The organism is Serratia sp. FS14 (genome assembly GCF_000695995.1).
Taxonomy (GTDB): Bacteria; Pseudomonadota; Gammaproteobacteria; order Enterobacterales; family Enterobacteriaceae; genus Serratia; species Serratia nematodiphila.
In genome coordinates this window covers 1,778,953-1,836,623 of sequence record NZ_CP005927.1, presented here as the reverse complement: position 1 = coordinate 1,836,623, position 57,671 = coordinate 1,778,953, and the positions used below count along the sequence as shown (strand labels likewise).

The following is a 57,671-nucleotide window of genomic DNA, read 5'->3' as shown; positions in this document are numbered from 1 at the left end:
GGCGTTCAGTTTTTCGTACGCGTAAGCCACGTCTTCCGGCTGGGTGTACAGCGCGGAAGCGTCCATATGGCTGTTGTCCACGCCGTCTTCTTCACCGCCGGTGCAGCCCAGTTCGATTTCCAGCGTCATGCCGATTTTGGCCATGCGCTTCAGGTAGGCGCTGCAGATCTCGATGTTTTCTTCCAGAGATTCTTCAGACAGATCGATCATGTGGGAAGAGAACAGCGGTTTGCCGGTAGCGGCGAAGTGCTTCTCGCCGGCGTCCAGCAGGCCGTCCAGCCATGGCAGCAGTTTCTTCGCGCAGTGGTCGGTGTGCAGGATCACCGGCACGCCGTAGTGTTCAGCCATCTGGTGAACGTGGTGTGCGCCGGAGATAGCGCCCAGAATCGCTGCGCCCTGAGGCACATCGGTCTTCACGCCTTTGCCGGCGATGAACGCGGCGCCGCCGTTGGAGAACTGAACGATGACCGGCGCGCGCACTTTAGCCGCGGCTTCCAGCACTGCGTTGATGGAGTCGGTACCCACGCAGTTTACCGCTGGCAGCGCAAAGTTGTTCTCTTTAGCAACTGCGAAGACTTTCTGAACGTCATCACCCGTGATGACACCCGGTTTTACGAAATCAAAAATTTTAGACATGTTACTTTGTCCTGTTTCGTCGGCCGTAGATGGATGTAAATCGATGTTTTCACGCCGCGCAGCGTTAGCCGTGCGGTATAAAACAAACGGGCGGCTTTCGCCTCCCGTTGTCTGAATTACTGCTTAGCGCGCTCTTCCAGCATCACGACTGCAGGCAGCGGTTTCCCTTCAACGAATTCCAGGAATGCGCCACCGCCGGTGGAGATGTAGGAGATTTTGTCAGCGATACCGAACAGATCGATGGCTGCCAGAGTGTCGCCGCCGCCAGCGATAGAGAAAGCGTCGCTATCGGCGATCGCGCGGGCGACAATTTCGGTGCCCTTACGGAAGTTAGGGAACTCGAATACGCCAACCGGGCCATTCCACAGAATGGTTTTGGCGTTCTTCAGGATAACGGCCAGACGCTCGGCAGAGACGTCGCCCATATCCAGAATTTGCTCGTTGTCCTGGATCTCGCTCGCCGGCTTCACGGTCGCGGTCGCGGTCTCAGAGAACTCGGTCGCCACGCGCACGTCGGTCGGCACCGGAATGTCGCAGGTTTCCAGCAGTTTCTGCGCGTTCGGGATCAGATCCGGTTCGTACAGGGACTGGCCCACGTTGTTGCCCTGCGCCGCCACAAAGGTGTTGGCGATGCCGCCGCCGACGATCAGCTGATCGGCGATTTTGGACAGGGAATCCAGCACGGTCAGTTTGGTGGAGACTTTAGAACCGCCCACGATGGCGACCATCGGACGGGCCGGGTTACCCAGGGCTTTGCCCAGCGCTTCCAGCTCGGCGGACAGCAGCGGGCCGGCACAGGCGACAGGCGCGAACTTGCCCACGCCGTGGGTGGAAGCCTGCGCGCGGTGCGCGGTGCCGAATGCGTCCATCACGTACACGTCGCACAGCGCCGCGTATTTCTTGGACAGGGTTTCGTCGTCTTTCTTCTCGCCCTTGTTGAAGCGGACGTTTTCCAGCACCACCAGTTCGCCTTCGGCGACGTCGACGCCATCCAGATAATCCTTCGCCAGACGCACTGGGGATTTCAGGTGGTCTTTCAGGTAGTTGACCACAGGCAGCAGGGAGAATTCTTCGTTGTACTCGCCTTCGGTAGGACGACCCAGGTGGGAGGTTACCATCACGCGGGCGCCTTGCTTCAGCGCAGCTTCGATAGTCGGCAGGGAAGCGCGGATACGCGCGTCGGAAGTCACTTTACCGTCTTTTACCGGCACGTTCAGATCGGAGCGGATCAGTACGCGTTTACCCGCCAGATCCAGATCGGTCATCTTAATTACAGACATGGTGAACCCTCTTTATTGAATCTCTATAAAATTGCCTGAGCAGCGCGCCAATCACGCCGGCGCCGCCGTACTAGAAACCGCTGGCGGCCATTGCCCGTGTTGTATCCAACATCCGATTGGCAAAGCCCCATTCATTGTCGCACCAGACCAAGGTCTTTATCAGGTGCTGCCCGCTGACCCGGGTCTGCGTACCGTCGACGATAGCGCTGTGCGGGTCATGGTTAAAATCGATCGAGACCAATGGTAATTCCGTGTAGTCAACTATACCACGAAATGATTCCCGTGCGGCCTTTTGCAACAGCTGGTTGACCTCCGCCACCTTCACCGCGGCGCTCACGCTGACGCTCAGATCGATAGCCGTCACGTTAATGGTCGGCACGCGCACCGAGATAGCCTCGAAGCGGTCGCAAAACTGCGGGAAGATGCGGGTGATGCCCGCGGCCAGCTTGGTATCGACCGGAATGATCGACTGGCTCGCCGCACGGGTGCGCCGCAAATCCGCGTGATACGCGTCGATCACCGGCTGATCGTTCATCGCCGAGTGAATGGTGGTCACGGTGCCGGACTCGATGCTGTAGGCGTCGTCCAGCAGCTTGATCACCGGAATAATGCAGTTGGTGGTGCACGAGGCGTTGGACACGATGCGATGTTCCGCCAGCAGCGTCTGATGGTTAACGCCGAACACGATGGTGGCGTCCAGATCGTTGCCGCCCGGATGGGCGAACAGCACTTTCTTCGCCCCCGCCGCCAGATGGGCTTCGCCATCCGCCCGGCTGCCGTACACGCCGCTGCAGTCCAGCACCACGTCGACGCCCAGCTCGCCCCAGGGCAACTGCTCCACCGCCGGCTGGTGCAACAGGCGAATCGCGTCGTCTCCGACGCTCAGCGTGTCGCACTCCTGCCGCACATCCCAGGCGAAGCGGCCGTGGCTGGAATCGTACTTCAGCAGATGGGCCATGCCTTCGGCGTTCGCCAGCTCGTTGATCGCCACCACGGAGATTTCCGCCCGTCGTCCCGATTCGTACAGTGCGCGCAATACGCTGCGGCCGATGCGGCCAAAGCCGTTTATCGCTATGCGGATGGTCATGCTGCTCCTGAAAAAGGGCCGTCCACGCCGGGTGACTCACCGGCGCCGCCCGGCGCTGACTGGTTGTCTCACTAACCCGCATAGAGTAGTGGATCGTACCGCCCGCTGTGAATCGCCGAGTTTGCATTATTCCCGCGCTTCAGCGTTTTTTCACCGCCGTCACATCGGCATTTCTGTTGAAGAGTGCTTCAACTGAAACGCTTCAGCTGAGCATAAACCAAAGTTTTGGCAAAAGGAACAGGTGCAACAGTTCCTCAGGTAACGGAGGGGAGTTTTACGAGCATAAGATGATCTGGCGCACATTTTTGGCCTCAAGACCGCGACGGATTTTCGCTCGCCGGCCCCGTTTCGCCGTAGTGCTCACGAAAATAGTCGCGCAAAAATTCGACCGTCACCCGCACTTTCGCCGACGTTGCCAGCCGGGAAACGTATACCGCCCAGATGTTGGCCGGCTGATAATACTCCGGCAGGATGTGCACCAACCTGCCGCTATCGATGTTCTCTTTCACGTCCCAGGCGGAACGCAGCGCGACGCCCTGCCCGTCCAGGCACCACTGGTGCACGATTTCGCCGTGGTTCGACGCCAGCGCCCCCGTCACCTTCACCGTCTCTTCGCCGCCCGGCCCCTGCAGCCGCCACAGCCCGAACGGGTGATCGCGTTCCTTGATCACCAGACAGGAACGGCCCGCCAGCTCAGCCGGATTTTTCGGCACGCCGTGGCGCTGCAGGTACGCCGGCGAAGCGCACAGGATGCGCTGATTGTCCGCCAGCTTGCGCGCAATCAAATTGGGGGCGATATCGTCGCCGATGCGGATATCCAGATCGAATCCTTCGCTGACCAGATCCACCAGCCGATCGGACACGTCGAGCCGCAGTTCCAGCTGCGGGTACTGCCGCGCCAGCGCCGACAGCGCCGGCGCCACGAAACGCCGGCCGAAGCCGAAGCTGCTGACCACGCGCAGCATGCCCTGCGGCGCCTGGCGCACCTCGGACAGTTCGTCCATCATCTGATCGACATCGTTGAGAATGCGCTGCGCCCATTCGTAGATGCGTTCACCGTCTTCGGTGATCGCCACCCGCCGCGTGGTGCGGTGCAGCAACGACACGTCCAGCGCCTTCTCCAACAGCGCAATACGCTTGCTGATAAAGGCAGGCGAAACACCCAGCTCTTCGGCGGCGGCGGCGAACCCGGCGCGACGCGCCACCAGCACGAACACCCGCAGGTCACTCAGGATCGGCATATTGTTCATGATTCGTGTTTTATGTTTCACCGTTTTCGCGATTGATTAACATTTAGTCAATTATAGGATAAGAGTGTTGTCAATCTCCCCTACCTACAAATGAGACCTCTGTATGAGCAAAACTTACAAGATTGCCGCTATCCCCGGGGACGGTATCGGACGGGAAGTGTTGCCGGAAGGCATACGGGTATTGCAGGCGGCGGCGGCGCGCTGGGATCTGTCGTTGGAATTCGACACCTTCGAGTGGACCAGCTGCGACTACTACCAGCACCACGGCCAGATGATGCCGGACGATTGGTTTGAGCAGCTCAAGGGCTTCGACGCCATCTATTTCGGCGCCGTCGGCTGGCCGGACACGGTGCCCGACCACATTTCGCTGTGGGGTTCACTGCTTAAATTTCGCCGCGACTTCGAGCAATACGTCAACCTGCGCCCGGTGCGACTGTTTCCCGGCGTGCCCTGCCCGCTGGCGAACAAGCAGCCGGGAGACATCGATTTCTACGTGGTGCGCGAAAATACCGAAGGGGAATACTCCTCGCTCGGCGGACGGATGTTCGAAGGCACCGAACGCGAGATGGTGATCCAGGAATCGGTGTTCACCCGTCAGGGCGTGGACCGCATCCTCAAGTACGCCTTTGAGCTGGCGCAGCAGCGCTCGCGCAAGCGTCTGACCGCCGCCACCAAGTCCAACGGCATGGCCATCAGCATGCCGTACTGGGATGAGCGCGTGGCGGAGATGGCGCGCCAATACCCTGATATCGCCTGGGATAAACAGCACATCGATATTCTGTGCGCGCGCTTCGTGCTGAACCCCGAACGCTTCGACGTGGTGGTCGCCTCCAACCTGTTCGGCGATATCCTGTCGGATCTCGGCCCGGCCTGTACCGGCACCATCGGCATCGCGCCGTCGGCCAACCTGAACCCGGAACGCAACTTCCCGTCGCTGTTCGAGCCGGTACACGGCTCGGCGCCGGACATTTTCGGCAAAAACATCGCCAACCCGATCGCCATGATCTGGAGCGGCGCGATGATGCTGGACTTCCTCGGCGACGGCGATGCCCGCTACCGCCAGGCGCACGACGGCATCCTGCAGGCGATCGAACGCATCATCGCCGACGGGCCGCGCACGCCGGACATGCGCGGCGACGCCTCCACCCAGCAAGTCGGCCAGGCGATCGCCGCCCTGCTGCAACGCTGAACGCCGCAGATTTTCCCGCGCAGGGCGCCCTTCCGCGCCCTGCTTTGCCACGTCCGTTTTTCCGCATCGATCGCCGCCGCAAATCCGTTGAAAACCACCGCAGAAGGCACGCCAATACCCCGGTCAAGATCACAACAAATTGTTTACATACTGTGTTTTATCCTTTTACAGATGCCCTAATTGTGGCCCTCCTGTAATTTGTGCACACTCAAAAATGTTAATGAAGAGTAAATATTCCCGGCAGCGTTCAGCCGGGGCGTTTGCTCCTCGCGGTGTAACAAAACAAAGGGTTCAAACCAATAAGGCCCGGGCGCCCCCTACGCTTTGCGCACCGGTCCACCACCGATAACAGGAGTTCACTCCCATGCAGAGCAATCCCAAAAAGGATGTCACGCTCATCGCCATCAGCCTGTGCAGCATTGCGCTGATCGCCCTTTGCCTGATGCTCTTTCCGGCCCAATCCGCGCTTATCGCCAACACCATTTTCAACGGCGTCACCCGGCTGTTCGGTTCAACCATTCAAATCCTGGTGCTGATCGCCCTGCTGGTGGTGCTGTATCTGGCGTTGAGCAAATACGGCAACATCCGCCTCGGCGAAGGCAAACCGCAATACTCCACGCTGGCCTGGCTGTTCATGTTCATCTGCGCCGGCCTGGGCTCGTCCACCCTGTACTGGGGGGTGATGGAATGGGCGTATTATTACCAGACGCCGGGGCTGAACATCGCGCCGCGCACCCCAAAGGCGCTGGAATACAGCATCAGCTACTCCTTCTTCCACTGGGGCCTGAGCGCCTGGGCGACCTACGCCCTCGCCTCGCTGATCATGGCCTACCACTTCCACGTGCGTAAGAACAAAGGGCTCAGCCTGTCGGGGATCATTGCCGCCATCACCGGCGTGCGTGCCAACGGCCCGATCGGGCGGATGGTGGATCTGATTTTCCTGGTCGCCACCGTCGGCGCCCTCACCATTTCGCTGGTGCTGACCGCCTCCACCTTTACCCGCGGGCTGACGGCGTTAACCGGCATCCCGGATAACTTCACGGTACAGGCGACGGTGATCCTGCTGGCGGCAGTGATCTTCTGTCTCAGCTCTTACATCGGCATCGACGGCGGCATGCAGCGCCTGAGCAAAATGGTCGGCTGGGGCGCCTTCGCCTTCGCCGGGCTGGTGCTGCTGGTCGGCCCCACCGAGTTCACCATCAACAACACCATCAACGCCATCGGCCTGACGGCGCAAAACTTCCTGCAGATGAGCCTGTTCACCGACCCCATGGGCGACGGCAGCTTCAGCCGCAGCTGGACGGTGTTCTACTGGCTGTGGTGGATCTCCTATACCCCGGGCGTGGCGATGTTCGTCACCCGCGTCTCGCGCGGCCGCAAGATTAAAGAAGTGATCTGGGCGCTGCTGCTCGGCAGCACCCTCGGCTGCTGGTTCTTCTTCGGTTCGCTGGAAAGCTACGCCATGCACCAGTTCATCAGCGGGCAGCTCAACGTGCCGGAGATCCTCAGCACCCAGGGCGGCGAAACCGCCGTGCAGATGCTGCTGACAGCGCTGCCGCTCGGCAAGCTGTTCCTGGCCGCCTATCTGTTCATCATGATCATTTTCCTGGCCTCGCACATGGACGCCGTGGCCTACACCATGGCCGCCACCAGCACCCGCAACCTGCAGGAGGGGCAAGATCCCAGCCCGATGCTGCGCCTGTTCTGGTGCGTGGTGATCACCCTGATCCCGCTGTCGATCCTGTTTACCGGCGCCTCGCTGGACACCATGAAAACCACGGTGATCCTGACCGCGCTGCCGTTCCTGCTGGTGCTGCTGGTGAAAACCTACGGCTTTGCCCGCTGGCTGAAACAGGACTACGCGGCCATCCCGGCGCACCTGATCGAAAGCAGCCCACCGGCGCTGCCAGACGCGCAGCCGGCCGCCGAACTCTCCGCTCCATCGTCGTATCAACCGCGCCCTATGGCGAAATGACAATAAGAAAAGAGGAAGGTTAACTTATGAGCACTCTGATCCCTGAATTTACCTTACCGAAAGACTTCTGCGCCGACGCCCGCGAGGCTTACACCATTCCGGCCCGGTTCTATACCCACCAGGCAGCGTTCGAGCACGAGAAAGAGCAGGTGTTCGCCACCAGTTGGATCTGCGTGGCGCACCGCAGCGAGCTCGCCCAACCGAACGACTACATCACCCGCGAGATCATCGGTGAAAACATTCTGGTGGTGCGCGGCCGCGACAAAGTACTGCGCGCCTTTTACAACGTCTGCCCGCACCGCGGCCACCAGCTGCTGGCGGGCGACGGCCGGGCGAAAAACGTCATCACCTGCCCTTATCACGCCTGGGCGTTCAAGCTGGACGGCGAACTGGCGCACGCGCGCAACTGCGAAAACGTGCAGAACTTCGATAAGGAAAACTCGCATCTGGTGCCGGTGCGGGTCGAAGAGTACGCCGGGTTTATTTACGTCAATCTGGACTCGCAGGCCGGCACGGTGGAAGACCAGCTGCCGGGCCTCGGCGCCAAAGTGCGCGAGGCCTGCCCGCAGGTCGACGATCTCAAGCTGGCGGCGCGCTTCGTCACCCGCACCCCGGCCAACTGGAAGAACATCGTCGACAACTACCTCGAGTGCTACCACTGCGGCCCGGCGCACCCCGGCTTCGCCGACTCGGTGCAGGTCGACCGCTACTGGCACACCCTGCACGGCAACTGGACGCTGCAGTTCGGCTACGCCCGCCCTTCCGAGCAGTCGTTCAAGTTTGAAGAGGGTAAAGAAGCCAGCTTCCACGGCATCTGGCTGTGGCCGTGCACCATGTTCAACATGCCGCCGCTGGAAGGCATGATGACGGTGATCTATGAGTTCCCGGTTGATGCGGAAACCACCCTGCAGCACTACGACATCTACTTCACCAACGCCGATTTGAGCGACGAACAGCTCAAACTGATCGACTGGTACCGCGACGTGTTCCGCCCGGAAGATTTGCGGCTGGTGGAGAGCGTGCAAAAAGGCCTCAAATCGCGCGGCTATCGCGGCCAGGGGCGCATCATGGCCGACGGCGCCGGCAGCGGCGTCAGCGAGCACGGCATCGCCCACTTCCACAACCTGCTGGCGCAGGTTTATCAACCCTGATGCGACGGGGCCCAAGGGCCCCTTCCCCTGACTTGTGAGGTTCTCGTGAATATTTCCGATCGGGCGCTATTCCGCCAACAGGCCTACATCAACGGCCAATGGCGCGACGCCGACAACCAGGAAACCCTGCCGGTGAGCGATCCCGCCACCGGCCAACTCATCGGCAGCGTGCCCAACATGGCGACGGCCGAAACCCAATCGGCGATCGACGCCGCCCAGCAGGCGCTGGAAGGCTGGCGCGCGCTGCCGGCGCAACAGCGCGCGCAGCTGCTGCGCCGCTGGTTCGAACTGATGCTGGAACAGCAGCAGGATCTGGCCAGCCTGATGACGCTGGAACAAGGCAAACCGCTGGCGGAATCGCTGGGCGAAATCCGCTACGCCGCCTCCTTTATCGAATGGTTCGCCGAACAGGCCAAGCGCACCAATGGCGACATCATCCCCTCGCCGAGCAGCGATAAACGACTGATGGTGCTGAAGCAGGGCATCGGCGTGTGCGCGGCGATCACGCCCTGGAACTTCCCGGCGGCGATGATCACCCGCAAGGCCGCGCCGGCGCTGGCGGCCGGCTGTACGCTGGTGGTCAAACCCGCCAACGAAACCCCTTATTCGGCGCTGGCGATGGCCGAACTGGCCGAGCGCGCCGGCATTCCCGCCGGGGTGTTCAACGTAGTGACCGGCAACTCACAGGCGATCGGCGCCGAGCTGACCCGCCACCCGCAGGTGCGCAAACTCAGCTTTACCGGCTCCACGCCGGTGGGCAGGCTGCTGATGCGCCAGAGCTCGGACACCATCAAGAAGGTGTCGCTGGAACTGGGCGGCAACGCGCCGTTCATCGTGTTTGACGATGCGGACATCGATGCCGCGGTGGAAGGCGCGCTGATCGCCAAATACCGCAACGCCGGGCAGACCTGCGTGTGCGTCAACCGATTCTACATACAGCGCGGCGTTTACGCCCAGTTCGCCGAGAAGTTTGTCGCCCGGGTAGCGGCGCTGCAGGTCGGCAACGGCTTCGAACCGGGCGTGCAAATAGGCCCGCTGATCAACCGCAAGGCGCGCGACAAGGTGCTGGAGCTGCTCGATGACGCGCTGAGCAAAGGCGCTCAGGTGCTGACCGGCGCCACGCCGCACGCGCTGGGCGGCAATTTCTTCACCCCGACGGTGCTGGGCGACGTGCAGCCCGGCTCGCTGCTGCTGGAAGAAGAGATCTTCGGCCCGGTCGCGCCGCTGGTGATATTCGATGACGAAGCCGAGGCGATCCGTCAGGCCAACGATACCATCTACGGCTTGGCCGCCTACTTCTACACCCGCGATGCGGCACGCATCTGGCGCGTTTCGGAACGGCTGGAGTACGGCATGGTCGGCATCAATACCGGGCTTATCTCCAACGAGGTGGCGCCGTTCGGCGGAGTGAAACAGTCAGGCCTGGGGCGTGAAGGCTCCGAATACGGCATCGAAGACTATCTGGAGCTCAAATACCTGTGCCAGGCGGTATAACTTTTTTATGCGCGGGGACGCCCGCGCTTTGGAGCCAATGAATGACCAGCTATCAGATGCTTGATGTTCGCGTCGTCGACATCGAAACCATCACCGCACAGGTCAAGCGCTTTACCCTGGCGGATCCGCAAGGCCGGCCACTGCCCGCCTTCAGCGGCGGCAGCCACATCATCGTGCAAATGCAGGACGGCGAGCGGCGCTACAGCAACGCCTATTCGCTGCTCAGTTCACCGTTCGAGCTCGACCGTTACCAGATCGCCGTGCGCCGTGAGTCCCCTTCCAAAGGCGGTTCCGACTTCATGCACGATCGGCTGGCGATCGGTGATACGCTGACCATCAGCACCCCGAATAACCTGTTCGCGCTGGCGCCGGAAGCGCAACATCACGTGCTGATCGCCGGCGGCATCGGCATCACGCCGTTTATGGCCCATCTGCATGAGCTGCAACGCAGCGGCCAACGCTACCATCTGCACTACTGCTTCCACAGTGAAGAGCACAACGCCTTCCAGCAGCAGCTGATGCAAGCGCCGTTCGCAGACAACGTCAGTTGCCATGTCTCCAGCCTTGGCGGCCGGTTGGATCTGGCGCGCACGCTGGCCGACGTGGAACCCGGCGCCCATATCTACGTCTGCGGCCCGGCGGCGCTGAACGAAGCGGTCTACCGGATCGCCGCCGAACGGGGTATCGATGCCGCGCGTTTACACAGCGAAGCCTTTGCCGCCGAAGACACGGCGGGCGGCGCCTTTACGCTGGTGCTGGCTCGATCGGGTATTGAACTTGAAGTGGCGGAAGACATGACCATCCTGCAGGCGCTGGAAAACAGCAAGGCAGCCAGGGTCGAGTGCCTGTGCCGCGAAGGCATTTGCGGCACCTGCGAAACCCGCATCGTCGAGGGGGAAGCCGACCACCGCGATCAGTATCTCAGCGACGAAGAACGCGCGGCGCAGCAAACCCTGTTGATTTGCTGCTCGCGCGCCAAAGGCAGCCGGCTGGTGCTGGATTTGTAAAAGGAGCGCCCGCATCGGCGGGCGTCCTGGTTAGGCTTTCGGGAATATCCACAGATGCTCGGCCGGCAGGGAGAGCCGGCACAGCGCCCGATCGCGCGCCTCATGCCCATAGGCGCGCACCACGAAGTCTTCGGCCACGGTGCGGAACAGGTATTCCCAGCGATCGCCAAGATACATGCTGGTCAACAACGGCAGCTCAAGCTGGTTGCCCTGCGGATCTTCGCCCAACTGCACGCGCTCCACGCGGATCACCGCCGTGCCCTCCTGCCCGACCTGCACGCCTGCGCCCGCTTTGCCCCACAGAGCCCAATCCTTGCCTTCGATGCGCGCCCGGTCGCCTTCCAGCGCCACGATCTTGCCCGGCAAGCGGTTGTTGCTGCCCATGAACTCGGCGGTGAACAGCGTGGTGGGCGAGCCGTACATCTCCTGCGGCGTGCCCTGCTGTTCGATTTTGCCGTTATTGAGCAGCAGGATGCGATCGGAAATGGCCATCGCCTCGTTCTGATCGTGGGTCACCATCAGCGCCGACAGACCGAGCTTGATGATCAGCTCGCGCAGGAATACCCGCGCTTCTTCGCGCAGCTTGGCGTCGAGATTGGACAGCGGCTCATCCAGCAGGATCACCGGCGGGTTGTAGACCAGCGCACGCCCGATCGCCACGCGCTGCTGCTGGCCGCCGGAAAGCTGGTGCGGGTGCCGCTTGGCTAAATGCCCCAGCCCGAGCTGATCCAGCACCGCCTGTACCCGCTGGGCGATTTCCGCCGAGCCGGTCTTACGCAGCTTCAGCGGGTAAGCGACGTTCTCAAACACCGTTTTATGCGGCCACAGGGCATAGGACTGAAACACCAGCCCCAGGTTGCGCTCTTCGGCGGGAATTTCGCTGCGCGCGCTGCCGTTGTACACCGCGCTGTTGCCGATGACGATCCGCCCCTGGCTCGGTTTCTCCAGCCCGGCCACCGCCCGCAGCAGCGTGGTTTTGCCACTGCCCGACGGGCCCAGCAGCGAGACCACTTCGCCCCGTTTCAGATCCATCGACACCCCTTTCAGCACCGGGTTGTCGCCATAGGTCAAATGCAGATTCTCTACCGAAAGTTCAATCATGTAATTTCACTCCAAAGCGCAAGGCGATCCCCAGCCCCAGCACCACCAGCAGAATATTGATGAACGACAGCGCGGCGACGATATCGATAGCGCCCGCGGCCCACAGAGAAACCAGCATCGAGCCGATGGTTTCCGTGCCCGGAGACAGCAGATACACCCCGGTGGAATATTCGCGTTCAAAAATCAGGAACATCAGCAGCCAGGAGCCGATCAGGCCATAGCGCGACAGCGGAATGGTGACGTGGCGGGTGATCTGGCCGCGGCTGGCGCCGGCGCTACGCGCCGCCTCTTCCAGCTCCGGCCCCACCTGCAGCAACGTGGAAGAGATCAGCCGCAGGCCGTAGGCCATCCACACCACGGTGTAGGCCAGCCAGACGCTGAAGATGGTGCTGCGCAGCGAACGCAGCCAGACAATCCAGTTAGCACGCAGCCACTCGGCCATCGGCAACGCCGACAGCCAGCCTTCCTTGAGCGATTTGTCCAGCCACATCGGCAGGAACAGGAACACCCACAGGAATGCCAGACCGGCCAGCAGCCCTGGCACCGCGCGCGGCACCAGCACGCTGTAGTCGAGGAAGCGCGTGGCGCCATCCGGCTTGCGGTGCATCGCGATGCCGATAAACAGGTAGCACGCCACCGCCAGCGCCCCGCCGATCACCCCGATCGCCATCGAGTTGACGATGGCGCGCAGCAGGTTGGGCTGCGCCCAGATGGTGCGAAAGGTGTTGATCGACAGTTCGTCCCAGACAGACACGCCCACGCCCCAGTTGGAGATAAAGGCGCGCAGCACCACGCCGATCAGCGGCACGCCGATGGTCACGGTCAGCCAGAACACCACCACCGCGCCGGCCACCCAGCGCCATTTACCCAGCGGCAGCGCGCGGGCCTGCGAGGCTTTGCCCTTGACGGTGACAAAGCGGTTGGCGGTGCGCATCAGCCGGCGCTGCAGCATCACCAACGGAATAGTGATGCAAATCAGCACCACCGCCACCGCCGCCATCAGATGGTAAGACGGCGTGCCCAGCTTGTTGGTCAACTGGTACAGGTAGGTCGCCAGCACCAGGTTGCCTTCCGGATCGCCCAGCACCAGCATCAGGCCGAACACTTCCAGCCCGAGGAAGAACAGCAGCACCCCGGCGTACAAGATAGACGGCCGCACCATCGGCAGACTGACGGCGGTCATCACCTGCAGCGGCGTGGCGCCGGCGGTGCGCGCCGCTTCTTCAACGTCGGAGCCCACGCTGCGCAGCGCCGAGGAGATGTACAGGTAGGCGTGGGGCACGTGCGTCAATCCGGCTATCACCACGATGCTGGCCATTGAGTAGATGTTCCACGGCACGAAGCCCAGCAGCGCCTCCGCCCACAGCGAGAAGAAGCCTACCGGCCCCGCCGCCACCACGTAACCGAAACCCAGCACCATCGGCGACACGAAGATCGGCACCAGAATCAGCGGTTCGATGATTCGCCGCCCCGGCAGATCGGTGCGCACCATCAGGAAGGCCAAAATACCGCCGAGCGGGATGGCGATAATCACCAGGCCGAATGCCAGAATAAATCCGCTTTTCAGGGCTTTGTAGAAATCCGGGTCGGTAAAGATGAACTCGAAGGCCTCAAGGCTGAAGACCTTGGAAGGAGAGAAAAACGGTGCCGAGAGGAAGCTTTGAATGATGATAAACGACAGGGGGACATAGATAACCAGCGCGGTTATCAACACCACCAGGCCGCGCGGCAGGCTCTGCCACTTTCTGCGCCATGCTTGCATAAATGCTCCCTATGGTTGTAAACGACGACCAAAGGGCGCGCGCCCGTGCGACAGGCGCGCGTCCGAATGCAGCCCCTGTTATTTCGCCGCGGCGGCGCGCCATTGTTTGATGTAGTCGAGACGCTTGGCCGGCTGCAGATATTCCAGCAGGCTGTCATCGACCGGGATCGGCTTGAGCGCGTTACCCAACAGCTTGGTCATGCCATCGATGTCGTTCTTGCCTTCGATGTCGTTGCGGATCGAGGGGATGTCCGCCTGATTGGCGAGAATATTTTGCCCTTTCTCCGACAGCACGTAGTCGAACCACAGCTTGGCGGCGTTAGGGTTGCCGGCCTCTTTGCTGATGAAGCTCACGCGCGACAGCACCAGGGTGTAGTCTTTCGGATAGACAATGCCGAGCGACGGGTCGCTCTTGGCGCGAGCCTCGGCGTACGAACCGAGGATATTGAAGCCGATCAGGTTTTCACCGGAGGAAACGCGTTCCATCATGGTGCCGGTGGAGGATTGCACCGCCAACCCGCCCTTGGCCACATCGGCCAGCGTTTTGAAGTAGTTAGGATCGGCCTTGAAGTCCTGCACCGACAGCATGAAGCCGACGCCGGATTTTTCGATGTCGTAGGTGGTGACTTTCTTCTTGAATTTGTCCGTCTGGCCGGCGATAAGCTTGGCCAGCGCCGCATGCGAATCCGGCACATCGCCTTGCGGGATCAGGCGTTTGTTATAGATAAACACCACCGGCTCGTAGGTGGTGCCATACACCTTCTCTTGCCATACCGCCCATTTCGGCAGCTGAGCCTGCTCGGGGGAGGCATATTCCTGCGCGTAATCGCCCGCCAGTTTCAAAATGGTGTCCATCGACGAGCTCCACACCACGTCGCCGCTGGTGCCGCCGGCCGCCTGCTCGCTGATAAAGCGGTTATACAGTTCGGTGCTGTTCATGTCGTTGTATTCGACCTTGATGCCCGGATACAACGCCTCAAACCCCTGGATCAACGGCGCCGCCGCCTTGGTGTCGGTGGTCGAGTAAATCACCACCTTGCCTTCTTTCTTCGCGCCGTCGACCAGTTTCTGATAGTCGGCGGGGTAGCCCGCCGGGAAGGCCGCATAGGCGGAAACGGAGCCCAGCAAGGTGATTGCCGCTACGGTCGCGCTGATTTTTTTCATCATCATCATCCATCCCCTGATCACATTTAATAAACCAAAAATTAACATATAGTTAATAACTATGACGAGGCAACGGCGTTGCTTTGTTATCTTTCGGTTTTGTGAGGTTGGACGTTTTTCAGCCAATAAAAAGCCCGACAGCGCGGGCTTTACGGCGCTTCCAGTCGCAAACTATTCGGCCAGGCGAGAACGCCGCAGCAGGCGAATTCGCTGTACGATGGCGACCCCCAGCAGGGTCAGGGCAAACCCCGCCAACTGCACCAGCGACAGCGCCTCGCCAAACAGCGCATAAGCCTGCAGCGCTGCCGCCGGCGGCACCAGCAGCATCAGCGCGGTAATGCGAGTCAAATCGCCGTGGCGCACCATCCAGATGAACAGCGCGGTGCCGCCCAGCGACAACACGCCGGCCGACCACAGCAGCGAGAACCACAGCGTCGGCGAATTGTCCCAGGCGCCGGAGCCCATCACGGCCGCCAACGCGCCGGTCACGATCGCCGCGCCGAGGTGCTGAATGGCGCCCGCCGCCCGCAGATCGGCCGCCGCCAGCGAAGACTTCTGCACCATGATGCCGATCGTCAGCGCGACGATGCTGCCAAACCCCATCAGGATCGGCAACAGCGCCATATTGCCGACATCAATGCCGGTCAGCCGGGGAGAAAGCACCAGCGCAACGCCGATAAAGCCGATCGCCAGCCCGGCCCAGGAGCGCAACCCTATCGATTTGCGCAGCACCAACGCAAAAATCAGCGCGGTGAACAGCGGCTGCAAGCCGCCGATCAGCGACATCACCCCGGCCGCCAGGCCGTTCGCTACCGCCCACCAGCTTGCAGCGAGATAAACGCCATTCATCAACATGCCGGTCAGCAGGTGCATCACGAACTGCCGCCCCTTGGGCCAGGCGCAATGCAATGCCAGCAAAGCGAATACCGCGGCGGCGATCAAAAAGCGAAAGGTCAGGAAAAGGTTGGGATCGGCATGATCCGCCACCGCCCGCGCGGCAATAAAACCCGTCGACCAAATTAATATCAGGAAAAACGGCGCGATAAATGCCTTTCGCCGATCGCGTTTTTCACGCGGGGTTATTTCCATATCACTACCTGAAAGAATGCGGTTGATGAATGAAGGCATACTAACCAATTTAACACGGGCTTAACAGTGCCGAGCGGACGCCCAAGTTCAGATGGTGCACATAATTACCGGTGAATAATGAAGTTTCAATTTCATATAATTCATCAAGCTTATAATTAATTACGCTACGTTACGACAATGTAAATTAATTGCTACATCGGGTATAAATATTCCCCTCTTGGCGACATTGTCGGGATAATTCCCCTTTGCTAGCCTTTCTGAAGCCATTTAATTAACGGGACTGACTCATGGCCGAAATCACTGATTTTATGAAACTGGATATGCGTATTGGCGAAATTATTTCCGTGGAATATAACGACAAGGCGTTAAAACCCGCCTATAAGCTGCGCATTGATTTCGGCGAGGAAATTGGCATTAAAAACAGCTCGGCACAATTATGCGAAAACTATCAGGAAGATGACCTGCTTGGCAGAAAAGTCATCTCCGTCGTTAATTTCCCCGCCAGGCGGGTTGCCGGATTTAAATCCGAAGTGCTGGTTCTTGCCGCGGTCACCAGGGATCAAGGCACCGTCTTGCTGAAACCCGATTTCGACGTGGAGATCGGCAGCAAGATTTTATAACCGCCCCATCATTCGTGAGGCCACCGAGAAATGCGACAGTTATCTCTGCTTGATGAAGTTAAGAAGGCATACCAGGAACACCGTTCAGCCTTTATCCCCGGCGCTACCATGCAGGCAATCCTGCTGGCGCTGGGCGCGCGGCCGGAAGATTTCGCCAGGCTGCAGCAGGTCAGCGCCAATCTGGCGGATGATCCCACGCTGCCTTTCCGCAAGTCCAGAAACGGCCGTTTCTGTTTCGACTTCGATCGCGCCCGGATTGAGCGGCTGGAGTTCCAGCCTTTCGTGCTCTCGGTCGAGGAAGACTTCATCCGCTACGATTCAGGAAAGGTGCGTCATTTCCGCGGCATCAACGACGATCTGCAGTTGAATACGGCCTTTCAGGCGCTGATGAAATTCAAAGCCTACGTGATCGATGGCGTGGGCGTGACGCCGCGCCCCCGGCTTAATCAGAAGATCAACAAGTTCGTCTGCACCGTATTCAACCTGCGCACCGTCACCACGCCGCAGATGCTGGGCGAACCGGCGCTGGAAGGTGTGCACAGCGACGGCGTCGACCACACCATGACAACCTTCCTCGGCTGCGACAACATGACCGACGACAGCGCCAAGACCTTTATTCACGATATGCGCGAAACCAGCGGGATCAAATTCGATCGGGCCCGGCCGGAATGGATTTTGGGCGAAATACAGCATCGGCATTTCCTCGACACCCTGCTGATTGTCGACCACGAGCGCAAACACAGCCTCTCTCCGGTGAAAGCGCAGGACAAACGTAAGGATTCAACCCGCGATATGCTGATCTTTTTCACCCGCAAACCGGTCGAAGACGGCCACGTCTCTTTCGCGTACGACTCTTTTAAACCGCATATCGAAATCCCGCTGTCGATAGACATGGTGGCGCGTGCGAGCTAACGCGCTGCCGGGCCGGCCGCCATGATTCATCTGTGCGGCCGGTTCACGCCAGGATAAACAGCGCTGGATTAATCAGGTTTTTGTCGCCGAATTATTATATCCTGCCGGACGAAAATTTTTGCGGGCGCTCGCTGCCCCACGCGCCAGCCCTCTGCAGGCGGGCCGTTTATTTCATGAATACAGGCAGTGCCATACCGTTATGACCAAGAGTTTATCCCCGAAAGACATTATCGCCCTGGGCTTTATGACCTTTGCCCTGTTTGTCGGCGCCGGCAACATCATTTTCCCGCCGCTGGTGGGGCTGCAGTCCGGCGAACATCTGTGGCCGGCCGCCCTCGGGTTTATGGTGACCGCCGTCGCCCTGCCGGTGATCGCCGTGATCGCGTTGGCGCGCGTCGGCGGCAGCATCAGCCTGCTTACCGGCCCCATCGGCCGCACCGCCGGCCTGCTGCTGGCGACCGTCTGCTATCTGGCGCTCGGCCCGCTGTTCGCCACGCCGCGAACCGCCAATGTCTCTTTCGCCCTCGGCATTGCGCCTTTCACCGGCGACGGCGCCCTGCCGCAGTTCATCTACAGCCTGCTGTTCTTTACCCTGGCGATGATTGTGTCGCTATATCCCGGACGGTTGCTCGATAACGTCGGCCATATTCTGGCGCCGCTGAAAATTCTGGCGCTGGCCGCGCTCGGCATCGCCGCCCTGATCTGGCCCGCAGGCGCACCGCTCTCCGCCGTCGGCAGCTATCAGGCCTCGGCGTTTTCCACCGGCTTCGTACAGGGTTATCAAACCATGGACACGCTGTCGGCGCTGATGTTCGGTTCGATTATCGTTACCGCCGCCCGCTCGCGCGGCGTCAGCGACAGCGGGTTGCTGCTGCGTTATACGCTGTGGGCCAGCCTGATCGCCGGCGTCGGCCTGACGCTGGTCTATATCTGCATGTTCAAACTCGGCGCCGGCAGCGGCAGCCTGCTCGAGAATGGCGCTCAGGATGGCGCGGCAATCCTGCACGCCTATGTACAGCACACCTTCGGCGATCTGGGCAGCGTCTTTATGGCGGCGCTGATGTTCATCGCCTGCCTGGTAACGGCGGTTGGCATGACCTGTGCCTGCGCGGACTTCTTCTCCCGCTACCTGCCGCTCTCTTATCGCACGCTGGTGGTCATCCTCGCTCTCTTCGCCATGCTGGTTTCCAACATGGGGCTGGCCAATCTGATCCGCGTCTCGCTGCCGGTGCTGACGGCGATCTACCCGCCCTGCATCGCGCTGGTGTTGCTCAGCTTCAGCCAGAACCGCTGGCGCAGCGCCAGGCGCGTCTTTGCGCCAGTGATCGCCACCAGCCTGGTGTTTGGCCTCGCCGACGGCCTGAAGGCTTCCAGCTTCAGCGGCCTGCTACCCGCCTGGTTCGATAAGCTGCCGCTGGCCGAGCAGGGTCTGGTCTGGCTGCAGCCTACGCTGTTGGTGCTGTTGCTGGCGGCGGCTTACGACCGGTTGCGCAGCGCCGAAAGCGTCAAGGCCGCGTCGTAATCGCGATTTCCGCCCATAAAAAAAGCCGGTCATCATGACCGGCTTTTTATCGGCTTGCGCCCGGCGGCTTACTTCAGCAGCGCCTGCGCCTTGGCCACCACGTTGTCCACGGTGAAGCCGAACTCGGCGAACAGCTGCTCCGCCGGCGCCGACTCACCGAAGGTGGTCATGCCCACGATGGCGCCGTTCAGCCCCACGTACTTGTACCAGTAGTCCGCGATACCCGCTTCCACCGCCACACGTGCCGTCACCGCCGCCGGCAGCACCGACTCACGGTACGCCGCATCCTGCTTGTCGAACGCGTCGGTCGACGGCATCGACACCACGCGCACCTTGCGGCCCGCCGCGGTCAGTTTGTCCGCCGCCTCCACCGTGATGCCCACTTCGGAGCCGGTGGCAATCAGGATAACGTMYGGCGTGCCCGCRCAGTCTWTCAGCACGTAGCCGCCGCGGTACACGTTCGCCAGCTGCTCTGCGGTGCGCGGCTGCTGGGTCAGGTTCTGGCGCGAGAACACCAGCGTGGTCGGGCCGTCGTTACGCTCGATGCCGTACTGCCACGCCACCGCCGATTCCACCTGGTCGCACGGGCGCCAGGTGCTCATGTTCGGGGTCACGCGCAGGCTCGCCAGCTGCTCCACCGGCTGGTGGGTCGGGCCGTCTTCGCCCAGACCGATGGAGTCGTGGGTGTAGACGAACACGTTGCGCAGCTTCATCAGCGCCGCCATGCGCACCGCGTTGCGGGCGTATTCCACGAACATCAGGAAGGTCGCCGAGTACGGCAGGAAACCGCCGTGCAGCGCGATGCCGTTGGTGATGGCGGTCATGCCGAACTCGCGCACGCCGTAATGAATGTAGTTGCCCGCCGGGTCAACGTTCAGCGCTTTCGAGCCGGACCACATGGTCAGGTTGCTCGGCGCCAGGTCGGCGGAGCCGCCCAGGAACTCCGGCAGCACCTTGCCGAACGCTTCCAGCGCGTTCTGCGACGCCTTGCGGCTGGCGATGTTGGCCGGGTTGGCCTGCAGTTTTTCCACGAACGCTTTGGCGTCGGCTTTCCAGTCGGCCGGCAGCTCGCCGTTCATGCGGCGCTTGAACTCGGCGGCCAGTTCCGGGAAGGCCCTGGCGTAGGCGGCGAACTTGTCGTTCCAGGCCGCTTCCTTGGCCTGACCGGCTTCTTTGGCGTCCCACTGGGCGTAGATGTCCTGCGGGATTTCAAAGGCGGCGTATTTCCAGCCCAGCGCTTCGCGGGTGGCGGCCACTTCGGCGGCGCCCAGCGCAGCGCCGTGCACGTCATGGGTGCCGGCCTTGTTCGGCGAACCAAAGCCGATAACGGTCTTGCACATCAGCAGCGACGGCTTGTCGGTCACCTGGCGGGCTTCTTCAATCGCCGCCTTGATGGCGTCCGGGTTGTGGCCGTCGACGTTGCGCACCACGTGCCAGCCGTAGGCTTCGAAGCGCAGGGCGGTGTCGTCGGTGAACCAGCCGTCGACGTGGCCGTCGATGGAGATGCCGTTGTCATCGTAGAAGGCGGTCAGCTTGCCGAGCTTGAGGGTGCCGGCCAGGGAGCAGACTTCGTGCGAGATGCCTTCCATCATGCAGCCGTCGCCCATGAAGGCGTAGGTGTGGTGGTCGACRATGTCATGGCCGGGGCGGTTGAACTGCGCCGCCAGGGTGCGTTCGGCGATGGCGAAGCCGACGGCGTTGGCGATGCCCTGGCCCAGCGGGCCGGTGGTGGTCTCAACGCCCGGGGTGTAGCCGTACTCCGGGTGGCCCGGGGTTTTGGAATGCAGCTGACGGAAGTTTTCCAGCTCGCGCATCGGCAGGTCGTAGCCGGTGAGGTGCAGGAGGCTGTAAATCAACATGGAGCCGTGGCCGTTGGAGAGCACGAAACGGTCGCGGTCAGCCCAGTGCGGGTTAGTCGGGTTGTGGTTGAGGTAGTCACGCCACAGGACTTCGGCGATGTCCGCCATGCCCATAGGGGCCCCCGGGTGGCCGGAATTTGCTTTTGTACGGCGTCCATGCTGAGTGCGCGGATAGCGTTGGCAAGCTCTTTACGAGAGGACATGTTTTACTCCAGGTCGGATAAAAAAAGCAGTCAAGTTCCCTATTTTCTCAGACTCCACATCACAACGGCAATCCCTAATGCCAAATGAGAGCGAGTTCACCACTTATTAGCACGATTGGTCGCTTTTTCGGAATAACACTATTCTCGCTCCGGCTGGCGTACACTAGGCTCTTGCGACAAGATTTCCTCCAGGCAAAATGACTCTTTTACCTTGTTACCTTCACAGGAAGATGGCGTTATGAAAATTCGTACCTCTTTGATTGCGTTGGGCATTGCCACCCTGGCAACCGGCTGTCAAAACCTGAATACCGAAACCCTGATGCAGTCCGGCGCGCAGGCGTTCCAGGCGGCGACCCTGAGCAACAACGACGTTAAGGCCCTGAGTGATAAATCCTGCGCCGAGATGGACAGCAAGGCACAAATCGCGCCGGCCGACAGCACCTATGCCAAGCGCCTCAACAAAATCGCTGCGGCGCTGGGCGACAACATCAACGGCACCCCGGCCAACTACAAGGTCTACGTGACCAAAGACGTCAACGCCTGGGCGATGGCCAACGGCTGCATTCGCGTCTACAGCGGCCTGATGGACATCATGAACGACAACGAAGTGGAAGGCGTGCTGGGCCACGAAATGGGCCACGTGGCGCTGGGCCACACCCGTAAAGCGATGCAGGTGGCTTACGGCACCGTGGCGCTGCGCACCGCGGCGTCCTCCGCCGGCGGCGTCATCGGCTCGCTGTCGCAGTCGCAGCTGGCGGATATCGGCGAGAAGCTGGTCAGCGCCCAGTTCTCGCAGAAGCAGGAAAGCGAAGCGGATGATTACTCGTTCGATCTGCTGAAAAAACGCGGTATCGATCCGAACGGCCTGGCCACCAGCTTCGAAAAACTGGCCCAAATGGAAGCCGGTCGTCAGAGCAGCATGTTCGACGATCACCCGTCTTCCCAAGCGCGCGCACAGCACATTCGCGATCGCATCGCGGCAGAGAAATAACCACGAGAACGCCCGGCAACCGCCGGGCGTTTTTTTATCGTCTCAATACAGCGTTTTCTGCGGCGGCCCGGCGAAGGTCAGCGGCCCGACCTGCTTCATGTCCACCTCGACCACCGACGGCCCCGGGTAGTTGATCGCTTCGGCCAGCACGCCGTTGAACTGCGCCGCCGCCTCGACCTTCCAGGCTTTCAGCCCCATCGCTTCAGCTATTTGAGTAAAGGCCGGCGTATGCAGCTCGTTGTAATACTGGCGCCCGGCGAAGTACTTGTCCTGGATGCCGCGCATCACGCCATAACCGCCGTCGTTCATGATCAGCAGGGTGATGTTCACCTGTTCCTGCGCCATGGTCGCCAGTTCCCCCAGGCCCAGCGCCAAACCGCCATCGCCCACCAGCCCCACCACCTTGCGCTGCGGGTTGGCAATCGCGGTGCCAATCGCCATCGGCAACCCCATGCCAATAGCGCCGGCCAGCGAGTGAATGTTGCACAGCGGCGAGATCGCACGGAACAGACGGCTGCCCCAGACGCTGCCGGAAACGGTGATATCGCGCACCAACAGCCCGTCCTGGGGCAGTGCGGCGTCGATGGCGTCATTGAGTTTGGCGTATTCACCGGACTGCTGGCGCAGCGCGCTCTCCGCCTGCTGCACCGCCCCCGCGATTTCGGCATCCCACTCGGCGTTGACCTTTTCGCCGGGGGCCAACCGCGCCGCCAGCGCCGCCAGCAGCGCCGCGCAGTCGCCGTTGATCTGCTCATCGGCCAGGTAGTTGCGGTTGGCCGCCGCCGGATCGATGTCAATCTGCACCAGCGGGCGCGGCAGCGGCAGCGTCCAGGTACGGGTTTCATTACTGCGCAGACGCGAACCGGCCACCAGCGTCAGATCGCACTGCGTCAGGATCGCTTCGATGCTCGGTGAGTTATGGAACGCCCGCAGGCTGCGCGGATGGCTGTCCGGCAGAATGCCGCGTCCGTGGGTGCTGGAGATCACCGCCACGCCGGCGTCCGCCAGCTTGCGCACCGCATCGCCGCAGGCCAACGCGCCGCCGCCCAGCCACAGCAATGGGCGCTTGGCCTGTTTCAGCCGCTGATGCAGCCGCTCCATCGCCGCATCGTCCGCCTTCGGCAGCGGCGCCGGCGCCAACGCTTCGGTCAGCACCGAGCGGGACACCAGGCTGCTTTGAATATCGATCGGGATCTCGACCGCCACCGGGCCGCAGGGCACGGTTTGCGCATCCAGGATCGCCCGCTGGATCACCGCCACCGCCTGCTCCGGCGAATTGACCCGGTAGGCGCGCTTGGAGCAGGCGCGCAAAAAACCGAGCTGATCGCGGGTTTCATGAATAAACCCGGCGTCGGCGTCCAGATAGGCTTTTTCTACCTGGCCGGTGATATGCAACAGCGGCGTGTTGGCGTTAAGCGCTTCAATCATCGCCCCCACCGCGTTGCCCGCGCCGGCGCCGGTGCTGGTCAACGCCACGCCCAGGCCGGAGAAGCGCCCGTGCGCATCGGCCATGGTGACCGCGCCCGCTTCGCCGCGCGCCGGCACGAAGCGAATTTTATCGCGCTGCCCCACCGCATCGGCGATCGGCAGATTATGAATCGAAATGATGCCGTACATCGCCGACACCGCGTACTGTTCCAGAGTCCGGGCTATCGCCTCGCCAACCGTGATTTTATCGCTCATCATCTGCCTTCTTAAGGTAGTCGTTATTAGGGTTATGCGTAGAGGTGTCGGCCTAGTCGCTCCAGCGGTTCACCTGATGGCTCAGCGCCAGATACACGCTTTTCTGCTGCATGTAGGCCTTGATGCCGTTCAGGCCTTTTTCGCGGCCCAGCCCGCTTTCCTTGAAACCGCCGAACGGCGTGGAAATCGAGAACGTTTTGTAAGTATTGACCCAGACGGTGCCGGTTTCCAGCCGCTCCGCCAGCGCCATCGCGCGAGGGAAGTCGCGGCTCCAGATGCCGGCCGCCAGGCCATACACCGAGTCGTTGGCCTGTTCGATCAGCTGTTGCTCGTCGTCGAACGGCAGCGCCACCAGCACCGGGCCGAAGATCTCTTCCTGGCAAACGCGGGCGTCGTTGTTCAAGCCTTCAATAATGGTCGGCAGGTAATAGCTGCCGCTCGCCAGTTGCGGATCGGCCGGCGCTTCGCCGCCGATGACCACCCGGCCGCCCTCCTGCCGCGCCAGCGCCACGTAGTCCGCCACGCTTTGCCGATGTTTGGCGCTGATCAGCGGGCCAAGATGCACGCCCGGCACCAGCGGGTTGCCGATGCGCAGTCCCGCGCTCAGTTCGGTCAAGCGCGCCAGCAGCGGCTGATACAGCGAACGGTGTACGAACAGCCGCGAGCCGGCGATGCACGCCTGGCCGGCGGAGCTGAAAATGCCGTAGCAGATGCCGCGCGCCGCCTGTTCCAGATCGGCGTCCTCCAGCACGATGGTCGGCGATTTGCCCCCCAGCTCCAGCGAGGTGGGGATCAGCTTATCGGCGGCGATGTGCGCCAAATGGCGCCCGGTGCTGGTCCCGCCGGTAAAGGAAATCTTCTTCACCAGCGGATGGCGCGCCAACGCCTCGCCGATCACCGAACCTTTGCCCGGCAACACGCTGAGCAGCCCGGCCGGCAGCCCCGCCTGTTCGAACAACTCGGCCAGCTTCAGCGCCATCAGCGGCGTGGCTTCGGCCGGCTTGAGCACCACCGCGTTGCCCGCCGCCAGCGCCGGCGCCACCTTCTGCATTTCGCTGGCGATCGGTGAGTTCCACGGCGTAATGGCGGCGATCACTCCCATCGGTTGATACTGGCTGAGGGTCATCACCTCGGCGCTGCGTGGGGTCGGCAGCTCGCCTTCCAACACCTCGCAGGCGGCGGCGAAGTAGCGCGCGGTCGCCGCTGCGCTGGCCACCAGGCCGCGGGTTTCCGTCAGCGGTTTGCCGTTGTCGCGAGTCTGTAGCTCGGCCAGCTGTTCCTGCTGCGCCAGGATCAGGTTGCTCACGCGGTAGAGAATTGAAGCACGCTGATGCGGCACCAGCCCGCGCCAATCCGGCGCGCGCCAGGCGCGTTCCGCCGCTTCCACCGCCTCGTTCACGTCCTCGACGTTAGCGGCGCGCAACCGCGCGTTGACGCTGCCGTCGGCCGGGAATACCGAAGCCATCTCTTCGCCACGCCCTTCACGCCAGCGCCCGGCGACAAAAATATTCAATCGTTCCATGCTCCGCTCCTGCCGTTCAGGCAATAAAACCGCCGTCCACCAGACGGCGGCAGGCTTGTACCGCGCTCAGCGCCGCCAGGGTTGATGTTTTGGGATTGCTCGCCAGCGGGTTACCGCTCAGCTCAATGTGAAACTCGCCAAAGTCGCCGCACACCTGCAGGCGATGGGTATTACGCCGGGTGGCGGGATCGACCTGCAGACGCACCCGGGTGGCGTCCATCCCCAGACCGTTGAGCGCAATAGTGGCCGCCACGTTGGCATTGGCCGGGAACAAACGCGCCGCTTCGCGCGCCGAGCCTTCAAAAAATACCTGCGCCTCGCGCACCGCATCGAGGTCGATCAGTTGCTCCGCCGGGCTGCCGCGCCAGCTGGCCGGGCTCTTGCTGGCCTGATAGGTCACGCTCTCCAACCCGCCTTCACGCGCCGACGCCAGCCCGTCCATCCCCGCCACCGCGCCGGACAGCACGATCAGTTGCCCGTGATGGCTGCGGCAAACCTGCTGCAGCCGCTGTTGCAAGGCGGCGTCCGCCAGCGCACCGGTCGAGATCACCGCCAGCGGCCAACCGCGCTGCAGCACCGCCTCGCCAAACTCCGCTACCGCCTGCTGGCTGGCGCACTCCAGCACCAAATCCGGCCGCTGCGAACACTGCTCCGGATGGGTCAGCGCCTGCACCCGCCCGCCAAAAGCCTCGGCGATCGCCGCATGATGAGCTGCGCGCGCCAGGATCCAGCCGACCTCCACGCCTTCCGGCAGACGGGCGATCACCTCCTTCGCCATTGCGCCGTAGCCAATCATCATGATCTTCTTCATCTTTCTCGGCCCCTGCTACACATGGCGGTTAAAGCCGCCGGAAACGTCCAGCGCCGCGCCGGTGGTAAAGGAAGCCAGCGGCGAAGCGAGGAACAACAGCGCCTGCGCCGGCTCCTGCGGCTTGCCGAGGCGTTTCATCGGGATGCCGCGGCGTTCGGCGATCGCCGCCGTCCACTGCTCCCAGCTTTGATCTTTATCGCTGCGATCGTCGAAACGGCGGCGCCACTGGCCCGACTCCACCATCCCCAGCAAGATCGAGTTAACGCGAATGCCTTTGCCCACCAGCTCTTTCGACAGCGTCAGCGTCATGTTGAGCAGCGCGGCACGCGCCGCCGAGGTGGCGATCATGTGCTCTTCCGGCTGCAGCGCCAGCAGCGAGTTGACGCAGGTGATAGACGCGATCGCCGATCGTTCCAGCGCCGGTAAGAACGCCTGCACCGGGTTGATCACGCCGAACAGCTTCAGCTCGGCCTCATGCAGCCAGGCCTCGCGCGGCGTCTGGTCAAAATGGGCGACGAAGCCCTGACCGGCGTTGTTGATCAGCAGATCCACGCCGCCGAAATGCGCCGTCACCTGAGCGGCGAACTGCGCCACCTGCTGCGCGTCCAGTACGTCACAGCGCAGCGCCAGGATATCCGCCTGCGGGAAGTCCGCGCGCAGGCTGGCTGCTGCGCCGGCCAGTTTGTCCGGATCGCGGCCGCAGAACGCCACTTTCGCCCCTTCGGCCAGCAGCAGCTTCAGGGTTTCGAAACCGATGCCCGACGAGCCGCCGGTCACCACCGCCACCCGATCCTCAAGCTGAAAATTCATCGTTGGATTGCTCCCGTAAAGTCCCGCAGATAGCGGTTGAAACACGCCGGCGCATCGAGGTAGCTGGCATGACCGGCGGCGGCGATCAGACACAGCGCCGCATCCTGTTCACCCGCCAGCTCGGCCGCCTTCTCCGGTGGCGTAATGCGATCCTGTTCGCCGCACCACACCTCCAGCGGGCCGCGATAGCGCGCCAGATAGCGGCCGATATCATCGTTGGCCAGCATCCAGGCGGCACTCAGAAAACCGTCGGGATCGAGCTGCTGCATGCCGTTGCGCACCCAGGCGATATCCTGCGGATCCGCCCCTTCACGCAGCAAGGCCGCCGCCCGCTGCTCGCCGTAGCCCACCGGCCCCAGCGTCTCTATCATCTGCTGGCGCTGGCCGTACACCTGCCGACGCTTTTCCTCCGGCGCCGTGGCATAGCCCTGCGCCGGATCCGCCAACACCAGCCCGCACAGCCCATCCGGATAGCCGGCGGCATAGGCGCTGCCGATCAGCGCCCCCAGCGAATGGCCGACGATCAGCGGCTGCACCAGCTGCAGCTCATCAATCAGCGCCGCCAACGCCGCCGCATAACCGGCGGCATCGGCCTGCGGATCCGCCAACGGCAGGCTGCCGCCGTAGCCCGGCGCGTCCCATGCCACCAGACGGTGGCCGTCCGTCAGGCCGTTATCGTTGAACTGCTTGATCCACGAGGCGGATCCGGAGCTGATGCCATGCAGCAACACCACCGGCCGCCCCTGCCCGGCCTCGCGCCAGCTCAGGGTGTACGCCCCGCAGCGCGCCCGTTGGCGTTGCGCCAGGCCGTTCATCAGTTGCGCTTCACTTTGGACAGCGGGTGATCCGCCGGATAGGTCGGGATCTCCGGCTTGGCGGTGCCGAGCATCACGCACATCAGCGCCTCTTCCTCGCCGTGGTTGAACAGGCCGCGATACACCCCCGCCGGCACCGAGATCAGATCGCGCTCTTTCAGCCTGGTTTCGTAATACTCTTCGCCATCCTGAATCATCAGCGTGATGCTGCCTTTCAGCATGAAGAACACTTCTTCCACGTCATCATGCAGGTGCAGCGGGCCCTCGCACTTCGAAGGCAGCACCATGGTGGAGAAGGTGAAGTTGCCTGCCGGAATGGTGTTGGCATCGCTGGCCACGCCGGTGGCGCCGGTGCCGATGTAGCGCATCTGCGCACGGCGGTATTTCGGGTCGAAGTCGGCCTGGAATTTCAGCGCGTTCCAGTCATATTTGCGGCCCTCGAAACGGGCGATACGCGACTCCACCCAGTTTTCCATCGACAGATCCTGCGGCTTGACGCCGGCTTTGTTCTCAACCTGAGACATGTTGTCACTCCTCTGTTGAATCGATTGATTAATCAGTACTTTCTCAGCAACGGCAGCAGAATGAGGCAGCCGACGAAAGCCATCACCACCAGGAACAGCAGGCCGTTATCCATATTGCCGGTGGCGGCGATCAGCGCCCCCATCAGCACCGGCGCCAGCGCACCGGCAAAATTGCCCAATCCGTTGAAGATGCCGCCGGCGGTGGCGCTCACCTTGCTGCTGGTGGCCTTCGCCAACAGCGCGAAAATATTCGGCGCGCCGGCGCCCCACATAAAGGTGCTGAAGGCCATGGCGGCGATCACGCTGTAGGTGCCCTGCAGGTGCAACACCACCGCCAGACCGAGGCCGGCGCCGCACAGCGACAGGAAGCAGGCCAGCGCGCGGCGATCCAGCTTGTCCGACAGCCAGGCGCCCAGCACTTCGCCGAGCAGCATGGCGATGAACGGCAGCGAAGAGAGGTAACCGGCATGTTCCAGATGAATGCCTTTGCCCTTGATCAGGTAGCTCGGCAGCCAGCCGTTCATGCCCCACAGGTAGGTCAGGAAGGCGATGTTGAACAGGCAAATCATCCAGAAATGCGGGCTGCGCAGCAGCTCGCGGCGATGCTGTTTGCGTTCGGACACCGCCGGTTTGGCCGCCGCCGCCGGACGCGCGACGTTCAGGTGGCGCATGCCGAACAGCACCAGCAACATCACCGGCAGCGTCAGAAACGCCATAAAGAAGAAGGTGGCCTGCCAGTCGAAGGTATTGAGGATGTACAGGGTGACCGGGAAGCCGAGCGCGGCCCCCAGCGGCGTGCCGAGCAACCACAGCATGGTGGCGCGCGCCTGCAGCTGCGGCGGGAAAGCCTGACGAATAATGGCGTAGGCCATCGGCAGCAGCGGCCCTTCGGCGATGCCGAGCAGAATGCGCAGCGTCATCATGGCGTGATAGGAGCGCACCAGCCCCATCAACACCATCAGCACGCCCCACACCACCATCATGCCAATCAATACTTTGACCGGATTAAGCCGATCGCCGATGCCGCTGAGCAGCATCGAGGAGATGCCGTAGGAGAACAGAAACGCGCTCATCAGCAACCCCAGCCGCGCCGGGTCAAAACCGATGCCCAATGCCTGCTGAAACTCGGCGTCGGAAAACAGCGCCGCGATGCTGATCTTGTCGAAAAACGCCAGCAGCACGCAGGCAAACAGCGCGATCGGTACCGACCAGCGCACCCGCTGCTGCGGATTTTCGGCAACGGTTTCCCCCGCCCGTCCAGCGCGGGCGTCAATGTCTTGCGTAGTCATAAAACGCTCCCGAGGTTCGGGCGTTATTTCAACGCCATCAAAGAAAACTCCGCATCCGCCAGTTGCTGCGGATCCAGCACCCGGCCACTCGCCAACCAACGCTTGCCGAGCTTGATGGTGCGCGCGTCGTTGAACGCCACCATCTGCACCAGCTGCCGATCGGCGTTCAGCGTGAAGAACACCTGCGACTGCGGCGTGCGGCGCACCACATGGTGCACGCCGCCGCTCGGCACGCCGAGGATCTGGATATTGACGTCATATTGATCCGACCACAGCCAGGCCACGTCGTCATACGGAGCGGCGAAGGCGTCGAGCATCGCGCAGGCGGTGCTGATGGCCTGATTTTGCGCGTAGGCCCAGGACTGCAGGCACAGACCAAGCGTCGGGTGGCGCGCCACATCGCCGGCGGCGAAGATCGCCGGATGGCTGGTGCGCCCCTGGCCGTCGACCACGATGCCGGACTCGATAGCCAGCCCGGCGCTGCGCGCCAGTTCGAGATTCAGCTCGACGCCGATCCCCACCACCACCAGATCGAAGACCTGCGGATCGCTGACTTCGCTGCCGATCCAGGCGGCGCCGTCGCGATCTTCCAGCGAGATCTCGCCGCAGCCGCACAACACAGTGACACCCTGCCGGCGATGCAGTTCGAGCAACGCCTGTGAGACGTCGGCGCCGACGCTGCGCATGCACAGCGCAGGCTGGCGTTCAAACACCGTCACCTCGGCGCCGAGACGGCGCGCGGAAGCGGCGATCTCCAGCCCGATCCAACCGCCGCCGACGATAGCCAGACGACGGCAGCCCTGCAGCCCCTGCCGCAACCGGGCCGCATCGTCCCAGGAACGCAGCGTCATCACGCGCGGGTGCTGCGCCCAGGCAGCGCTCGGCAAACGCGGCCGCCCGCCGGTGGCGATCAGCAACTGCTCGAACTGCAGCCGTTGCCCGTCGCTGAGCGTAACGATTTGCTGTTCAGCGTCGATGGACTCGGCGCGCAGCGGGCGGCGCCAGTCGATATTCAGCTCCGCCACCGTCTGTTCGCTGAACAGCCGGCTGAGGGGCGCCGCGGCATCCAGCAGCGCCGCTTTCGACAGCGGCGGCCGCTCGTAAAAATCGTAGGGTTCGTCGCTGACAACCGTCAGCCGGCCGCTGTAACCCCGGTCGCGCAGCGTCTTGGCCACCCAACCGCCGGCCTGGCCGCCGCCGACGATGACGATGCCCGCCTGCTCCGGCCGGTTCATAACGCCTCCGCCTTTTTATGCTGGCGGCGCGTGTCGTGATCGATACCGCCCTCTACCGCCCATTCGGTGAAGGAGACCAGCGAATGTTCCAGCTCGCGCGGCTGCCAGTTTTCCGTCAGATAATCGTCGTTGGTGTAGTACTCGAACGCGCCGCCGGTCGGGCTGTTGACGTACCAGAAATAGGCCGAGGAGATCGGGTGACGGCCGGGGCCGATAAAGGTGCTCCACTGCTCTTTGTTCATGGCAATGCCGCCGCCGATCACTTCGTGGATATCGCGCACGGTGAACGCCACGTGGTTCAGGCCGCGAGGGCGGTTCGGCAGCTTCAGCAGGAACAGGTTATGGTGGCCGCCGCGCGCCTGGGTGCGCAGGAAGACGGCGCGATCGATATAGCGATCGGAAACCTGGAAATCCAACAGCTCGCGGTAGAAACGCTCGGTCGCCGCCAGATCTTCAACGAAGAACACCACGTGGCCAATGTTGATCGGCTGCGCCTGCGAATAGACCGGGCTGGGTTGATCGATGCGGCGCACGTCGCCCCATTGGTTGATCGGCGTGACCGGCACCTCGACCGCCTGCTGGCGGCTGACGACGAAGCGCAGCGTCATACCGTTGGGATCGAGGCACTCCAGCTCTTCTCCCACCTGGCGGAAGCCGGGCATCAGCGCCAAACGCGGCTGCAGGCGCGCCAGATCGGCGGGCGAGGCCACGCCCCAGGTCATGCGGCGCAGGGTGGAACCGCCTTCAAACGCCGCAGGCAGCGCCGCGCTTTGCAGCGGATGCAGGACAACCCGCGCCCCGCTCAGGGTAGTGAATTCGCGCTGCGCTTCGCCCCAATGTTGCGTGGCGGGCTGCAGGCCGAAGTCTTGCATGAATTTTTCGCAGGTTGGCAGATCTTCGACGCCAAATTCCAGTTTTTCGATTCCGATTACGCTCATTGTTCAGCCTCACGTTCTCGCTGCATACGGTTTTCAGGCATGAGTGAACCCCGGCCCCTGTTTGCTACGGGCCTTGTCCCTGCCTGAGTAAAAGAGTCGGTCCTGTCGGTTAGCCGACGTTGGCCTGCGGCGGCGCGCCGAGGAAGCCGGAAATTTTCTCCGCCGCGTCGCGCACTTCCATGCGCAGCCGCTCGCGATCCGCTTTCGGGATCTCATCGGACGGCACCATGATGCTGACCACCGCCTCGACCCGCTGCTCGCGGTTGAAGATCGGGTAGACGATCGAGGAGATGCCGTGGCGGAAGAACGATTCGCCGATCACATAGCCGCGCGCCTTGTCTTGCCGCACCATCTGCCACAGCGTTTCGCGATCCTCCGGGGTGCCCGGCGCATTGCCCGGCAGCTGCGCGTCTGGATACAGTTGTTCGAACTCGCTGCGAGTCGCGCTGGTCAACAACATGCGGCCGAGCGAGGTTTGGTGCACCGGCAAGCGAGTGCCGACGCTGACCTGATTGATCTGCGAACCGGCGGCGCTGACGCGGGCGATATAGATCACGTCACGCCCGTCGCGGATCGCCAGATGGCTGCTGCACTGGCTGCGATCGCGCAGCTGCTCGATCACCGGCTGGCCGGCCTGCGCCACGTCCAGCGACGCGATATATTCGAAGCCGAGACGCAGCACCTTGATGCCGAGCGCAAAGGTGTTGGTGCGCGGATTGCGCTCCAGAAAGCCCAGGTGTTCGAGCGTCTGCACCACGCGATAAGCGGTGGCCTTCGGCATATCGACCAGGCGATGCAACTCGGCGAAGGTCATCTCTTTATGCTGCTCGCCAAACGCCAGCAGCAACTGCAACCCGCGATCCAGCCCCGGGATCAGATATTTACATGCTTGCTCGTCCGCCATCTCTCGCTCCTGCGCTGTGCGCCTGCCCTGCGGGCCGTCAGTTGAATACGAAGCCGCCGTTGACCGGCAGCAGTTGACCTGTGACAAAATCCGCCAGCGGCGACAGCAGATAAAGCACCGTACCGTTCACATCGTCCGGGTGCTGCGCCCCGGCCAACGCGCGCCCCTGCTCGTACAGCTGGTGGCGCTCGGCGGGGACATACTCGGTAGCTTCCACCCGCGTCAGGCCCGGCGCGATGGCGTTGACGCAGATCCCCTGCGGGCCCAGCTCACGCGCCATCGATCGGGTCATCGCGATCAGCGCGCCTTTGCTGGCGACATAGGCCATCAGGCGCGGCGCGCCCCACAGTGCGGTGTCCGACGCCACGTTGACGATCTTGGCGTGCGGGTTGCGCGCCAGCAGCGGCACCGCCGCCTGGCTCACCAGCCAGGTGCCGCGCACATTGACCTGCATCACCCGATCCCACAGTTCGATATCGTATTCCATCATGGTTTTGCCGCCGACGCCGGTCGCCAGCGCCGCGTTGTTCACCAGGCCGTCGATCCCGCCGCCGGCGGCGATCTTCTCGAACGCCGAACGGATCGAATCCGGTGACGCCAGATCGATGGTTTGCGTTTCCACCTGAGCGCCCTGCTCACGCAGCGCGGCACCGCTCGCCGCCAGCTCATCCGCCAAAATGTCGCACATCACCACCTGCGCGCCGGCAGCGGCGATGGCGGCGGCGAAGCTGTAGCCCAGGCCGCGCGCCGCGCCGGTGACCACGATGCGTTTACCGTTCAGCAGGCCGTTCACTGCGCCGCCTCCCGCTCGCGCAGCGTCGCCAGCTGTTTTTGCGCCTCTTTCTGCATCAGGCGGCGCAGACGAGAAAGTCCGACGTCGTGCTGGTACAGATATTCGCGGCCGCGGGCGTTAGGCGCCATGTTCTCAAGCACGATGCGATCCTGCTCGAGCACGTCCCAATGCAACGATTCCAGGCGGTTGCGGTACATGAAGCGCCACATGTCGCGCTGCCAGTCCTTGACCTTACGGATGCGCCAGAAGAATACCCGGCAGTGATCCTTGTCCTCCGGCACCACCATGCCGATGATCCAGAAGTGACCGCCCGGCCCGAAGCGCTTCTTGTACGGGATCGACAGGCGCATCCAATACGCGCCGCTGTTGCCGAATTCCACCCAGTCGAAGTTGACGCCGATCTGGCCGTTTTTCTTGAAGATGAAGCCGCTGTCGGTCGGCTCCAGCGCCATGTCCGCCTTGCGATCCCCTTCCGCCATCGAGTGTGAAGAGGAGTGCAGGTAGGTGCCGTGCATCGGATCCATCACGTTTTCCAGGGCGTACTGGTAGTTGCAGTTCCAGCTGGCGGTGCACAGAAAATGACTGTACGACGCTTCGTCCGCCAGCTCTTGCGGGAAAGTCAGCTCCGCCGGCGCTTCATCCGCCGTCACGCCGAAATAGAGGAACACCGCGCCATAGGCTTCTTTGGCCGGGTAAGATCGCAGGCATTTTTGCCCCACCAGCGGGCAGCGATCCACCGCCGGCACGTCTTTCACCGTCCCGTCGCCGCCGACTTCCACCCCGTGATACCAACAGGCGATGCGATCGCCGAGGTTCCACCCCATGGAAAGCCGCGCGCCACGGTGCGGGCAGCGGTCTTCCAGCGCGTGGATCTGGCCTTCAGCGTCGCGCCACACCACGATTTGCTGCTCCAGGCGGGTGATACCGACCGGGTTGTTGCCCACTTCCCAGCTGGCCAGCACCGGATACCACATGCCGCGCAGCCCCTGGTCAAGATAGTCCTGCAAGCTCTGTTCGGAGGATGTTGTGTTTGCTGTCATTGTCTTCTCCCGGGTATCGCTCAGAAACCGTTAACGTGAAGGAATTCGCGGAACGTCGCCTCATTCCACGGCTGGCCGCTGCGATCGAACAGACGACGCTGATTCAACGCGCTGACGATCTGCTCCAGCTCTTCCGCCCCCTGATCGAAGATCGTTTCCAGCGCCGCCACCAGGGCAGTTTCGAAGCCGTCCGGCACCCGGGCGCGGTTTTGCCAGATGACATTGCGGAACTGGCCCGGCTGATGGATTTGACCGTTGCCGCCTTCGCGGGCCGGCGTCACCTGTTGGGTGTCCGGCAGCCAGGGATTGAAATCGGTGATGTGCTGCATGATTACTCCTCCGCGATAAAGGTGATCTGGATTTGGTTGTCGACCACCCGGGTGGGATAGGTTTGCAGATCGCGGCCGCCCGGCTCGCGCAGGCACTGGCCGGTACGCACGTCAAACAGCGCTTCGTGCAGCGGGCACTCAACCTTGCCGTCGTCTACAAACCCCTGGCTGAGCAAGGCATAAGCATGCGGGCAGACGTCTTCCAGCGCGTAGTAGTTACCGTCGAGCAGGTACACCCCGATCTCCTTTCCTTCCACATTGCCGGAGAAAGGAAAATCTTCTTTCACCTGAGACACTTCGCACACATTCTTCCAGCTCATTGCTTTTATCCTCTATCTGATTGTTTCATATATGAAACTCAGTTTCTTATTTAATACAGCCACTATAAGTCTGGCGAAACTTTCGTCAAGCGAGCGGAACGGCAAATGTTAATGAAAGGTTGTTTAAAAATGACAAATGCGGGAAAGATCACGAAATCATGCACCGATATGAAAAACCTATGTCAGTTGTGCGCTCCCTCGCTAATTTATGGCAAAAAATGCGTTGATCACGGCGGCGCATTGCGCGTAAAAGTGTTTTTTCGCTGTCTTTTACACCCTATTTGATAACAATAAATTTACATCAATCAGCCCCATCCCCGCGTTTGCGCCAAATGGCATCCCCGGGTGAGTTTACTGCTGCCTGAATTCGTCAACCGCTCGCACTGAGGAACGCGCCGTGCAACAACGTCAACGCTGGTTTGGGGTGATCGCCCTGCTGTTTCTGATCGTTATCGCCTATGCGGATCGAGTTAATATCGCCGTGATGTTGGTCAATCCCGACTTCCTGCAACACTTTCAACTCGGCGGTGACCGCGCTCACCAGGGCACGCTGATGACAGTGTTTTTACTCGGTTACGGCCTCTCCGCCATGTTGCTCACGCCGTTTCTGGAAACGCTGATGGGTTACCGCCGCGCGCTGACGCTGAGCGTGGTGCTGTGGGCGCTGCTCACCGCCGCCTCGCCGCTGGCGGGATCGCTGCTGTTGCTGTGCGTGGTGCGCGCGCTGCTTGGCGTCAGCGAAGGGCCGCTGTTCTCGCTGAAAACCATGTATATCAGCGATCATTTCGCCGCCGACGAGCGCGGCAAGCCCAACGCGGTCAGCGCGCTGGGCGTCTCGTTGGGGCTGGTGATCGGCTTTCCGCTGGTGAGTTTTCTGATGGCGCACTTCGGCTGGGCGATGTCGTTTCACCTGCTGGCGCTGCTCAACCTGCTGTTGGGCCTGATGCTGGTGCGGCTGTTCGTTCATCCGCTCGCCTTATCTTCATCTTCACGCCCCGCCGATCCGCAACCGGTGCTAAGCCGCGTCTGGCACACCTTTGCGCTGGCCTGGCGCACGCCGATGCTCGGCTGGATCCTGCTGATCGAGATCGCCACGCTCAGTTACCTGTGGGGCTCCAGCGCCTGGCTGCCGGCTTACCTGACCGATGAAAAGGGGTTCTCCATCAAGCAAATGGGCTGGATGGCCGCGCTGCCTTTCATCGTCAGCATCGCCTCCAAATACCTCGGCGGCGCGTTGCTCGATCGCATCCGTCCTTATCAGGCGCCGCTGATCTTCGTCTTTGGCGGCGCGGCGACCGCACTGTGCATCTATGGCGTAATGAACAGCCATCAGCTTGGCTGGATCGCCTTCTTCCTGCTGGCGGCCAACGCCTGTTGGGGCGTGCAGGGCGCGGCGATCCCCACGCTGCTGCAGCATTATGCGCGGCCGGAGGCGGTCGGCAGCGCCTATGGGCTGATTAACGGCATCGGCAATCTGTTCTCGGCGTTCGTGCCGATGGCGATGGGCATGGTGATGGCCAGCCAGGGCAAGGTGTCCTCGGGCTTTGCGGTGCTGATTGCCTCACAGCTGCTGACGCTGCTGGCGGGCGGGGCGCTGTTTAGCCGTATGTTGCTGGCGCGACAGGTTAACCGGGCATAAACCCATTTCTCTCTCCTCTGCGGCGAGAAACCGAATGCTGTGAGTGGGTGCTCAGGGATCTGGACGCCAACAACCAGCAGACGGGGGACATCCCCCGTCGCCGGGTTGCCTTACCGTTCGGATTCGTAAGCCAAAATGGCCGCAACCTCCGTTGTGCCCGATCGGATACGCAGCTCACACAGCGTGCTGCGCGTTATCCATGCCAGTGATATTACCGTGACACAAATAACCACCAATTTTAACAGGCTCCGTTTGTTCGGCATCATGCCTTCTTCTCCTTGCCTCGCGGCGGGTAAGAGGCTAACTTAACGTTGTCTGGCGTTAGAGTTGGCCTCGGGTTGATGAATATCGACTCGGGGCTTTTCTCTTTGTATCTTTCGCAGAAGCTCCAGAGACAAAGATCCAGAGCACCCGCGCGCAGTATATTCATCCACCCCGCTATCCCGGCTCCCTTCTTCCTGACTCTTTTTCATTTCTGCGCAGGATTGCGCAAAGGCGTTGCAACAGACTGAAAATCGCCGCACGGATGGCGACAAATGAAATAAAAAAAAGCGGCCCCCATACGATGGGAGCCGCTTTTTCAGCGAGGCGTGGCCTGGCGTCAGGCGTGTTTCTTGGCCGCCAGCAGGTACAGCATCTCCAGACCCAACGTCGCCGCGGCCAGCGCGGTGATCTCGGACTGGTCATAAGCCGGCGCCACTTCCACTACGTCCATGCCAACGATGTTCAGCGACTGCATGCCGCGCACCAGTTTCAGCGCGCGATCGGAAGTCAGACCGCCAATCACCGGCGTGCCGGTGCCCGGTGCGAACGCCGGATCGAGGCAGTCGATGTCGAAGGTCAGGTACACCGGCATATCGCCGACGATGCCTTTGATCTGGGTCAGCAGGTCGTCCACGCTGCGATCGTTCACCTGCGCGGCGTCCAGCACGGTGAAGCCGTTGTCATGGTCGAACTCGGTGCGAATGCCGATCTGTACTGAGTGATGCGGATCGATCAGGCCTTCGTTCGGCGCATGGTAGAACATGGTGCCGTGGTCGAACTTGCTGCCGTTGGCGTAGGTATCGGTATGGGCGTCGAAGTGTACCAGCGCCAGCTTGCCGAAATGCTTGGCGTGCGCGCGCAGCAGCGGCAGGGTGACGAAATGGTCGCCGCCGAACGAGAGCATGCGCTTACCGGCCTTCAGCAGTTTCTCCGCGTGCGCCTGCAGCTTGTCGCTCATGTCCTGCGCATCGCCGAAGTTGAACACGATGTCGCCGCAGTCAACCACGTTCAGGCGATCGCGCAGATCGAAGCTCCACGGCCAACGGTTGCCTTCCCAGGCCAGGTTGGTGGACACCTGGCGGATGGCCGCCGGGCCGTGACGGCCACCGGCGCGACCGGAGGTCGCCATGTCAAACGGAATGCCGGTGATGACCCACTCTGCATCGCTGTCGTAAGGCATGAAGTTCAGCGGAAAGCGCAGGAAACCAAAGGCGTTGGACACTAATGAATTATCGGACTGATGGCCTAAGGTGCTCATAGTAAACCCTCGTAGTTCAACAAGTTGCCGGGCGTAGACGCCGGGCCGTGACAAAAAAAATCCCTCCCGCGTCGTTAGCCCGACGAGAAAGGGATTTATTCGATGTGTGTTTCGGTGCTACCGATACGGCAGATTATGGCCGCATTTTGCTCATGCTTCAAGGGGGCCGACATCGCCCCCCTGAAGAGGGCGGTTACTCGTCTTCCAGATACGTGTAACCGTACAGGCCGGCTTCAAACTCTTCCAGGAACTGCGCCTGCAGCTCGCTGTCCAGATCGGTTTCTTTGACCTGATCGCGGAATTTGGACAGCAGCGCGCTCGGATCGAGCTGCACGTACTCCAGCATGTCCGCCACGGTGTCGCCCTCGTCGGACAATTCGGTCTCGACGCTGCCGTCCGGGAACACGTACACGTCAACCGAGGCGGTGTCGCCGAACAGGTTGTGCATGTTGCCGAGGATCTCCTGATACGCACCGACCATGAAGAAGCCCAACGCCGGCGGGTTCTCCGGATCGTACGGCGGCATCGGCATGGTGGTCGCCACGCCGTCGCCGTCGACGTAATGGTCGATGGTGCCGTCGGAATCGCAGGTGATGTCGAGCAGCACCGCACGGCCTTCCGGCGGCTTATCCAGCCCTTCCAGCGGCAGCACCGGGAACAGTTGATCGATACCCCAGGCATCCGGCATCGACTGGAACAGCGAGAAGTTGACGTAGAACTTGTCCGCCATGCGCTCTTGCAATTCGTCGATGATCGGGCGGTGCGCGCGGTTGCTCGGATCGAGCTGCTGCTGGATCTTGTTGCAGATGTTCAGATACAGCTGCTCGGCCCAGGCGCGCTTGGTCAGGTCCAGCATGCCGTGCGCGTATTGGGTATGCACGTCGTGCAGATCCATCTGGCTGTCGTGCAGCCATTCACGCAGCGAGCGGCGGTTCTCCGGCTCGTTCATTTCCAGCCAGGTTTCCCACATGCTTTCCAGCGCGCGCGGCGCGTCGGCTTCCGGCGGCTGCGGTTCGCTGAATTCGTTGCGCTCTACGCCGATCACATTGGAGACCAGCACCGTGTGGTGCGCGGTCACGGCGCGGCCGGACTCGGTGATCACCGTCGGGTGCGGCAGGCCGTGTTCGTTACAGGCGTCGCCGATGCCCCAAATCACGTTGTTGGCGTATTCGTTCAGGCCGTAGTTGACCGAGCAATCGGACTGCGAGCGGGTGCCTTCGTAGTCGACGCCCAAACCGCCGCCCACGTCGAAGCACTGAATGTTGACGCCCAGCTTGTGCAGCTCAACGTAGAAGCGCGCCGATTCGCGCACGCCGGTGGCGATATCGCGAATGTTGGCCAGCTGCGAGCCCAGGTGGAAGTGCAGCAACTGCAGGCTGTCGAGACGGCCCGCTTCGCGCAGGGTCTCCACCAGCTTCAGCACCTGCACCGCCGCCAGACCGAATTTGGACTTTTCGCCGCCGCTCGACTGCCATTTGCCGGAGCCTTGCGACGCCAGACGCGCACGCACGCCCAGGCGCGGTATGACGTTCAAGCGTTCGGCTTCTTCCAGCACCAGGTTGATCTCGGACATCTTTTCGATCACCAGGTACACCTTGTGCCCCAGTTTTTCCCCGATCAGCGCCAGGCGAATGTATTCACGATCTTTATAACCGTTACAGACGATCACCGAGCGGGTCATGCCGGCATGCGCCAGCACCGCCATCAGCTCGGCCTTGGAGCCGGCTTCCAGCCCCAGCGGTTCGCCGGAATTCACCAGCGATTCAATCACACGGCGATGTTGGTTCACCTTGATCGGATACACCAGGAAATAGCCGCCCTGGTAACCGAAGGACTCGCGCGCGCGTTTGAACGCGGCGTTGATCGAACGCAGGCGATGCTGAAGGATCTGCGGGAAGCAGAACAGCGCCGGCAGACGTTGGCCGTCTTGCTGGCGCGTTTTCACCAGTTCTGCCAGATCGACGCGCGCCTGCGGGACATCCGGATCCGGGCACACGCTGATATGGCCCAGCTCGTTGACGTCATAGTAATTGTTGCCCCAGTAGGCGACGTTATAAGTACGCAGCATCTTGCTGGCATTACGATCATTCATGGCAACCTCCTGCATGGAGCGCAAAGATAAAGACTCGCCCGCAACCGGCGGACGGTGAATCAACAGATCATCAGACATGGTTCGCCTCACATTCCGTACTGACGAAACCGCCAGCCACTATCGCAGCTACAACCCGCGAGAACAACCCAACAAGCCGCGCCGGCGGCAGCGAAGAGAACTGCCGTTCGCGGTCAGCGATCGGTTTATCACTCATATAATTGTAAGACACCCTGTTCAAACCTCGTGAATCGGGCCAAGAAACATCCCACAGGAAGGCTGCAGGCTACCCTTGTTCAGTTCTTCAGACGACCGTTAGCCGGCCCGAGAATCCTGAGTAGCGGCCAAGTGTTTATCGCACCTGGTAAGTGACAGAGAGACAAGACGGGAAATAGCAGAAGAATGTGCGCCAGAACGGCACTGCTGTTGGGAACCAACAACCGGTAGACAACGGATCATTAATCCAACCACCTCCACGCGCGCCGTTCGGAGTGAACGACCCAGCCTCTAAAATAGTGTAAGAACGTGACCGTTCGATGAAGCGGCGGCGCCACGGCGAACGCCCGCGACGGATAATAGCGCAATGCCGGCGAATGCAAAGCGGAAGTTTATCGTACCTTCCCCCACGCCAGACCGCCGTACTGTGCAGCAAATGAACCGCGCGCGCAGTTTATACCGGTAAGCAGGTGAAAAAGCAAAATGAAAATTCGCCGAAAACTGTTTCAAGCGATGAAAATGGCGCCAACCCGTTTGCGCAAAAGAGCGAAAGCGCAAAAAATTACTGGCAATCTGGCTAAACCCTGACCTAAAATAGACGTCCAGATGTTAATCCATCTATACTGGTTAACTGATAAACTGCTTAACGGCTTTGCCTGAGGGGCGTTGCAGGATGCATCTCGCGCCATCAGCGGAAGACCCTTCGCTTCGATGCCGGATCTCCAGCGCTGTGCAGTAATTTCTAACCCGTCTTATGCAAGGTAAAGAACACAATGGCTAAACACCTCTTCACGTCCGAATCCGTCTCCGAAGGACATCCAGATAAAATCGCCGACCAGATCTCCGATGCCGTCCTCGACGCCATCCTGGAACAAGATCCGAAGGCGCGCGTCGCCTGCGAAACCTACGTGAAAACCGGCATGGTCCTGGTCGGCGGTGAAATCACCACCAGCGCCTGGGTCGATATCGAAGAGATCACCCGCAAGACCGTGCGCGAGATCGGCTACGTTCATTCGGACATGGGCTTTGACGCCAACTCCTGCGCAGTATTGAGCGCTATCGGCAAGCAATCCCCGGATATCAATCAGGGCGTTGACCGTACCGATCCTCTCGAGCAGGGCGCCGGCGATCAGGGCTTGATGTTTGGCTACGCCACCAACGAAACCGACGTGCTGATGCCGGCTCCGGTGACCTACGCACACCGTCTGGTGCAGCGCCAGTCCGAAGTGCGTAAAAACGGCACCCTGCCGTGGCTGCGCCCGGACGCGAAGAGCCAGGTGACCTTCCAATACGACGACGGCAAAATCGTCGGCATCGACGCCGTCGTTCTGTCCACCCAGCATTCCGAAGACATCGCGCTGAAAGATCTGCAAGAAGCGGTGATGGAAGAGATCATCAAGCCGGTACTGCCGGCGGAATGGCTGACGGCGGGCACCAAATACCACATCAACCCGACCGGCCGTTTCGTTATCGGCGGCCCGATGGGCGACTGCGGCCTGACCGGCCGTAAAATCATCGTCGACACCTACGGCGGCATGGCTCGCCACGGCGGCGGCGCCTTCTCCGGTAAGGATCCGTCCAAGGTTGACCGTTCCGCGGCTTACGCGGCGCGCTACGTGGCGAAAAACATCGTCGCCGCCGGCCTGGCCGATCGCTGCGAGATCCAGGTGTCTTACGCTATCGGCGTAGCGGAACCGACTTCCATCATGGTGGAAACCTTCGGTACCGAGAAAGTGCCAACCGAACAGCTGACGCTGCTGGTGCGCGAATTCTTCGATCTGCGCCCATACGGCCTGATCCAGATGATGGATCTGCTGCAGCCGATCTACCGCGAAACCGCCGCCTACGGCCACTTCGGCCGCGAGCACTTCCCGTGGGAAGCGACCGACAAAGCTGAGCTGCTGCGCGATGCCGCCGGCCTGAAATAAGCCCCGACATCAACATGAAAAACGGCGAGCCTTGGCTCGCCGTTTTTTTTTGAGCGGATGGGTGCTCCCGGATCAACGCATCGACTGCCAGCAAGCGGAGGCAAAGCCCCCCGCCGCCGGGTTGCCTTACCGTTCGGATTCGTAAGCCAAAATGGCCGCAACCTCCGTAGTGCCCGATCGGATACGCAGCTCACACAGCGAGCTGCGGGTTATCCATGCCAGTGATATTACCGTGGCACAAATAACCACCAATTTTAACAGGCTCCGTTTGTTCGGCATCATGCCTTCTTCTCCTTGCCTCGCGGCGGGTAAGAGGCTAACTTAACGTTGTCGTGCGTTAGAGTAGGCCTCGGGTTGATGAATATCGACTCGGGGCTTTTCTCTTTGTATCTTTCGCTCGGGCTCCAGAGACAAAGATCCAGAGCACCCGCCCGCAGTATATTCATCTCACCACCACGCCTCGTGTTCCTTTTCGCACGTAATATCATTTTTGCGCAACCGCTCGCAGTGCCCTACAACACCATGAAAAATAAAAAAAGGCTCAGCGACGCTGAGCCTTTGATGGCAGAAAAAGCACGGCCGAGATGCCGATTACGACGTCTGCTTACGCAACAGATAAACGAAGTACGGCGCGCCGATAAAGGTCGCCAGTAACCCGGCGGGGATCTGATACGGGAACAGCAGCATCCGCCCGCACCAGTCGGCAAACACCATCAGCAAGCCGCCCAGCAGCGCGGCGATCACCATCTGCGGCAGCGCGCGGCGGAAGCCCAGCATGCGCGCCATATGCGGCGCCATCAGCCCGACAAAGCTCAGCGGCCCCACGGTCAGGGTCGCCATGGCGGTCAGCGTGGCGGCCAGCAACAGGATGGTCAATCGCGCAGGTGTCAAGGCGATCCCCACCGAACGAGCGGTAGCGCCGCCAAGCGGCAGGATGGTCAGCCAACGGCGGCACAGCGGCGCCAATACCATCAGGCAGGCGGCCACCAGCGCGGTGCGCAGCGCCTGCGCCGGCTCCACCGAATAGGTCGAGCCGGAGAGCCAGGTCAGCAAGCCCCCCATACGCGGATCGCCGCTGGCCAACAGCAGGAAGATGACGGTGGTAAAGGCGGTGCTGAGCGCGATACCGGCGAGCAGCATGCGTTCCGTCGAGAAACCGCCGCGGCCGGCGGCGATCATGATGATCAGCAGCGTAACGGCCGCCCCCAGACTGCCGGCGGGCAGCAGCCAAACGAAGGCGTCGCCCGGCACCATAAACAACATCATCACGACGCCAAAAGCGGCGCCGGAACTGATGCCCAACACTTCCGGGCTGGCCATCGGGTTGCCGGTCAGTTTCTGAATCAGCGTGCCGGCGACCGCCAGCATCATGCCCGCGGCCAACGCCGACAGCACCCGCGGCCAGCGCCACGGCAGCAGGGAGTCCAGTTCTGCCCCCAGGCTCCAGTGCCAGCCGCCGGCATTTTTACCCAGCATCAGCGCCAGCGTCAGGCCGATCAGCAATACGAGGCCACCCAGCAGGATCCAGCCGGGCAGATTCCCGCGCTCGGCAGGCACCTTATCGCCCAGGTTCATCGGCGGCGGCGTGGCGGCGCTGCGCAAACGCGGCAACAGCCACAACAGCAGCGGCGCGCCGAACAGCGCGGTGGCCGCACCGGTCGGGATCTCGCGCCACACCTGCGTCACCCCGAGCATCACCTGATCGGTCAGCCACAGCAACAGCGCCCCCAGCAACGGCGCCAGCATCATGCGGTGCGCCAGACGGCGCGCGCCCAGCATCTTCGCCATCAGCGGCGCAAACAGGCCGATAAAGCCGATAACGCCCACCGCGCTCACCAGCATGGCGCTGAAGATAATGGCCAGCCCCAGGGCGCAGAAGCGCGCCATCGACAGCCCCAGGCCCAGGTTGCGCGCCACGCCGTCGTCCAGTCCCAGCAGCGTCAGCGGGCGCAGCAATAGCGCCGCCAGCGCACTGGCCACCAGCAAACGCGGCAGGATAAACTGCACCGCGCTCCAATCCTGTTGGTTCAGCGCGCCGGTGCCCCACAGGAACATGCCCTGCAGTTGATCGTAATGAAACAGCGCCAGCAGGCTGTTGACCGCGCCGCAGTAAAGTCCCAGCACCAGCCCGGCCAGAATCAGCGTCACCGGCGACATCCGCTTGCCCCAGGCGACGCCGAACACCAGCCCGCCCACCACAATCGCCCCCACCATAGCGGCCAACTGGCGGGTGAACTCGCCCCCCGGCAGCACCCACAGCGTGGCGATGGTCAGGCCGAGTTGCGCGCCGGCGGCCACGCCGAGCGTCGACGGTTCCGCCAACGGATTGCGCAACACCTGCTGGAACAGCACGCCAACCAACCCCAGACCGGCGCCGGCCAACAGCGACACCGTCAACCGCGGCAGCAGGCTGTAATGGAACAGCATTTGCCGCACGTCGTCGATGTTCGGCGCGCTGAGCGCCCGCACCCATTGCGCCGGCGGCAGCTGCTGCACCAGGTTATATATCGTCAAACCGCCTGCCGCCGCCAGCAACAGCAAGATCAGCGTCAGCGGCAATTTCCGGATGCCCGCATTCATGACGCACTCTCCTGAGCCTGCGCCAACAGGCGGCAAAACCGCATCGTCGACAGCGTAGCGCCATAGAACCACACCGCCGGCACCTGCCGCAGCTGGTTTTGCCGCACGAAGGGCAACGACTGCCACAGCGGCGTCGCGCTGACCTTGTCCATCATCGCCTGATTGCCGTGATCGAGATAAATGACCCGGGCGTTACGCACCGTGGCCAATCGTTCAATCCCCACCACCGCCGTGCCCCAAAAATCGGTTGGCTCCTGCCAGGCATTGCGAATGCCGAGTTGATCCATCGCTTCCTGGAACAGACTTTTCTGGCCGATGATCAGCGCATGGCGCGTGTCGATCAGCGAAAACAACAGCAGCGGTTGCCGGGTGTAGCTTTGCAGGCGCTGACGCGCGTCCTGCATAAAGCTGTCGAACTGCGCCAGGTGGTTTACCGCCCGGCTTTCTATGCCCAACCGCTGGCCCAGCGCCAGCAGCGACTGGCGGGCGACGGTCAGCGGTTTGCCGCTGCCGTCGTTGAAGCCGAAGCTCATGGTTGGCGCGATGGGTTGGATTTTGCGCGGCGTTGGGCCATAGCCTTGCGACAACAACACCAGCGAAGGCTGCAGTTGCTGCAGCAGTTCGAGGTTCGGTTCAGTGCGCTGGCCGACGTCGACCACCGTCGCCGGCAGCTTTGGCTCCGCCACCCACAGGTTATAGTTATGCACATCGGCCACCGCCAGCGGCGTCACGCCCAATGCCAACAGCAGCTCGATCGGCAACCATTCCAGCGCCGCAACGCGCGCGATATCCGGCGGCGCATCCGCCGCTCGGCCGGGCAACGAACCCAACAGCGGCGACAGCGCCAGCGCCATCAACAAACGGCGGCGCAGCGGATCGTGAGAAGAAGTGAATGTAGAGGACATCAGTAGACAAAACTCACCGGCGCGCCGTCGCTCGGATGCGGCAACGTGCCCATAGGAATACCGTAAATTTGCTCCAGCACCGGCCCCTGCATCAGCTCCAGCGGGCCGCCCTGGGCGATCATTTCACCGCCGCGCAGCGCCACCAAATGGTCGCAGTAGCGCGCCGCCATGTTGATGTCGTGCAGTACGGCGATCACTGTAAGATCGCGTTCGCGGCTCAGGCGCTGGATCAGCGCCAGCACCTCGACCTGGTGCGCGATATCCAGCGCCGAGGTCGGTTCGTCGAGCAGCAGGCAGCGGCTGTCCTGCGCCACCATCATCGCCAGCCAGGCGCGTTGGCGCTCGCCGCCGGACAGGCTGTCCACCAGCCGGTTGGCGAACGGCTTCAAGCCCACCAGCGCGATGGCCTCTTCCACCTGTTGACGATCGTTGGCGCCAAAACGCCCCAGCGCGCCATGCCACGGATAACGGCCGACGGCCACCAGCTCGCGCACCGTCATGCCTTCCGCCGCCGGCAACTGCTGCGGCAGGTAGGCCACCTGGCGGGCGAAGGATTTGCTGTCCCACTGCGCCAACGGCTGCTGATTGAGCAAGACCTGGCCGCCGCTGGGCGCATGGTGCCGCCCGAGCAGTTTCAACAGGGTGGATTTACCGGAACCGTTATGGCCGATCAGGCCGCAGACTTTGCCCTGGGGAAAACTGAGCGACAGCGGTTGCAGCAGCACCCGGCCGGGGACGGCGAAACTGGCGTTATCCAGCGCGAAGGTCGCGCCGGGATTAAGAAGTTTGTCCTGCATAGATCCTGCTTTGTCCGGGGCGACGCGGCGCCGCCCCGACTATCCGGTTAGAAACGGAAGGTTGCGGTGGCGACCACCTGGCGTTCTGCGCCCCAGTAGCAGGCGTAGTCGCGGTAGCAGCTCGACACGTAGGTCTTGTCGAACAGGTTGTTGATGTTGACGCCCACGGACGAACCCGGCAGGCCAAAGCGCGCCAGATCGTATTTAATGGTCGCGTCCACCAGCGTGTAGTCCGGCACTTTGAAGGTGGAGTTATCGCTGTTGAAGCTCGAGCTGGAGCCGACGTAACGCACGCCGGAACCCAGCGTCAGACCGCTCACCGCCGTTTCGTGGAAGGTATAATCCGCCCACAGCGACGCCATATGTTTCGGCACCTCGACGGTCGGTTTGCCCTGATAGGTATTGTCCTTGGTGTACTTCGCATCGGTATAGGTATAGGAGGCGATCAGGTTGACGTTGGCATTCAACGCCGCCTTGGCTTCCAGCTCCACGCCGCGCGAACGGATCTCGCCGCTCTGCACGCTGAACTGCGCGTTATCCGGATCCGGCGTCAGGTTGTTGTTCTTGGTCAGTTGGTACAGCGCGCCGGTCAGCACGATTGGGCGATCCTTCGGCACGTATTTCACACCGGCTTCATACTGCTTGCCGATCGAGGGCTTAAAGGTCTGGCCGTTGATTGACGTATCGAGGGTCGGTTCAAACGACTCGCTGTAGCTGAAATACGGCGTCACGCCGTTGTCGAACAGGTAATTCAATCCGCCGCGCCAGGTAAACTGCCCATCGGAGCGTTCGTTGGTGTACCCGAGAACGCGGTTATTGGCCGACGTTTTCGCCCAGTCATAGCGCCCGCCCAGCGTCAACAGCCACTGGTTCCACTCCCCTTGCTCCTGCACATACAGGCCGGTTTGCTCCTGACGGTTCAAATACTTGTATGGGAAGTTGATATTGACCACATCATTGCCATACTGCGGCTGGGTCATGCTCAGGCCGTCTGCGGAACCATAGTCGGAATTGATATCGTTGCGCATACGCGAATAATCTACGCCAAACAACAGCGTATGGTCGATATCGCCGGTTTTCACCTTCGCCTGCGCCTGAGTATCAACCGCAAAATTGTTCAGGTGCTCTTTCGACTGAACATAAGCGCGATTGATCGTCGTCGGTGATGACAAGCCAAATCCGTAGATGCTCTTCATATCGGTGTCCACCTGCATATAACGCAGGTTCTGGCGCACCGCCCAGGTATCGTTGAAGGCGTGTTCGAAACTGTACCCAATCATCCGCTGCTTGCGCGCCATATAGTTGCTGGCTTCGCCTTCGTTGAAATCGGTCGGCAGTTTGCTGCCGTCCGGCAACGGGATCAGCGTGCCCTGCTTCGGCAGCCAGCCGTAATAACCGGTATAGGGATCGTTTTGAATGTTGGCCAGCAGCGTGAAGTTGGTTTTGTCATCCGGGCGCCAGCTAAAGGACGGCGCGATCGCATAGCGCTTCTCTTTGCTCATGTTTTGCTGCGTATCGCTGTCTTTCGCCAGGCCGGTCAGGCGATAGGAATAGATGCCCTGATCGTCCAGCGCGTCGCTGAAATCGAAACCGGTCTGGAACAGGTTGTCGCTGCCCATCTTGAACTGGATTTCGCGCAGCGGCTCGGTGGTTGGCCGCTTGCTGACCATCGAGACCAAACCGCCCGGGTTGCTTTTGCCGTACAGCACCGAGACCGGGCCGCGCAGCAGTTCGGCGCGTTCGAGGAAATAAGGATCGATGGACGCTTCGCTGTAGTTGTCGCCCAGCAACCGCAGGCCATCCAGATACTGGGTGGTGTTGGTGGCCGGGAAGCCGCGGATTGCCACCGCGTCATAGGTCGTGGAGCTGCCACGGCTGGCGAATACGCCCGGCGCATAGGCCAGTGCGCCCTTCACCGTATCCGGTTGGCGCATGTCCATCTCTTCACGCGTTACCACGGAAACGGACTGCGGGTTCTTCTCGATCGGTGTATCGGTTTTGGTGCCGGTGGCGCTGCGCTTGGCGACATAGGTGCCGACCGGCCCCCAGGCGCTTTCCTGCTGGGCGGTATTGCTACCGCCCACAACGGTAATCGTGTCTTCCTTGGCGGCCGGCTTGGCGTCGGCGGAAAAGGCCGGCATCGCCAGCGTGCCCAGCGCCGCGGCGACGGTGATCGCTAACGCGCTGACGGGGAGGCGGCCCTGCTTGGCCGCGAATGGTGGAAGACGCTTGGTCGGCATAGTTGATTTCTCTGATGAATAATTAAATGACGAATGTAAACGATAATAATTATTATAAGCGTCGCATTTTATGCAGAAGCCAAATTAAACTGCAAGCCGAATTCATAGGGCAAATAGGTTAAGGATTAGACGCTTAGCCTTGCGGTTAGCAGGGAAATAAAACGAGCGGAAAAATAAAAAAGCCCGCAACCAAGGTTACGGGCTTAATAACAAAGAAAAAACTTTCACCGGGGCCGACGCCCCGGTAGCGATTACTGGCCGAACATATCCTTGATCCAGCCGGCGACGCCATCGCCATCTTTTTGCTCCCCCGCCGCCGGTTGCTGCTGTTGCTGCACCGCCGCCTGGCTGGCCTGACACAGTCCCTGCGGATTGTCGGTCCAGACCGGGATGGTGCGCCAGCTGCCGCCGCCGCAGATAAAGTTGCCGGCGGAGTCGATGCTCATCTGGTTAATGCCTTCCGGCGGCTGCAGCATCAGCGGCAGCGGCGTCTGGTTTTCCAGATAGCGACGATACAGGGTCAACGCGCCGTTGGCGCCGGTCAGCTTGGCCGGGCCGTTGTTATCGCGCCCGACCCAGGCGATCGCCACTTCCTTGCCGTCGATGCCGGCGAACCAGCTGTCGCGCAGATCGTTGGTGGTACCGGTTTTCGCCGCCAGGTTGTAGTTCGGGAACTTCACCGACAGCGAGCGGGAGGTCCCGCGTGCCACGCCCTGCTGCATCGCGTACAGCGTCAGGTAAGCGGCCTGCGCCGGCACCATACGCTCCGCCTGCGGGAAGCTCTGGTACAGCACCGTGCCGTCTTCGGCGATCACCGAACGCACCGCCGACAGCGGCGCACGGTTACCGCCGCTGGCGATGGTCTGGTACTCCTGCGCCACTTCCATCGGCGTCAGGCCGATCGCCCCCAGCAGCATCGAAGGCACCGGGTTGATCTCCGCTTTCGGGATGCCCAGGCGTTGCAGCGTGGCGCTGATCTGATCCAGCCCGACCGACAGGCCGAGGTTCACCGTCGGCACGTTCAGCGAGTTGGCCAACGCATCCACCAGCATCACCTGACCGCGGAATTTGCGATCATAGTTGTTCGGCTGCCAGACGGCGCCGTTCGGCTGTTTCAGCGACAGCGGCGCATCCGCCAGCCAGGTGTTGAGGCGGTATTTATCCGGTTCGGACAGCGCGGTCAGATACGTCGGCGGCTTGGCCAACGAGCCGACCAGACGGCGCGCCTGCATGGCGCGGTTGAAACCGGCGAACTGCGGGTTGGCGCCGCCGACCATGGCGCGCACTTCACCGCTGAAGCGATCGACAATCACCATCGCCGCTTCCAGATCCTGCAGGTGACGCGCGGCGCGCAGCGCCGGGATGCCGTCTTCGACCGCTTTTTCCGCCGCGTCTTGCGACACCGGATCCAGCGTGGTGAAGATCTTCACCCCGGACAAGTCATTCACTTTATCGCCCAGCCTGGTTTGCAGTTCCTGACGCACCATCTGCATAAACGCCGGCTGTGGCGTAATGACGCCGCCTTTCGGCTGTACGCCCAGCGGACGCGCGCTCAGCATGTCATACAGCTCGCCGTCGATCACACCCTGGTTCTGCAGCAGTTTGAGCACCAGGTTGCGGCGTTCCAGCGCCAGTTTCGGGTTACGCCACGGGTTGTACAGTGACGCGCCCTTGACCATGCCGACCAGCAGCGCCTGCTGATCGAGGCTCAGCTCGTCCACCGGGCGGCCGAAGTAATACAGGCTGGCCAGCGGGAAGCCGCGGATCTGGTCGCTGCCGCTCTGGCCGAGATACACCTCGTTCAGATACAGCTCCAGAATGCGATCCTTGCTGTAACGGTAATCGACCAACAGCGCCATATAGGCTTCGTTGGCCTTACGCCACAGCGAACGTTCGTTGGTCAGGAACAGGTTCTTCACCAGCTGCTGCGTCAGGGTACTGCCGCCCTGCACCGCACGGCCGGCGGTCAGGTTGGCCAGCACCGCGCGGCCGATGGAGTACGGGCTGATGCCGTCATGCTCATAGAAGTGGCGGTCTTCCGTGGCGATCAGCGTATCCACCAACAGATCCGGGAAACCGGAGCGCGGCACGAACAGGCGCTGTTCACCGTTCGGCGACTGCAGCATGGTGATAAGACGCGGATCGAGGCGGAAGAAGCCGAAGCTGCGGCCGCTGTCCAGGTTTTCGATCTTCGCCAGGCGGTTGTTCTGGAAATCGAGGCGGGCGCGGATCTGCCCTTCTTTACCATCCGGGAAGTCGAACGGGCGGCGCAGCATCTCGATGCTGTTGGCCTGTACGGTAAACTCGCCCGGACGCGTCATGCGGCTGACCTGACGGTACTGCATGCCTTCCAGCAGGTTGACCATCTCCTTCTTGCTGTACGGCATGCCCGGTTCCAGGTTGACCATGCGGCCGTACACCGCCGCCGGCAATTGCCAGACTTTGCCGTCGATGCGGCTGCGGATCTGCGAGTCCAGGTAGACGCCGTAGATCGCCAACAGGACGGCGAGCACCAGGATCAGTTTGATAATCAGGCCGAGCCAGCGGCGTTTTTTACGCGGCGGAGTCGCTTTTACCTTACGCGGCATGCGTTCCTCCTCCTCTTCATACTCATCATCGTCATACTCGTCTTCTTCGTAATCGTCATAATCGTCGTCTCGGCGACGGCGCGGCGGCTTGCGCGACGCGGTGCTTTTTGGTTGTTTTCCTTTGCGCCCGATGGGCTCGCGGTCATCCCCAGCCATGGCTGTTGTTCTCCGAGCTTGCCGACACTGCCGGCCGTGATTAGTCGCTTAATCTGTGCCGACGCCGCAGCGCTGACCAGAAGAAACATCTGAATTCCAAACCTTGAATGATCGCGACCTACTGATATTTCTTCGTTCGGCGCGTCGGTACCGCCGTGGCCGGATCGTCCGGCCACACGTGTTTCGGGTAGCGGCCCTTCATCTCTTTTTGCACCTCGCGGTAGGCGCCTTGCCAGAAGGCCGCCAGATCGCCGGTGATTTGCAACGGCCGGTGCGCCGGTGAGAGTAACTCAAGCACCACCGGGATGCGACCCTCCGCCAACATCGGGCTGCGCTGCTCGCCGAACATCTCCTGCAAACGCACCGCCAGCGCCGGCGGTTTGCCGGCCTCATAACGGATCGGCAGGCGGCTGCCGGTCGGCACAGTGTAATGAGTGGGTAGCGCATTATCCAGCCGCTGCTTTTGCTGCCAGTCCAGCAGGCGGGACAACGCCTCGGCGAGGTTGACCTGCTTCAAGCCACGCAGATCGCGCACGCCGTTCAGCGACGGCAGCAGCCACTGATCCAGCGCCGCCAGCAGCGGCTCTTCATCCATCGCCGGCCACTCCGCCTCCGGCAGCCAGGCTTGCGCGCACTGCAGGCGCACCCGCAATTGTTCGGCGGCGCCCTCCCAGTTGAGCACCGCCAGCCCCTGCGCGCGCACCCAATCGAGCAGCGCCTGCTGCAGCTCTTCGTCCGCCGGTTTGGCCAGCGGCTGAGCGCGCAGCGTCAGACGGCCGATCTGCTGGCGCTTCCAGGCGCGCAGCGTGCCCTTCTCTTCATCCCATTCCACCGCCGTGCGCTGCATGACCATCGCCGGCAGCTGCGCCGCCAGTGCTTCGATGTCCACCGGCAACGCCAACAGGATACGCGCATCGGGGCTATTGTGGCCCTGCAACAGGCTGGGGACGATCAGCCAGGGCGTGCGCGACAGCGCCTCATCCTGGTTCATCGCCGCCCCCATGCCGTTAGCCAGCAAGTAGCGGCCGTCCTGACCGCGACGCTGGGCGATGCGATCGGTAAATGCCAGCGCCAACAGCCGCGGCGCCAAATCGGCGTCAACTTGCCCCGCACGTTGCGGCAGACGTTTGGCCAACTGCGCGGCGCGCTGCCGCCAGTTCGGCTGCGGGCGGCTCAGCCAATAACCGATATCCATCTGCCCGCCGCGCGGCGGTTCTTCCAGCAATGCCGCCAGCAACGCGGCCGTCGCCAGGCCGTCGGCGCTCAGCGCCGCGCCGGCGACCAGCATCGCCGCCAGCCGCGGTTCACATCCCAATGCGGCCATCTGGCGCCCCGGCGCGGTGAGTTTATCGCCGTCATCCGTGGCCCCCAGCCGCTGCAGCAACACCCTGGCCGCCGCCAATGCCGCCGCCGGAGGCGCGTCAAGCCAGGTCAGCTGCGCCGGATCGTAGCAACCCCACTGCAGCAGCTCGAGCCAGAAGCCGGTGAGATCGCTCTGTAAAATTTCCGGCTCAGCATGTTCCACCGCGCGTTCCGCCTGCTCTTTGGCGAACAGATGCCAGCAAAGGCCCGGTTCCAGACGCCCGGCGCGCCCGGCGCGCTGCACCATCGAGGCCTGACTGATGCGCTGTGTCGCCAGCCGCGTCAAGCCATTGCGCACGTCGTAACGCGCCACGCGCTCCAGACCGCTGTCCACCACCAGCCGAATGCCCTCGATCGTCAGGCTGGTCTCGGCGATGTTGGTCGCCAACACCACCTTGCGGCGGCCCGGCGCCGCCGGCTGAATCGCTTTTTGCTGTTGCGCCAGCGGTAACGCGCCATACAGCGGGCAAAGATCGGTATCGCTCGCCACCTCGCCGGTCAATCGCTCCAGCACCCGATTGATCTCCGCCACGCCCGGCAGGAACAGCAGCAAAGATCCCGGCTGTTCGGCCAGCATGCGTTTCACCGCCGCCGCTACGCCATCCTCCAGCCGCTGATGGCTGGCCAACGGCTGATACTGGCGCTCAACCGGGAAACTGCGCCCCTCGGACACCACCACCGGCGCCTGCGGCAGCAGCTGCGTCATACGGGCGTTATCCAGCGTGGCCGACATGATCAGCAGTTTCAGATCGTCGCGCAGCCCTTGCTGCACGTCGAGCAGCAGCGCCAGCGCCAAATCGGCCTGCAGACTGCGTTCGTGAAATTCATCGAGGATCACCAGCGACACGCCCTGCAGCTCGGCATCCTGCTGCAGCATGCGGGTGAGAATGCCTTCCGTCACCACTTCCAGCCGGGTCTGCGGCCCGCTTTTGCTTTCGGCGCGCATGCGGTAGCCCACGGTCTGACCAGGCTCCTCCCCCAGTTGCTGCGCCAGGCGATAGGCGACGTTTTTCGCCGCCAGCCGCCGCGGCTCCAACATGATAATGCGCCCCGGCAACCCGGCCTTAGCCAGGATCTGCAGTGGCAGCCAGGTGGATTTACCGGCGCCGGTCGGGGCGTGCAACAGCACCTGCGGGGCAGACTGCAGCGCAGCCAGCAACTCATCGAGCACCGCGCTGACGGGCAATGAAGACACTGAATTCTCCGTAGTGGTTAGCGTTAAACGGCGTACAGTGTAGCATTAGCTTTGTCCCCGTAGCCTTTCAAACTGCGGCGTCGTTAGCTATAGTACGGAGCTCATTCGTGCGCCGCGCCACTCGCGGGGCCGCTGCCAGTAACGTTTACCGCTGTTCCCGACCGTTTTGTCATGCATTTGCCGAGTCCTTATGTCCAATTCGCGCCGCCTGTTTTTCGCCCTGTCCTTGCCTGACGCCCTGCAACAGCAGGTGATCCGCTGGCGCGCCGAGGCGTTTGCGCCGGAGGCCGGCCGGCCGGTGGCGGCGGCCAATTTGCACCTGACGCTGGCGTTTCTCGGCGAGGTCAGCGCGCAGAAAGAACTGGCGCTGCGCAAACTGGCCGGCCGCATCGCTCAACCCGGCTTCAGCATGCGGCTCGACGATCTCGGCCATTGGCCGCGCCCCGGCGTGGTCTGGCTCGGCACCCGCCGCGCGCCGCGCGGGCTGCTGCAGCTGGCCGAGCTGCTGCGTTCGCAGGCCGCACGCAGCGGCTGCCATCAAAGCGCGCTGCCGTTCCATCCGCACATCACGCTGCTGCGCGCCGCCACTCAGCCGGTGGCGATCCCGCCGGCGACGCCGGGCTGGGCGTTCAGCGCCGACGCCTTTTCCTTATATGAGTCGGTGTTCGAAAACGGCCGCACCCGCTATCAACACCTCGAACAGTGGCCGCTGGCCAAACAGGCATCCGCATGATTTTCTCTCCACCGCTGCGTTCCGCTACGCTGATCAAACGTTACAAACGCTTTCTGGCGGACGTGATCACCCCGGAAGGGGAAACCTTTACGCTGCACTGCGCCAATACCGGCGCCATGACCGGCTGCGCCACGCCCGGCGACACCGTTTGGTACTCCACCTCGGACAATCCCAAGCGCAAATACGCCCACAGTTGGGAGTTGACCCATACCCAACAGGGGCACTGGATCTGCGTCAATACCCTGCGCGCCAACGCGCTGGTGCGCGAGGCGATTGAACACAATTTAATCAATGAATTATCCGGTTACAGTAAAATCAGCGGCGAGGTGAAATACGGCGGTGAAAACAGCCGTATCGATTTGTTATTACAGGCAGAAAATCGGGTTAACTGCTATATTGAAGTTAAGTCAGTCACATTACTGCAACAACAACGTGGTTACTTTCCTGATGCGGTAACGCTCAGAGGGCAAAAGCACCTGCGTGAGTTGCTCAGCGTGGTTGAAAGCGGGCAACGGGCGGTGTTGTTCTTTGCCGTGTTACACAGCGGTATTGAGCAGGTCGCACCGGCACATCATATAGATGAGCGCTATGCGGCGCTGTTGGCACAGGTCCGGCAGTTGGGAGTGGAAGTGGTTTGCTACGGGGCAAAGTTATCACCTGACGGTATTTATCTCTGCGATAAGCTGCCGTTTTTTATCGATTAGCGCAGTCGGGTCCCTATAAATAGACAACCGGCCAGCACGATCGCCAAATACGCCCTCCTTCACACGATTGTCAAGCGGGCGACAGGAATAATTGCCAACCTACCTTCCTTCTGTTATTTATAGCGGCCTGTTTTTCCCCCGCATTGGGGATTCGATAGTGCGTGTGTATGTAGGAGAAGCAACATGCAAGAAGGGCAAAACCGTAAAACCTCGTCCTTGAGCATTCTCGCCATCGCTGGGGTGGAGCCGTACCAAGAGAAGCCGGGCGAAGAGTACATGAACGACGCCCAGTTGTCGCATTTCAAGCGCATTCTTGAAGCGTGGCGCAACCAGCTCAGGGACGAAGTGGACCGTACTGTATCGCATATGCAAGAAGAGGCAGCCAACTTCCCTGATCCGGCCGACCGTGCCACTCAGGAAGAAGAGTTCAGCCTTGAACTGCGTAACCGTGACCGTGAACGCAAACTGATCAAAAAGATCGAGAAAACGCTGAAGAAAGTGGAAGACGATGATTTCGGCTACTGCGAATCTTGTGGCGTGGAGATCGGTATTCGTCGCCTCGAAGCGCGTCCGACCGCCGATCTGTGCATCGACTGCAAGACGCTGGCTGAGATCCGCGAAAAGCAGATGGCCGGCTAATACCGTTGTTATCGCTGCGGCGTGCGCACCCGCGTGCGCCGCACAGAGAAAAGGGAACCTCTCCCCTCTGATATGCAAGAAAGTCATTATGTGGGGCGCTTTGCCCCATCGCCTTCCGGGGATCTGCATTTCGGTTCGCTGATTGCCGCTCTGGGAAGCTACCTTCAGGCTCGCGCCCAACGCGGGCAGTGGCTGGTTCGCATCGAAGATATCGACCCGCCGCGCGAAGTCCCCGGCGCCGCCGCTCGCATCCTGTCTGCGCTGGAACATTATGGTCTCCACTGGGACGGCCAGGTCATCTATCAATCCCAACGTCACGACGCCTATCGCGCCGCGCTGGATCTGTTGCAGCGCCAGGGGCTCAGCTATTACTGCACCTGCACCCGCAGCCGCATCCAGCACATCGGCGGATTGTACGACGGCCACTGCCGCGATTTGCAGCTAGGCCCGCAGGGTGCCGCTATCCGCTTGCGTCAGACCGCCCCCGTTTACCGGTTCCACGATCGCCTGCAGGGAGAATTGCACGCCGATCCGGCGCTGGCGGGGGAAGACTTTATCATTCGCCGCCGCGATGGGCTGTTCGCCTACAACCTGGCGGTGGTGATCGACGACCATTTTCAGGGCGTGACCGAGATTGTCCGCGGCGCCGATCTGATCGAACCGACGGTGCGCCAAATTGCCCTCTACCGCCAGCTGCAGGCGCCGGTGCCCGCCTATGTGCATCTGCCGCTGGCTCTGGGCGCCAACGGCATCAAGCTGTCGAAGCAAAATCATGCGCCGGCGTTGCCCGCCGGCGATCCGCGCCCGGTGCTGATCGCCGCGCTGAAATTTCTGCGCCAACCGCTGCCGGAAAGCTGGCAAGATCTTGACCTGCCATTATTATTGAGCTGGGCGATCGAACACTGGCGGTTGGAAAACGTGCCGCGTCAGGAGGCTATCCCTCTGGATGAAAACACGCCGGCATTCTCAAAGGAGCCATGGTGAGCTATGATTAGCCGCTATTTTTTGTTAGCTCCATTTTTATCAGTCACTATCGAGGTGTACCATTTTTACCCGAGTAGCCAACTTCTGTC

47 protein-coding genes and 1 pseudogene (1 of these 48 running past the window's edge) are annotated in these 57,671 nt (G+C 61.8%); 15 read left to right on the top strand and 33 right to left on the bottom strand.

What is annotated here, in order from left to right:
* The 4 genes from fbaA to L085_RS08250 all read right to left on the bottom strand — a co-directional run.
* A protein-coding gene (gene fbaA / locus L085_RS08265) for a class II fructose-bisphosphate aldolase (RefSeq protein ID WP_004931586.1) crosses the window boundary here: on the bottom strand, positions 1-636 show its 5' portion. The gene continues 444 nt to the left of window position 1, outside the view; the window shows 636 of its 1,080 coding nt (coding positions 1-636); its start codon is at positions 634-636; its stop codon lies beyond the left edge, outside the window.
* A 116-nt stretch (positions 637-752) separates the two neighbouring features.
* Positions 753-1,916, bottom strand: a complete 1,164-nt coding sequence (gene pgk, locus L085_RS08260) for a phosphoglycerate kinase (protein ID WP_015378994.1) — start codon at positions 1,914-1,916, stop codon at positions 753-755.
* Between the two features lie 70 nt (positions 1,917-1,986).
* A complete protein-coding gene (gene epd / locus L085_RS08255) occupies positions 1,987-3,003 on the bottom strand; it encodes an erythrose-4-phosphate dehydrogenase (protein ID WP_004931582.1) in 1,017 nt (338 codons plus the stop codon).
* A gap of 311 nt (positions 3,004-3,314) precedes the next feature.
* A complete protein-coding gene (locus tag L085_RS08250; RefSeq protein ID WP_274517900.1) occupies positions 3,315-4,274 on the bottom strand; it encodes a LysR substrate-binding domain-containing protein in 960 nt (319 codons plus the stop codon).
* Between the two features lie 82 nt (positions 4,275-4,356).
* Here L085_RS08250 and L085_RS08245 point away from each other — a divergent pair, with 82 nt between their 5' ends.
* The 5 genes from L085_RS08245 to L085_RS08225 all read left to right on the top strand — a co-directional run bounded on the left by L085_RS08245 (position 4,357) and on the right by L085_RS08225 (position 11,069).
* Positions 4,357-5,442 carry a tartrate dehydrogenase gene (locus L085_RS08245; RefSeq protein WP_044030525.1) on the top strand — a complete coding sequence of 362 codons (1,086 nt, stop codon included), beginning with the start codon at positions 4,357-4,359 and terminating at the stop codon, positions 5,440-5,442.
* Positions 5,443-5,806: 364 nt separating this feature from the next.
* A complete protein-coding gene (locus L085_RS08240) occupies positions 5,807-7,417 on the top strand; it encodes a BCCT family transporter (RefSeq protein ID WP_044030524.1) in 1,611 nt (536 codons plus the stop codon).
* 26 nt (positions 7,418-7,443) lie between these two features.
* A complete protein-coding gene (locus L085_RS08235; RefSeq protein ID WP_015378998.1) occupies positions 7,444-8,568 on the top strand; it encodes a ring-hydroxylating oxygenase subunit alpha in 1,125 nt (374 codons plus the stop codon).
* 45 nt (positions 8,569-8,613) lie between these two features.
* Positions 8,614-10,062, top strand: a complete 1,449-nt coding sequence (locus tag L085_RS08230) for an NAD-dependent succinate-semialdehyde dehydrogenase (RefSeq protein ID WP_044030523.1) — start codon at positions 8,614-8,616, stop codon at positions 10,060-10,062.
* Between the two features lie 41 nt (positions 10,063-10,103).
* On the top strand, positions 10,104-11,069 hold the full coding sequence (locus L085_RS08225) for a PDR/VanB family oxidoreductase (protein ID WP_044030522.1): 966 nt from the start codon (positions 10,104-10,106) through the stop codon (positions 11,067-11,069).
* Positions 11,070-11,099: 30 nt separating this feature from the next.
* On the opposite strand, the gene L085_RS08220 is transcribed toward L085_RS08225, so the two are convergent.
* The 4 genes from L085_RS08220 to L085_RS08205 all read right to left on the bottom strand — a co-directional run bounded on the left by L085_RS08220 (position 11,100) and on the right by L085_RS08205 (position 16,185).
* Positions 11,100-12,170 (bottom strand): ABC transporter ATP-binding protein, encoded by a 1,071-nt coding sequence (locus tag L085_RS08220; RefSeq protein ID WP_015379001.1) that lies wholly within the window; start codon positions 12,168-12,170, stop codon positions 11,100-11,102.
* Positions 12,163-13,932: an iron ABC transporter permease gene (locus L085_RS08215; RefSeq protein ID WP_004931567.1), complete on the bottom strand. Its 1,770-nt coding sequence runs from the start codon at positions 13,930-13,932 to the stop codon at positions 12,163-12,165. Before L085_RS08215 ends, L085_RS08220 begins: the two co-directional genes overlap by 8 nt.
* A 78-nt stretch (positions 13,933-14,010) precedes the next feature.
* Positions 14,011-15,099: an ABC transporter substrate-binding protein gene (locus L085_RS08210; RefSeq protein WP_041922370.1), complete on the bottom strand. Its 1,089-nt coding sequence runs from the start codon at positions 15,097-15,099 to the stop codon at positions 14,011-14,013.
* A 168-nt stretch (positions 15,100-15,267) separates the two neighbouring features.
* A complete protein-coding gene (locus L085_RS08205; RefSeq protein WP_004931563.1) occupies positions 15,268-16,185 on the bottom strand; it encodes a DMT family transporter in 918 nt (305 codons plus the stop codon).
* 287 nt (positions 16,186-16,472) lie between these two features.
* Between L085_RS08205 and L085_RS08200 the strand changes: the two genes are divergently transcribed.
* The 3 genes from L085_RS08200 to brnQ all read left to right on the top strand — a co-directional run bounded on the left by L085_RS08200 (position 16,473) and on the right by brnQ (position 19,239).
* The gene (locus L085_RS08200; protein ID WP_004931561.1) at positions 16,473-16,805 is read left to right on the top strand and encodes a tRNA-binding protein; all 333 of its coding nucleotides are present in this window, start codon (positions 16,473-16,475) and stop codon (positions 16,803-16,805) included.
* 30 nt (positions 16,806-16,835) lie between these two features.
* On the top strand, positions 16,836-17,717 hold the full coding sequence (locus L085_RS08195; protein ID WP_015379003.1) for a 2OG-Fe dioxygenase family protein: 882 nt from the start codon (positions 16,836-16,838) through the stop codon (positions 17,715-17,717).
* 199 nt (positions 17,718-17,916) lie between these two features.
* Positions 17,917-19,239, top strand: a complete 1,323-nt coding sequence (brnQ, locus tag L085_RS08190; protein ID WP_044030521.1) for a branched-chain amino acid transport system II carrier protein — start codon at positions 17,917-17,919, stop codon at positions 19,237-19,239.
* Positions 19,240-19,307: 68 nt separating this feature from the next.
* On the opposite strand, the pseudogene tkt reads toward brnQ, so the two are convergent.
* Positions 19,308-21,301, bottom strand: a pseudogene (gene tkt, locus L085_RS08185) (transketolase).
* A gap of 238 nt (positions 21,302-21,539) precedes the next feature.
* Here tkt and L085_RS08180 point away from each other — a divergent pair.
* On the top strand, positions 21,540-22,292 hold the full coding sequence (locus L085_RS08180) for a M48 family metallopeptidase (protein WP_004937650.1): 753 nt from the start codon (positions 21,540-21,542) through the stop codon (positions 22,290-22,292).
* Between the two features lie 42 nt (positions 22,293-22,334).
* On the opposite strand, the gene L085_RS08175 is transcribed toward L085_RS08180, so the two are convergent.
* The 14 genes from L085_RS08175 to L085_RS08110 form a co-directional block, all read right to left on the bottom strand.
* Positions 22,335-23,975: a thiamine pyrophosphate-binding protein gene (locus tag L085_RS08175; RefSeq protein ID WP_044030519.1), complete on the bottom strand. Its 1,641-nt coding sequence runs from the start codon at positions 23,973-23,975 to the stop codon at positions 22,335-22,337.
* A 52-nt stretch (positions 23,976-24,027) separates the two neighbouring features.
* Positions 24,028-25,497, bottom strand: coding sequence for an aldehyde dehydrogenase (locus tag L085_RS08170; RefSeq protein WP_044030518.1), 1,470 nt, complete (start codon positions 25,495-25,497; stop codon positions 24,028-24,030).
* A 16-nt stretch (positions 25,498-25,513) separates the two neighbouring features.
* On the bottom strand, positions 25,514-26,308 hold the full coding sequence (locus L085_RS08165) for an aspartate dehydrogenase (protein WP_004937643.1): 795 nt from the start codon (positions 26,306-26,308) through the stop codon (positions 25,514-25,516).
* 15 nt (positions 26,309-26,323) lie between these two features.
* On the bottom strand, positions 26,324-27,118 hold the full coding sequence (locus tag L085_RS08160; protein WP_004937639.1) for an SDR family oxidoreductase: 795 nt from the start codon (positions 27,116-27,118) through the stop codon (positions 26,324-26,326).
* Positions 27,115-27,933: an alpha/beta hydrolase gene (locus tag L085_RS08155; protein WP_044030517.1), complete on the bottom strand. Its 819-nt coding sequence runs from the start codon at positions 27,931-27,933 to the stop codon at positions 27,115-27,117. The genes L085_RS08160 and L085_RS08155 overlap by 4 nt, the downstream gene beginning before the upstream one ends.
* Positions 27,933-28,457, bottom strand: a complete 525-nt coding sequence (locus tag L085_RS08150) for a cupin domain-containing protein (RefSeq protein ID WP_004937634.1) — start codon at positions 28,455-28,457, stop codon at positions 27,933-27,935. The genes L085_RS08155 and L085_RS08150 overlap by 1 nt, the downstream gene beginning before the upstream one ends.
* 32 nt (positions 28,458-28,489) lie before the next feature.
* Positions 28,490-29,746, bottom strand: a complete 1,257-nt coding sequence (locus L085_RS08145) for an MFS transporter (RefSeq protein WP_015379009.1) — start codon at positions 29,744-29,746, stop codon at positions 28,490-28,492.
* Between the two features lie 23 nt (positions 29,747-29,769).
* On the bottom strand, positions 29,770-30,981 hold the full coding sequence (locus tag L085_RS08140; protein WP_044030516.1) for an FAD-dependent oxidoreductase: 1,212 nt from the start codon (positions 30,979-30,981) through the stop codon (positions 29,770-29,772).
* Positions 30,978-31,919, bottom strand: a complete 942-nt coding sequence (locus tag L085_RS08135) for a VOC family protein (protein ID WP_021504736.1) — start codon at positions 31,917-31,919, stop codon at positions 30,978-30,980. Before L085_RS08135 ends, L085_RS08140 begins: the two co-directional genes overlap by 4 nt.
* A gap of 109 nt (positions 31,920-32,028) precedes the next feature.
* Entirely contained in the window at positions 32,029-32,823 is a 795-nt protein-coding gene (locus L085_RS08130; protein ID WP_044030515.1) for an IclR family transcriptional regulator, read from the bottom strand.
* 37 nt (positions 32,824-32,860) lie between these two features.
* Positions 32,861-33,616 carry an SDR family oxidoreductase gene (locus L085_RS08125; RefSeq protein WP_015379012.1) on the bottom strand — a complete coding sequence of 252 codons (756 nt, stop codon included), beginning with the start codon at positions 33,614-33,616 and terminating at the stop codon, positions 32,861-32,863.
* Entirely contained in the window at positions 33,613-34,656 is a 1,044-nt protein-coding gene (locus L085_RS08120; RefSeq protein ID WP_033632121.1) for an aromatic ring-hydroxylating dioxygenase subunit alpha, read from the bottom strand. Before L085_RS08120 ends, L085_RS08125 begins: the two co-directional genes overlap by 4 nt.
* 20 nt (positions 34,657-34,676) lie before the next feature.
* A complete protein-coding gene (locus tag L085_RS08115) occupies positions 34,677-34,985 on the bottom strand; it encodes a recombinase-like helix-turn-helix domain-containing protein (RefSeq protein WP_004937617.1) in 309 nt (102 codons plus the stop codon).
* 2 nt (positions 34,986-34,987) lie between these two features.
* Positions 34,988-35,305, bottom strand: a complete 318-nt coding sequence (locus L085_RS08110; RefSeq protein WP_033632120.1) for a non-heme iron oxygenase ferredoxin subunit — start codon at positions 35,303-35,305, stop codon at positions 34,988-34,990.
* Positions 35,306-35,702: 397 nt separating this feature from the next.
* Between L085_RS08110 and L085_RS08105 the strand changes: the two genes are divergently transcribed.
* Positions 35,703-36,944 carry an MFS transporter gene (locus L085_RS08105; RefSeq protein ID WP_044030514.1) on the top strand — a complete coding sequence of 414 codons (1,242 nt, stop codon included), beginning with the start codon at positions 35,703-35,705 and terminating at the stop codon, positions 36,942-36,944.
* 110 nt (positions 36,945-37,054) lie between these two features.
* On the opposite strand, the gene L085_RS24545 is transcribed toward L085_RS08105, so the two are convergent.
* From L085_RS24545 to speA, 3 genes are all read right to left on the bottom strand, one after another.
* Complete coding sequence (locus L085_RS24545) at positions 37,055-37,207, bottom strand: Hok/Gef family protein (protein WP_031300045.1); 153 nt, start codon at positions 37,205-37,207, stop codon at positions 37,055-37,057.
* Between the two features lie 338 nt (positions 37,208-37,545).
* Entirely contained in the window at positions 37,546-38,466 is a 921-nt protein-coding gene (gene speB, locus L085_RS08100) for an agmatinase (protein ID WP_044030513.1), read from the bottom strand.
* A 193-nt stretch (positions 38,467-38,659) separates the two neighbouring features.
* Positions 38,660-40,636: a biosynthetic arginine decarboxylase gene (gene speA, locus L085_RS08095; protein ID WP_004937600.1), complete on the bottom strand. Its 1,977-nt coding sequence runs from the start codon at positions 40,634-40,636 to the stop codon at positions 38,660-38,662.
* A gap of 908 nt (positions 40,637-41,544) precedes the next feature.
* On the opposite strand from speA, the gene metK reads away from it, so the two are divergent.
* Entirely contained in the window at positions 41,545-42,699 is a 1,155-nt protein-coding gene (metK, locus tag L085_RS08090; RefSeq protein WP_004937596.1) for a methionine adenosyltransferase, read from the top strand.
* A 126-nt stretch (positions 42,700-42,825) separates the two neighbouring features.
* Here the strand turns inward: metK and L085_RS08085 are convergent, their stop codons facing one another.
* From L085_RS08085 to hrpB, 7 genes are all read right to left on the bottom strand, one after another.
* Positions 42,826-42,978 (bottom strand): Hok/Gef family protein, encoded by a 153-nt coding sequence (locus L085_RS08085; RefSeq protein ID WP_004937594.1) that lies wholly within the window; start codon positions 42,976-42,978, stop codon positions 42,826-42,828.
* A 312-nt stretch (positions 42,979-43,290) separates the two neighbouring features.
* Positions 43,291-45,279, bottom strand: a complete 1,989-nt coding sequence (fhuB, locus tag L085_RS08080; RefSeq protein ID WP_044030512.1) for a Fe(3+)-hydroxamate ABC transporter permease FhuB — start codon at positions 45,277-45,279, stop codon at positions 43,291-43,293.
* Positions 45,276-46,184 (bottom strand): Fe(3+)-hydroxamate ABC transporter substrate-binding protein FhuD, encoded by a 909-nt coding sequence (fhuD, locus tag L085_RS08075; protein ID WP_044030511.1) that lies wholly within the window; start codon positions 46,182-46,184, stop codon positions 45,276-45,278. The genes fhuB and fhuD overlap by 4 nt, the downstream gene beginning before the upstream one ends.
* Entirely contained in the window at positions 46,184-46,981 is a 798-nt protein-coding gene (gene fhuC, locus L085_RS08070) for a Fe3+-hydroxamate ABC transporter ATP-binding protein FhuC (protein ID WP_044030510.1), read from the bottom strand. The genes fhuD and fhuC overlap by 1 nt, the downstream gene beginning before the upstream one ends.
* 47 nt (positions 46,982-47,028) lie before the next feature.
* Positions 47,029-49,221: a ferrichrome porin FhuA gene (fhuA, locus tag L085_RS08065; protein WP_044030509.1), complete on the bottom strand. Its 2,193-nt coding sequence runs from the start codon at positions 49,219-49,221 to the stop codon at positions 47,029-47,031.
* Positions 49,222-49,472: 251 nt separating this feature from the next.
* Positions 49,473-51,965, bottom strand: a complete 2,493-nt coding sequence (mrcB, locus tag L085_RS08060) for a bifunctional glycosyl transferase/transpeptidase (RefSeq protein ID WP_015379021.1) — start codon at positions 51,963-51,965, stop codon at positions 49,473-49,475.
* 118 nt (positions 51,966-52,083) lie between these two features.
* Positions 52,084-54,522: an ATP-dependent helicase HrpB gene (gene hrpB / locus L085_RS08055; protein ID WP_193378778.1), complete on the bottom strand. Its 2,439-nt coding sequence runs from the start codon at positions 54,520-54,522 to the stop codon at positions 52,084-52,086.
* A gap of 190 nt (positions 54,523-54,712) precedes the next feature.
* Here hrpB and thpR point away from each other — a divergent pair, with 190 nt between their 5' ends.
* The 4 genes from thpR to gluQRS all read left to right on the top strand — a co-directional run bounded on the left by thpR (position 54,713) and on the right by gluQRS (position 57,582).
* Positions 54,713-55,255: an RNA 2',3'-cyclic phosphodiesterase gene (gene thpR, locus L085_RS08050; protein WP_044030507.1), complete on the top strand. Its 543-nt coding sequence runs from the start codon at positions 54,713-54,715 to the stop codon at positions 55,253-55,255.
* The gene (sfsA, locus tag L085_RS08045) at positions 55,252-55,959 is read left to right on the top strand and encodes a DNA/RNA nuclease SfsA (RefSeq protein ID WP_004937572.1); all 708 of its coding nucleotides are present in this window, start codon (positions 55,252-55,254) and stop codon (positions 55,957-55,959) included. The genes thpR and sfsA overlap by 4 nt, the downstream gene beginning before the upstream one ends.
* A 183-nt stretch (positions 55,960-56,142) precedes the next feature.
* On the top strand, positions 56,143-56,598 hold the full coding sequence (dksA, locus tag L085_RS08040) for an RNA polymerase-binding protein DksA (protein WP_004937569.1): 456 nt from the start codon (positions 56,143-56,145) through the stop codon (positions 56,596-56,598).
* Positions 56,599-56,670: 72 nt separating this feature from the next.
* Entirely contained in the window at positions 56,671-57,582 is a 912-nt protein-coding gene (gene gluQRS / locus L085_RS08035; RefSeq protein ID WP_004937564.1) for a tRNA glutamyl-Q(34) synthetase GluQRS, read from the top strand.
* The last annotated feature ends 89 nt before the right edge of the window (positions 57,583-57,671 follow it).

Coding starts and splice junctions, on each gene's coding strand:
- pgk (WP_015378994.1), bottom strand. CDS start 1,916: ATGTCTGTAATTAAGATGACCGATCTGGATCTGGCGGGTAAACGCGTA.
- epd (WP_004931582.1), bottom strand. CDS start 3,003: ATGACCATCCGCATAGCGATAAACGGCTTTGGCCGCATCGGCCGCAGC.
- L085_RS08245 (WP_044030525.1), top strand. CDS start 4,357: ATGAGCAAAACTTACAAGATTGCCGCTATCCCCGGGGACGGTATCGGA.
- L085_RS08240 (WP_044030524.1), top strand. CDS start 5,807: ATGCAGAGCAATCCCAAAAAGGATGTCACGCTCATCGCCATCAGCCTG.
- L085_RS08235 (WP_015378998.1), top strand. CDS start 7,444: ATGAGCACTCTGATCCCTGAATTTACCTTACCGAAAGACTTCTGCGCC.
- L085_RS08225 (WP_044030522.1), top strand. CDS start 10,104: ATGACCAGCTATCAGATGCTTGATGTTCGCGTCGTCGACATCGAAACC.
- L085_RS08220 (WP_015379001.1), bottom strand. CDS start 12,170: ATGATTGAACTTTCGGTAGAGAATCTGCATTTGACCTATGGCGACAAC.
- L085_RS08215 (WP_004931567.1), bottom strand. CDS start 13,932: ATGCAAGCATGGCGCAGAAAGTGGCAGAGCCTGCCGCGCGGCCTGGTG.
- L085_RS08210 (WP_041922370.1), bottom strand. CDS start 15,099: ATGATGAAAAAAATCAGCGCGACCGTAGCGGCAATCACCTTGCTGGGC.
- L085_RS08205 (WP_004931563.1), bottom strand. CDS start 16,185: ATGGAAATAACCCCGCGTGAAAAACGCGATCGGCGAAAGGCATTTATC.
- L085_RS08200 (WP_004931561.1), top strand. CDS start 16,473: ATGGCCGAAATCACTGATTTTATGAAACTGGATATGCGTATTGGCGAA.
- L085_RS08195 (WP_015379003.1), top strand. CDS start 16,836: ATGCGACAGTTATCTCTGCTTGATGAAGTTAAGAAGGCATACCAGGAA.
- brnQ (WP_044030521.1), top strand. CDS start 17,917: ATGACCAAGAGTTTATCCCCGAAAGACATTATCGCCCTGGGCTTTATG.
- L085_RS08180 (WP_004937650.1), top strand. CDS start 21,540: ATGAAAATTCGTACCTCTTTGATTGCGTTGGGCATTGCCACCCTGGCA.
- L085_RS08175 (WP_044030519.1), bottom strand. CDS start 23,975: ATGAGCGATAAAATCACGGTTGGCGAGGCGATAGCCCGGACTCTGGAA.
- L085_RS08170 (WP_044030518.1), bottom strand. CDS start 25,497: ATGGAACGATTGAATATTTTTGTCGCCGGGCGCTGGCGTGAAGGGCGT.
- L085_RS08165 (WP_004937643.1), bottom strand. CDS start 26,308: ATGAAGAAGATCATGATGATTGGCTACGGCGCAATGGCGAAGGAGGTG.
- L085_RS08160 (WP_004937639.1), bottom strand. CDS start 27,118: ATGAATTTTCAGCTTGAGGATCGGGTGGCGGTGGTGACCGGCGGCTCG.
- L085_RS08155 (WP_044030517.1), bottom strand. CDS start 27,933: ATGAACGGCCTGGCGCAACGCCAACGGGCGCGCTGCGGGGCGTACACC.
- L085_RS08150 (WP_004937634.1), bottom strand. CDS start 28,457: ATGTCTCAGGTTGAGAACAAAGCCGGCGTCAAGCCGCAGGATCTGTCG.
- L085_RS08145 (WP_015379009.1), bottom strand. CDS start 29,746: ATGACTACGCAAGACATTGACGCCCGCGCTGGACGGGCGGGGGAAACC.
- L085_RS08140 (WP_044030516.1), bottom strand. CDS start 30,981: ATGAACCGGCCGGAGCAGGCGGGCATCGTCATCGTCGGCGGCGGCCAG.
- L085_RS08135 (WP_021504736.1), bottom strand. CDS start 31,919: ATGAGCGTAATCGGAATCGAAAAACTGGAATTTGGCGTCGAAGATCTG.
- L085_RS08130 (WP_044030515.1), bottom strand. CDS start 32,823: ATGGCGGACGAGCAAGCATGTAAATATCTGATCCCGGGGCTGGATCGC.
- L085_RS08120 (WP_033632121.1), bottom strand. CDS start 34,656: ATGACAGCAAACACAACATCCTCCGAACAGAGCTTGCAGGACTATCTT.
- L085_RS08115 (WP_004937617.1), bottom strand. CDS start 34,985: ATGCAGCACATCACCGATTTCAATCCCTGGCTGCCGGACACCCAACAG.
- L085_RS08110 (WP_033632120.1), bottom strand. CDS start 35,305: ATGAGCTGGAAGAATGTGTGCGAAGTGTCTCAGGTGAAAGAAGATTTT.
- L085_RS24545 (WP_031300045.1), bottom strand. CDS start 37,207: ATGCCGAACAAACGGAGCCTGTTAAAATTGGTGGTTATTTGTGTCACG.
- speB (WP_044030513.1), bottom strand. CDS start 38,466: ATGAGCACCTTAGGCCATCAGTCCGATAATTCATTAGTGTCCAACGCC.
- speA (WP_004937600.1), bottom strand. CDS start 40,636: ATGTCTGATGATCTGTTGATTCACCGTCCGCCGGTTGCGGGCGAGTCT.
- metK (WP_004937596.1), top strand. CDS start 41,545: ATGGCTAAACACCTCTTCACGTCCGAATCCGTCTCCGAAGGACATCCA.
- L085_RS08085 (WP_004937594.1), bottom strand. CDS start 42,978: ATGCCGAACAAACGGAGCCTGTTAAAATTGGTGGTTATTTGTGCCACG.
- fhuB (WP_044030512.1), bottom strand. CDS start 45,279: ATGAATGCGGGCATCCGGAAATTGCCGCTGACGCTGATCTTGCTGTTG.
- fhuD (WP_044030511.1), bottom strand. CDS start 46,184: ATGTCCTCTACATTCACTTCTTCTCACGATCCGCTGCGCCGCCGTTTG.
- fhuC (WP_044030510.1), bottom strand. CDS start 46,981: ATGCAGGACAAACTTCTTAATCCCGGCGCGACCTTCGCGCTGGATAAC.
- fhuA (WP_044030509.1), bottom strand. CDS start 49,221: ATGCCGACCAAGCGTCTTCCACCATTCGCGGCCAAGCAGGGCCGCCTC.
- mrcB (WP_015379021.1), bottom strand. CDS start 51,965: ATGGCTGGGGATGACCGCGAGCCCATCGGGCGCAAAGGAAAACAACCA.
- thpR (WP_044030507.1), top strand. CDS start 54,713: ATGTCCAATTCGCGCCGCCTGTTTTTCGCCCTGTCCTTGCCTGACGCC.
- sfsA (WP_004937572.1), top strand. CDS start 55,252: ATGATTTTCTCTCCACCGCTGCGTTCCGCTACGCTGATCAAACGTTAC.
- dksA (WP_004937569.1), top strand. CDS start 56,143: ATGCAAGAAGGGCAAAACCGTAAAACCTCGTCCTTGAGCATTCTCGCC.
- gluQRS (WP_004937564.1), top strand. CDS start 56,671: ATGCAAGAAAGTCATTATGTGGGGCGCTTTGCCCCATCGCCTTCCGGG.